The organism is Salinicola halophilus (assembly GCF_003206155.1).
Taxonomy (GTDB): domain Bacteria; phylum Pseudomonadota; class Gammaproteobacteria; order Pseudomonadales; family Halomonadaceae; genus Salinicola; species Salinicola halophilus.
The window spans coordinates 1-57,091 of record NZ_PZJV01000008.1 but is presented as its reverse complement, the minus strand read 5'-3'; the positions used below and the strand labels follow the sequence as shown (position 1 = coordinate 57,091).

Annotated in this window: 49 protein-coding genes, 2 tRNA genes and 1 riboswitch (1 of these 52 cut by a window edge); of the genes, 28 read left to right on the top strand and 23 right to left on the bottom strand. The window is 65.4% G+C overall.

All coding sequences use genetic code 11. The features are described 5' to 3' along the window. Both DOM33_RS15740 and DOM33_RS15735 read right to left on the bottom strand, forming a co-directional pair. Positions 1-829: the 5' portion of a sugar kinase gene (locus DOM33_RS15740; protein ID WP_110670725.1), read on the bottom strand. 140 nt of this gene lie to the left of the window's left edge; only the first 829 of its 969 coding nucleotides appear in the window; it begins with the start codon at positions 827-829; its stop codon lies beyond the left edge, outside the window. A gap of 50 nt (positions 830-879) precedes the next feature. Continuing rightward, entirely contained in the window at positions 880-1,797 is a 918-nt protein-coding gene (locus DOM33_RS15735; RefSeq protein ID WP_110670723.1) for a nuclease-related domain-containing protein, read from the bottom strand. Between the two features lie 285 nt (positions 1,798-2,082). Here DOM33_RS15735 and DOM33_RS15725 point away from each other — a divergent pair, with 285 nt between their 5' ends. After that, positions 2,083-2,979, top strand: coding sequence for an NAD-dependent protein deacetylase (locus DOM33_RS15725; protein WP_110670719.1), 897 nt, complete (start codon positions 2,083-2,085; stop codon positions 2,977-2,979). Between the two features lie 24 nt (positions 2,980-3,003). Here DOM33_RS15725 and DOM33_RS15720 read toward each other — a convergent pair whose 3' ends face one another. From DOM33_RS15720 to DOM33_RS15685, 8 genes are all read right to left on the bottom strand, one after another. Then, on the bottom strand, positions 3,004-3,993 hold the full coding sequence (locus tag DOM33_RS15720; RefSeq protein ID WP_110670717.1) for an aldo/keto reductase: 990 nt from the start codon (positions 3,991-3,993) through the stop codon (positions 3,004-3,006). Between the two features lie 118 nt (positions 3,994-4,111). Beyond that, on the bottom strand, positions 4,112-4,567 hold the full coding sequence (locus DOM33_RS15715; protein ID WP_110670715.1) for a YbaY family lipoprotein: 456 nt from the start codon (positions 4,565-4,567) through the stop codon (positions 4,112-4,114). Between the two features lie 110 nt (positions 4,568-4,677). Next, entirely contained in the window at positions 4,678-5,052 is a 375-nt protein-coding gene (locus DOM33_RS15710; RefSeq protein ID WP_110670713.1) for a translation initiation factor Sui1, read from the bottom strand. A gap of 89 nt (positions 5,053-5,141) precedes the next feature. Beyond that, positions 5,142-5,822, bottom strand: a complete 681-nt coding sequence (locus tag DOM33_RS15705; protein ID WP_110670711.1) for an HAD family hydrolase — start codon at positions 5,820-5,822, stop codon at positions 5,142-5,144. Between the two features lie 271 nt (positions 5,823-6,093). Beyond that, complete coding sequence (locus tag DOM33_RS15700; protein WP_110670709.1) at positions 6,094-7,080, bottom strand: 2-hydroxyacid dehydrogenase; 987 nt, start codon at positions 7,078-7,080, stop codon at positions 6,094-6,096. Between the two features lie 188 nt (positions 7,081-7,268). After that, positions 7,269-7,886, bottom strand: a complete 618-nt coding sequence (gene msrQ, locus DOM33_RS15695; protein ID WP_239495403.1) for a protein-methionine-sulfoxide reductase heme-binding subunit MsrQ — start codon at positions 7,884-7,886, stop codon at positions 7,269-7,271. A gap of 110 nt (positions 7,887-7,996) precedes the next feature. Beyond that, the gene (gene msrP, locus DOM33_RS15690) at positions 7,997-9,016 is read right to left on the bottom strand and encodes a protein-methionine-sulfoxide reductase catalytic subunit MsrP (protein WP_110670781.1); all 1,020 of its coding nucleotides are present in this window, start codon (positions 9,014-9,016) and stop codon (positions 7,997-7,999) included. Between the two features lie 186 nt (positions 9,017-9,202). Then, complete coding sequence (locus DOM33_RS15685; protein WP_110670705.1) at positions 9,203-10,579, bottom strand: SLC13 family permease; 1,377 nt, start codon at positions 10,577-10,579, stop codon at positions 9,203-9,205. 155 nt (positions 10,580-10,734) lie between these two features. On the opposite strand from DOM33_RS15685, the gene DOM33_RS15680 reads away from it, so the two are divergent. Further along, entirely contained in the window at positions 10,735-11,544 is an 810-nt protein-coding gene (locus tag DOM33_RS15680; RefSeq protein WP_110670703.1) for a sugar phosphate isomerase/epimerase family protein, read from the top strand. 26 nt (positions 11,545-11,570) lie between these two features. On the opposite strand, the gene DOM33_RS15675 is transcribed toward DOM33_RS15680, so the two are convergent. From DOM33_RS15675 to DOM33_RS15665, 3 genes are all read right to left on the bottom strand, one after another. Next, positions 11,571-12,512, bottom strand: coding sequence for an AEC family transporter (locus DOM33_RS15675; protein WP_110670701.1), 942 nt, complete (start codon positions 12,510-12,512; stop codon positions 11,571-11,573). 199 nt (positions 12,513-12,711) lie between these two features. Further along, on the bottom strand, positions 12,712-14,211 hold the full coding sequence (locus DOM33_RS15670; RefSeq protein ID WP_110670699.1) for a sodium:solute symporter family protein: 1,500 nt from the start codon (positions 14,209-14,211) through the stop codon (positions 12,712-12,714). Then, entirely contained in the window at positions 14,208-14,447 is a 240-nt protein-coding gene (locus tag DOM33_RS15665) for a hypothetical protein (protein WP_110670697.1), read from the bottom strand. The genes DOM33_RS15670 and DOM33_RS15665 overlap by 4 nt, the downstream gene beginning before the upstream one ends. A gap of 304 nt (positions 14,448-14,751) precedes the next feature. Here DOM33_RS15665 and DOM33_RS15660 point away from each other — a divergent pair, with 304 nt between their 5' ends. Further along, positions 14,752-15,168 carry a thiol-disulfide oxidoreductase DCC family protein gene (locus DOM33_RS15660; RefSeq protein WP_110670695.1) on the top strand — a complete coding sequence of 139 codons (417 nt, stop codon included), beginning with the start codon at positions 14,752-14,754 and terminating at the stop codon, positions 15,166-15,168. 184 nt (positions 15,169-15,352) lie between these two features. After that, positions 15,353-15,442, top strand: a tRNA-Ser gene (locus tag DOM33_RS15655). Positions 15,443-15,556: 114 nt separating this feature from the next. Here DOM33_RS15655 and DOM33_RS15650 read toward each other — a convergent pair. Beyond that, entirely contained in the window at positions 15,557-16,720 is a 1,164-nt protein-coding gene (locus tag DOM33_RS15650) for a phosphoglycerate kinase (protein WP_110670693.1), read from the bottom strand. After that, a complete protein-coding gene (locus DOM33_RS15645) occupies positions 16,717-17,769 on the bottom strand; it encodes a type I glyceraldehyde-3-phosphate dehydrogenase (RefSeq protein WP_110670779.1) in 1,053 nt (350 codons plus the stop codon). Before DOM33_RS15645 ends, DOM33_RS15650 begins: the two co-directional genes overlap by 4 nt. Positions 17,770-17,906: 137 nt before the next feature. Here DOM33_RS15645 and DOM33_RS15640 point away from each other — a divergent pair, with 137 nt between their 5' ends. Next, positions 17,907-18,911, top strand: a complete 1,005-nt coding sequence (locus tag DOM33_RS15640; RefSeq protein ID WP_162617998.1) for an aconitase X swivel domain-containing protein — start codon at positions 17,907-17,909, stop codon at positions 18,909-18,911. A 41-nt stretch (positions 18,912-18,952) separates the two neighbouring features. Here DOM33_RS15640 and DOM33_RS15635 read toward each other — a convergent pair whose 3' ends face one another. The 3 genes from DOM33_RS15635 to DOM33_RS15625 form a co-directional block, all read right to left on the bottom strand. Then, positions 18,953-19,714 carry an alpha/beta fold hydrolase gene (locus DOM33_RS15635; protein WP_110670689.1) on the bottom strand — a complete coding sequence of 254 codons (762 nt, stop codon included), beginning with the start codon at positions 19,712-19,714 and terminating at the stop codon, positions 18,953-18,955. A 143-nt stretch (positions 19,715-19,857) separates the two neighbouring features. Further along, complete coding sequence (locus tag DOM33_RS15630) at positions 19,858-20,589, bottom strand: LrgB family protein (protein WP_239495400.1); 732 nt, start codon at positions 20,587-20,589, stop codon at positions 19,858-19,860. Further along, positions 20,586-20,960 (bottom strand): CidA/LrgA family protein, encoded by a 375-nt coding sequence (locus DOM33_RS15625; RefSeq protein WP_110670685.1) that lies wholly within the window; start codon positions 20,958-20,960, stop codon positions 20,586-20,588. The genes DOM33_RS15630 and DOM33_RS15625 overlap by 4 nt, the downstream gene beginning before the upstream one ends. 545 nt (positions 20,961-21,505) lie before the next feature. Between DOM33_RS15625 and DOM33_RS15620 the strand changes: the two genes are divergently transcribed. From DOM33_RS15620 to DOM33_RS15605, 4 genes are all read left to right on the top strand, one after another. Beyond that, on the top strand, positions 21,506-22,558 hold the full coding sequence (locus DOM33_RS15620; protein ID WP_110670683.1) for a class I fructose-bisphosphate aldolase: 1,053 nt from the start codon (positions 21,506-21,508) through the stop codon (positions 22,556-22,558). Between the two features lie 334 nt (positions 22,559-22,892). Next, positions 22,893-23,945: a type 2 periplasmic-binding domain-containing protein gene (locus tag DOM33_RS15615; RefSeq protein ID WP_110670681.1), complete on the top strand. Its 1,053-nt coding sequence runs from the start codon at positions 22,893-22,895 to the stop codon at positions 23,943-23,945. An 86-nt stretch (positions 23,946-24,031) separates the two neighbouring features. Further along, complete coding sequence (locus DOM33_RS15610; RefSeq protein WP_110670679.1) at positions 24,032-24,475, top strand: tripartite tricarboxylate transporter TctB family protein; 444 nt, start codon at positions 24,032-24,034, stop codon at positions 24,473-24,475. Between the two features lie 18 nt (positions 24,476-24,493). Then, entirely contained in the window at positions 24,494-25,996 is a 1,503-nt protein-coding gene (locus DOM33_RS15605) for a tripartite tricarboxylate transporter permease (RefSeq protein WP_110670677.1), read from the top strand. A 209-nt stretch (positions 25,997-26,205) separates the two neighbouring features. On the opposite strand, the gene DOM33_RS15600 is transcribed toward DOM33_RS15605, so the two are convergent. The 3 genes from DOM33_RS15600 to DOM33_RS15590 form a co-directional block, all read right to left on the bottom strand. Next, the gene (locus tag DOM33_RS15600) at positions 26,206-26,703 is read right to left on the bottom strand and encodes a 6,7-dimethyl-8-ribityllumazine synthase (protein ID WP_110670675.1); all 498 of its coding nucleotides are present in this window, start codon (positions 26,701-26,703) and stop codon (positions 26,206-26,208) included. Between the two features lie 144 nt (positions 26,704-26,847). After that, positions 26,848-27,048, bottom strand: a riboswitch (FMN riboswitch). A 178-nt stretch (positions 27,049-27,226) separates the two neighbouring features. Then, positions 27,227-29,218 (bottom strand): transketolase, encoded by a 1,992-nt coding sequence (tkt, locus tag DOM33_RS15595; protein ID WP_110670673.1) that lies wholly within the window; start codon positions 29,216-29,218, stop codon positions 27,227-27,229. Positions 29,219-29,397: 179 nt separating this feature from the next. Beyond that, positions 29,398-30,501, bottom strand: coding sequence for a Gfo/Idh/MocA family protein (locus tag DOM33_RS15590; protein WP_110670671.1), 1,104 nt, complete (start codon positions 30,499-30,501; stop codon positions 29,398-29,400). A 330-nt stretch (positions 30,502-30,831) separates the two neighbouring features. Here DOM33_RS15590 and metK point away from each other — a divergent pair, with 330 nt between their 5' ends. From metK to DOM33_RS15505, 17 genes are all read left to right on the top strand, one after another. Then, on the top strand, positions 30,832-32,052 hold the full coding sequence (metK, locus tag DOM33_RS15585) for a methionine adenosyltransferase (RefSeq protein ID WP_110670669.1): 1,221 nt from the start codon (positions 30,832-30,834) through the stop codon (positions 32,050-32,052). Between the two features lie 233 nt (positions 32,053-32,285). Beyond that, a complete protein-coding gene (locus DOM33_RS15580; RefSeq protein ID WP_110670667.1) occupies positions 32,286-33,539 on the top strand; it encodes a cation:proton antiporter in 1,254 nt (417 codons plus the stop codon). Between the two features lie 139 nt (positions 33,540-33,678). Then, entirely contained in the window at positions 33,679-35,253 is a 1,575-nt protein-coding gene (locus DOM33_RS16395; protein WP_239495399.1) for a TAXI family TRAP transporter solute-binding subunit, read from the top strand. A 98-nt stretch (positions 35,254-35,351) separates the two neighbouring features. Beyond that, positions 35,352-35,840: a DUF1850 domain-containing protein gene (locus tag DOM33_RS15570; RefSeq protein WP_239495398.1), complete on the top strand. Its 489-nt coding sequence runs from the start codon at positions 35,352-35,354 to the stop codon at positions 35,838-35,840. Positions 35,841-35,931: 91 nt separating this feature from the next. Then, positions 35,932-38,133 carry a TRAP transporter permease gene (locus DOM33_RS15565; RefSeq protein WP_110670664.1) on the top strand — a complete coding sequence of 734 codons (2,202 nt, stop codon included), beginning with the start codon at positions 35,932-35,934 and terminating at the stop codon, positions 38,131-38,133. A 282-nt stretch (positions 38,134-38,415) separates the two neighbouring features. Beyond that, on the top strand, positions 38,416-41,490 hold the full coding sequence (gene fdnG / locus DOM33_RS15555) for a formate dehydrogenase-N subunit alpha (RefSeq protein ID WP_476707502.1): 3,075 nt from the start codon (positions 38,416-38,418) through the stop codon (positions 41,488-41,490). Positions 41,491-41,499: 9 nt separating this feature from the next. Then, entirely contained in the window at positions 41,500-42,516 is a 1,017-nt protein-coding gene (fdxH, locus tag DOM33_RS15550) for a formate dehydrogenase subunit beta (protein WP_110670661.1), read from the top strand. Continuing rightward, entirely contained in the window at positions 42,513-43,157 is a 645-nt protein-coding gene (locus tag DOM33_RS15545; protein ID WP_110670659.1) for a formate dehydrogenase subunit gamma, read from the top strand. Before fdxH ends, DOM33_RS15545 begins: the two co-directional genes overlap by 4 nt. Further along, a complete protein-coding gene (fdhE, locus tag DOM33_RS15540; protein WP_239495397.1) occupies positions 43,144-44,127 on the top strand; it encodes a formate dehydrogenase accessory protein FdhE in 984 nt (327 codons plus the stop codon). Before DOM33_RS15545 ends, fdhE begins: the two co-directional genes overlap by 14 nt. 181 nt (positions 44,128-44,308) lie before the next feature. Beyond that, on the top strand, positions 44,309-45,754 hold the full coding sequence (selA, locus tag DOM33_RS15535; RefSeq protein ID WP_110670657.1) for an L-seryl-tRNA(Sec) selenium transferase: 1,446 nt from the start codon (positions 44,309-44,311) through the stop codon (positions 45,752-45,754). Next, a complete protein-coding gene (selB, locus tag DOM33_RS15530; protein ID WP_110670656.1) occupies positions 45,751-47,691 on the top strand; it encodes a selenocysteine-specific translation elongation factor in 1,941 nt (646 codons plus the stop codon). The genes selA and selB overlap by 4 nt, the downstream gene beginning before the upstream one ends. A gap of 49 nt (positions 47,692-47,740) precedes the next feature. Next, positions 47,741-47,836: transfer RNA gene (locus DOM33_RS15525), tRNA-Sec, on the top strand. Positions 47,837-48,473: 637 nt separating this feature from the next. Next, positions 48,474-48,602 carry a hypothetical protein gene (locus DOM33_RS16425; protein WP_275425803.1) on the top strand — a complete coding sequence of 43 codons (129 nt, stop codon included), beginning with the start codon at positions 48,474-48,476 and terminating at the stop codon, positions 48,600-48,602. Positions 48,603-48,675: 73 nt separating this feature from the next. Then, on the top strand, positions 48,676-49,662 hold the full coding sequence (locus DOM33_RS15520) for a cation diffusion facilitator family transporter (protein ID WP_110670772.1): 987 nt from the start codon (positions 48,676-48,678) through the stop codon (positions 49,660-49,662). A 196-nt stretch (positions 49,663-49,858) separates the two neighbouring features. Continuing rightward, positions 49,859-50,401 carry a superoxide dismutase family protein gene (sodC, locus tag DOM33_RS15515; protein ID WP_110670654.1) on the top strand — a complete coding sequence of 181 codons (543 nt, stop codon included), beginning with the start codon at positions 49,859-49,861 and terminating at the stop codon, positions 50,399-50,401. 183 nt (positions 50,402-50,584) lie between these two features. Continuing rightward, positions 50,585-51,256: a metal-dependent hydrolase gene (locus DOM33_RS15510; protein WP_110670652.1), complete on the top strand. Its 672-nt coding sequence runs from the start codon at positions 50,585-50,587 to the stop codon at positions 51,254-51,256. Between the two features lie 226 nt (positions 51,257-51,482). Continuing rightward, entirely contained in the window at positions 51,483-52,151 is a 669-nt protein-coding gene (locus tag DOM33_RS15505) for a haloacid dehalogenase type II (RefSeq protein ID WP_110670650.1), read from the top strand. Positions 52,152-52,256: 105 nt separating this feature from the next. On the opposite strand, the gene DOM33_RS15500 is transcribed toward DOM33_RS15505, so the two are convergent. Beyond that, entirely contained in the window at positions 52,257-52,514 is a 258-nt protein-coding gene (locus DOM33_RS15500) for a YheV family putative zinc ribbon protein (protein WP_110670648.1), read from the bottom strand. 57 nt (positions 52,515-52,571) lie between these two features. After that, positions 52,572-54,623, bottom strand: coding sequence for an oligopeptidase A (prlC, locus tag DOM33_RS15495; protein ID WP_110670645.1), 2,052 nt, complete (start codon positions 54,621-54,623; stop codon positions 52,572-52,574). Between the two features lie 184 nt (positions 54,624-54,807). Here prlC and DOM33_RS15490 point away from each other — a divergent pair, with 184 nt between their 5' ends. Beyond that, positions 54,808-56,148: a sodium-dependent transporter gene (locus tag DOM33_RS15490; protein WP_110670644.1), complete on the top strand. Its 1,341-nt coding sequence runs from the start codon at positions 54,808-54,810 to the stop codon at positions 56,146-56,148. A gap of 22 nt (positions 56,149-56,170) precedes the next feature. Continuing rightward, positions 56,171-56,707 carry a gamma carbonic anhydrase family protein gene (locus DOM33_RS15485; protein WP_110670642.1) on the top strand — a complete coding sequence of 179 codons (537 nt, stop codon included), beginning with the start codon at positions 56,171-56,173 and terminating at the stop codon, positions 56,705-56,707. Positions 56,708-57,091: the final 384 nt, after the last annotated feature.

Sequence of the window (57,091 nt, the reverse complement as noted above, 5' to 3'; positions counted from 1 at the left end):
GGCGGGCGCTGACCACACCCACGGCGAAGCCATCGCCGGCGCCGACGGTATCGATGACCTTCTCGACCGGCGAGCCGTCGACGCTACCCTCCTGCTCGGCGGTACGGAAGTAGCTCCCCTCGGGACCGAGTTTGATCACCACGGCCTTGGCACCGCGGTCGAGATAGAAGCCGGCGATGTCGTGGGCGGTATCGAAACCGGTGAGTATCCGGCCCTCGGCGAGCCCGGGCATGACGAGGTCGGCCTTGGCGGCGAGGGCGTTGAGGGTCTCTTTCATCACCGCTTCGCTCGGCCAGAGGGTGGGCCGCAGGTTGGGGTCGAAGGAGATCGACAGCCCCGCCGCTCGGGCGCGCTCGAAAAGGGTCGTCGAGAGTTCGCGGGCGCTGTCGGAGAGCGCCGGGGGAATGCCGGTGGCGTGAAGGTGACGGGCGCGGTCGATCGCCACGTCATCGGCATCGGCGGGGGCGAGGTGGCTGGCGGCGCTGTGACGACGGACGTACTCGACGTGCGGGTCGGCGCCGTCGACGGCACGTTCCTTGAATACCAGACCGGTGGCGTGAGCGTCGTCCCGAATCACGTGGCGGCAGTCGAGCCCTTCGGCTTCCAGCGCCCGCTGCAGAAAGGCGCCGTTGTGATCCGCTCCCACGCGCGAGAGCCAGCGCACGTCGAAGCCGAGTCGCGCCAGGCCGATGGCGACGTTGGTGTCGGCGCCGGCGGTGCGTCGGCCGAAGCGAGTCACGGCATCGAGCGGGCCGCTCTCTTCTGCGACGAACAGTGCCATCGCTTCGCCAAAGGTCAGCACGTCGAAGGAGGAATCGGATACGGGCATGGGCTCTCCAGGGTTGAAAACGAATGGGGCGGGTCGAGGCGATCGACGTATCAGCGTGGCGACGGCCGGCTGCGGCGGTAACGCCGCGAGCGCTTGTCGAGCCGTTCCACCAGGCGCTGGCGGTCTGCGTCGTCGAGGGTTTCGGGGGCCATGGCGGTGAGCTTGGCGGCCAGGTCGACGCCGTCGAGTACGTAGATGTCGCGGCGCGTGCCGAGGTGCTCCGTCTCGTCGTCGATCGTCCAGCCGGGCAGCACCAGTACGCCGAATACCGGCACGTTCAGATCGGCATGGCGGGCGATCCAGTGGCTCAGCCATACCGTCGCCATGCGCACCTTGCCGAGGGTGCGGCGCTCGCTCCAGCCGGGGAAGCGCAGCCGCTGCGACTCGACGGCGACGGTCTTGTTGGCGGTGCCGTCGAGATCCAGCGGGAAATCCCGCGCCATGGTCTGAATGACGAAGACGCCCTGAGGCGTCACCAGCACGTTGTCGATGCTGTAGCTATCCGCGGGGAAATCGTGGAAGACGAAGTAGGGTGTCGCCTGCGGGCGAATCAGATGGTCCAGCGCCTGGCCGACGGCCAGTTCGCAGGCGAGGCTGCGAGTCAGGCGGCGCACCCGCTGCACGTCGCGCAGGATCAGAAAACCGAAGATCATCGCCAGCAGCGTGCTGACCGCACCGTAAAGCGACCATTCGAGCCAGCTCTGCTCGTCGGCGAACAGAATGCGCCCCATGCCGTAGACCAGCGGCATCAGCGTGAGCGTGGGCGCGAGCGTGGCATCGAGAAAGAACGTGGCGCGAGCGCGCTCCAGCCGGTTGCGGTGGACCTGCGCGATCTCGCGGATCGTTTCGTCGCCGTGGGGCGAGCGCAGTTCGATACTGCTGATGTCGCGGAGCGTGATCGCGACCAGCGCGGCGGCGCCCAGTGGGGCCAGGAAAATCAGCGGCAGCAGGTATTCCAGCCAGGCCATGAGCGATTGTCCTTGGAGTGGCGTGGGATGCGGGGCGACAGGCACGATTGCGTCATTCTAGCCGAGGTCGTGTGCCGACTGCGACGCCGACGAACCGGCGACCGCGATTCGTTCGACCGCAACCGGTTGCGCTTGATCCGTAGCGAGCCCGGTCGCGTATAGCGTGTATCCGACGTGATCGACCACCTTGTGATCAGAAACGATCGCAGGCGCGTGCGCCGCCGCCTGCGACTCGACCTCGACCGGTGAACGCCGATCAGTGAACCCCAACCAGTGAGGCAATGCATGTTCGACGACGCAGTGGAGGGAATCGACGCGCTCACCGAATTCGTGGCGCGCCACCCGCGACTTTTCGTGCTGACGGGGGCCGGTGTGAGCACCGACTGCGGGATTCCCGACTATCGGGACGCTCGCGGCGACTGGAAGCGACCGCCGCCGGTCAGTCATCAGAAGTTCATGGGCAGTCTCGAGGTGCGAAAGCGCTACTGGGCGCGCAGTCTGGTGGGGTTCCGGGCGCTGGCCGGCGCGCATCCCGGGCAGGCGCATCGTGCGCTCTCCACGCTCGAGCGCGAAGGGCGGATCACGCGGCTGGTGACCCAGAACGTCGACGGCCTGCATCAGCGCGCCGGCTCGCGCCGGGTGACCGACCTCCACGGCCAGGCGGATACCGTCAAGTGCATGCGCTGCGGGGCGACGATGATGCGCCACGCGCTTCACGACGAGCTGGCGCGGCGCAATCCCGCCTGGCTCGAGCTGAGTGCGGAGGTCGGTCCGGACGGCGACGCGGACCTCGACGGCCACGACTTCTCGAGCTTCGACGTGCCCACCTGCCAGCGCTGTCATGTCGGCACTCTGAAACCCGACGTGGTCTTTTTCGGTGACAACGTTCCCAAGCCTCGCGCCGAGCTCGCGTTCGCCGCGCTCGACGAGGCGGATGCCATGCTGGTGGTGGGGTCGTCGCTGATGGTCTATTCCGGTTTTCGCTTTGCACGCCATGCCGTACGCACCGAAAAGCCCATCGCCTGCATCAATCTGGGCACCACCCGCGCCGACGATCTCTTCACGCTGAAGATCGCCGCCCCGGTCGCGCCGGCGCTGGAGGCACTCGTCGCGAGTCTTGCGGGGCGAACGCAAGAAAGCCCGGCGACCGCCGGACCCTCGAGCGTACTGGGTGCGGGCTGAAAGCCGGAAGGGGTGGACCTGTGCTTACCCGCGGGTCGGCGGGGCCATGAACTCGGGGCCGACAGGGTCGGTGACGTGCTTGGCGAGAATGGCGTCGATCATCGCCATTTCATCGTCGCTGAGCGACCAGCCGGTGATGCCGCCCAGCGGCTCGACCTGCTCGGGTTTGCGCGCGCCCCAGAGCGCGACGATGTTCGGCGAGCGGTCGAGAATCCAGCGCACGGCGAGTTCGAGTACCGTCTTGTCGTGACGCGCGGCGACGTCACGCAGCGCCTCGACGGCGGCAAGACACTGCTCGAAGCGCGGCGACTGGAATTTCGGATCCTTGTTGCGCAGATCGTCACCGTTGAAGGTGTAGTCGGTGTGCATCTTGCCGGTGAGCAGTCCGCGACACAGCGCGCCATAGGTGAGCAGCGTCAGGTCGTTGCGCTCGGCATAGGGCAGCATCTCCCGGTCGATATCGCGCTCGAACAGGTTATAGGGCGGCTGAACGGTATGAAGCGGCGCTACCTGACGAAACGCATCGCACTGCTCGGAGGTGAAGTTGCTCACGCCGATCGCGCGGATCTTGCCCTCGCGGTGAAAGCGCGCCATCGCCTCGGCAGTCTCTTCGATCGGGACCAGCGGGTCCGGCCAGTGAATCTGATAAAGATCGATGTAGTCGGTCTTGAGTCGACGCAGCGAGTCGTCGAGCTCTTGCTTCAGTCGTTCGGCGGTCGCGTTGCGCTTCGGGCCGCCGGTGTCGGACCACTCCAGGCCCGCCTTGGTGGCGAGCACCATTCGCTCCCGCCGGTTACCATCAGCGAGCGATTTGCCCACCACTTCCTCGGAGTGGCCGAAACCGTAGGCGGGCGCAGTGTCGATCAGCGTGACGCCGCGATCCATGGCGGCGTGGATGGTGCGTTCGGCGTTGGCGTCGTCCGTGCCGCCCCACATGCGCCCGCCCATCGCCCAGGTCCCCAGGCCAATGCGCGACATCTCGATATCCGTACCGGGTAGCTTGCGCGTTTCCATGCTCTCTCCCTTGGCTCGATTCGGCGCCGTTGCGCGCGAACCCTGTGATGGTCTGACTACAAGGTGGTCCGCAGCCGACGTTTGGACAAGTGCCGATCGCTCCTGTGAATGCCAGCGCTCAGTCGGTATTGCCCCCGTCGGTCCCGTCGAACGCGGCGGCGCCGGTGGGTTCGACACGGATATCGCGAGCATCGGAGTCGTGGCGCCCGAAGACCGGCAGTGCCTCGGGAGAGAGATAGACGATGCGATTGCCGCTTCGAATCTGCGCGTCGAGGCGGTAGAGATCGTCCGCCACGATTGCCTCGGGGGCATATTGCAGCGTGACCGGCAGCGGGAAGTCACCGAGACGCTCGACCCGGCTGCTGGCGAGCACGTCGCCGGTGGACGTGTTTTCGAGCTGCACTTCCAGCGTGGCATCGGCGGGGAGCGGCTGCGGCGTATCGGTGACGACGCGGGCGCTGAGCGTTTCGAACTGCGGGCCGCCAGCGCAGCCCGCCATCGACAGAAGGAGCCCCACGGCCAGTAGTGACCGGTAACGGCGAGGACTGGAGAGAAGGCGTAGCGGATGACTCACGGCGGGCTTCCTTGAAACGGGTTCGGCCGAGCGCAAGGCTCGGTGTCGGGTAGGGCTACAGGGTTGTCCGACCGAGTCGCGGTCGAGACGTTCCGCCGTGCAAGCGGCGCTCAGCCTCCGGCGAGCTTGACGCGATAGCCCTGCGTCTCGAGTTCGGTCTTCAGCGTCTCGCGGTGATCGCCCTGAATCTCGATGATGCCGTCCTTGACCGCGCCGCCGGTACCGCAGCGTTTCTTGAGCGTCTTGGCCAACGCCTTGAGTTCGGTCTCGGCGAGCGGTACGCCGGCCACCGTGGTCACGCCTTTGCCCTTGCGACCGCTGGTTTCACGACGAATGCGCACGATGCCGTCGAGCGCGGCGAGGCGTTCCGATTCGGCCTGTGCCGCGCATTCGCAGTCGGCGAGCGGGCGGCGGCAGCTAGGGCAGGTCTCACCGTGTTCGGTGGAGTAGACCAGGCCGCGAAGTTGATCCTGCAGCGATGACATGTTGGCTCCGGTTCGTTCGACGATGCCCCATGATAACGCGGGTAGCGCGGCGCGTTCATGGGCGCGAAGCGGCGCCGGGGCGGAGCGTCTCAGCGATAGCCGACGGCGAGCGCGGGCGTCAGCTTGGCGAGCGCCTTGGGCAGCTCGCTCATGTGATGGATCGTGTGGGCCCCGGCGGGCGTCGTCTCGTGTTCGGGGAAGCGGTTGAGATGCACCACCCGCATGCCGGCGGCGAGCGCCGCGCGTACACCCACTTCGGCGTCGTCGATCACCACACACTCGCTGGGGGCAAAGCCCATGTCGCGCCCGGCGTGGAGGAAGAGCCCCGGCTCGGGTTTCCAGCTGCCGACGTCGTAGGCGCTGTAGATGCGCTCGTCGAAGAACGCACGTAATCCGGTACTGTCGAGCGCGCGGCGAATCTTGTAGTCGGGGCCGTTGGAGGCAATGCAGCGGGGCAGCGAACCCAGCCTGTCGAGTGTGTCGCTCACACCGTCGATCGGGGTGAGTTCGGTCAGCATGCGCTCGTGCATCTCGGCACGCATGTCGCTTTCGATGTGCCGGCGAACCGCGTCATCCAGCGCGCCGTGACGCTGCTCCAGATGGGCGACGATGGAGGCGAAGCGGGCCCCCCGAAAGCGCTCGATATAGTCGTCCGACGTAAACGGCAGGCCGGCGCGGTTGAGGTATTTGGCCATGACATCGGCCAGCAGCGGCTCGCTGTCGACGAGGGTGCCGTCGCAGTCGAACAGAAGGCAGAAGGGTTCGGGCATGATGGTCGCCTCGAGGGCGCAGTCGGTGAGTGGGAACGGCGGGCGCTGTCACTATCGGCCCGCGACCGAAAAACTTCGGTACCCTGACGCTCGGTTCCATAGCCGAGAGATATGACACCCGAATTATGGAACACTGTTTTTAATCTCGTCATCCCACTCTAGCCACGCCGGGTTGGCTTGGCAAGGCGCGGCCGGTGACATTGGCCGCGCCGTGGCTCGCGTCACGTCGCCGCCTGCGACCCGCGCGTCGCTCGGCTCGTGGCGGTATAGCTCACGTCAGGCGATCGCCCCAGGCCTCGACGTTGAAGGGGCTGAGCGGGCGCTCGCCGTCAAGCGCGAGCAGGATGTTGTCCACCGCGCGCTGCGCCATGGCGGTACGCGTCTCCATCGTCGCCGAGCCGATGTGCGGCAGCGCCACGACGTTGTCCATCTGCGTGAGCGGCGATGACGACGGCAGCGGCTCCTGCTCGAAGACGTCGAGCCCGGCGGCACGGATCTGTCCGCGCTGCAGCGCTTCGATCATCGCCGGCTCGTCGACCACCGCGCCGCGGGCGAGGTTGATGAAGATCGCGCTCTCTTTCATGCGCGCGAACGCCTCGGCGCCGATGAGATGATGCGTCTCGTCGGTCAACGGGACGATGGCGCAGACGAAATCGGCGGTTTCGAGCAGCTCGTTGAACTCGCAGCGTCGGGCGCCGAGCTCCCGCTCGATCTCCGGCTTGGGCGAGGCGTTGGAGTAGAGCACCCGCATGCCGAAACCCAGCGCGCCGCGCCGGGCGATTGCCTGGCCGATACGCCCGAATCCGATCATGCCGAGCGTCTTGCCATGTACGTCGATGCCGAAGCGGTCCGGACCGATACTCTCCTGCCAATCGCCGCGTTTGACCACGTTGGCGAGTTCCACCACGCGCCGGGCGCTTGCCATGATCAGCGAAAACCCGGTGTCGGCGGTCGTCTCGGTGAGCACGTCCGGCGTGTTACAGAGCAGAATGCCGCGGCGCGTGAGTTCGTCGACGGGATAGCTGTCCACCCCCACCGAAATGCTGGCGATCGCTTCCAGATGGGGGGCTGAGTCGAGTAGCTCCGGCGTGATCTTCAAGCCCGCGCCGATGAGGCCGTTGGCCTGCCCCAGCGCTTCGCGAAACGCCGGGTCATCGGCGGATTCGAGCTTGCCGAAATAGTCGACTTGATACTTCTCGCGAAGCTGCTCGAGCTGCTGATCGTCGAGACGGCGGTAGGCGAGGATGCGCTTGCTCATGACAATTCTCCGGCTGCGTGCAAGGGGAGCCGCCGAGGCACGCGGGGGCCGCGACGCCGACGGGAAGACGAGCGTAACCGACCACGCCCGTCGGTCACGGCACACGTCGACGAAAGTCTAGCGGCAGGACCGAACGTACCGCCAAGTCTCTCGGCGGCAGTGCACAGGAGAATCCGCCGGCAAAAAGGTCAGGCGGCGCGCTGTCGCTGACGCCCGGCCCGCTGACGGATCGAGGGGAGGCGTCGTGCGACCGGAGGCAGGCGTAGCAGCATCAGAAAAGCGCCGGTGGCGGCATAGAGGCTCCACTGCTCCATGTCGGCGCGCACCACCCAGAAAAAGTGCAGCAGACCGAGGGCGAGTACCGCATAGACCAGCTTGTGCAGCGTCTTCCAGCGCTTGCCGAGCTTGCGCATCGAGCGCTGGTTGGAGGTGACGCCCATGACGACGAGGCCGAGGAGCGCCAGCATGCCGACGATGATGTAGGGCCGGCGGACGATTTCGCTACCGAGACGCGAAAGATCGAGGCCGAGAATGAAGAGAACGTAGCAGAGCAGGTGCGCCACGGCGTACGCGAGCGTCCAGAGACCCAGCTGGCGGCGGATGAGGGCGAAGCCCTTCCAGCGGGTGAGTTTGGTCAGCGGCGTCAGCGACAGCGTGGCGAAGAGCATCCAGAGCGTCGCCTGACCGATGTTGAGCAGCAGATAGCGGCCCGGCTCCGGTCCGCCATTGCCGAGCGCCACCTGTGTCGCCCAGTAGGCCAATGGCGTCAGTGCCACGCAGAAGACGAGGAGGCGCCAGAGTATCAGCCGCGGCTGGCGTTTCGCCCGCGAGCGCTTCGCGCTCGGCGGTTTCCTCGACGAGTCTTTCGTCGTCGGGTCTTTCACCGTCGAATCCTGCGTCCTCGGTGCTTCTGCCATCAGTACTGCTTCCCGAGGTCCATGCCCGCGTAGAGACTGCCGACCTCGTCCTCGTAGCCGTTGAACATTCGGGTATCGATGATGTTGGGGCTGAACAGGCTGTTCGGCAGGCGGCGCTCGGTGGCTTGGCTCCAGCGCGGGTGGTCGACGTTGGGATTGACGTTGGCGTAGAAGCCGTACTCGTTGGGGGCGATCGCCTGCCAGGAGTTCACCGGTGGCTGCTCGACCAGCGAAATACGCACGATCGACTTGATGCTCTTGAAGCCATACTTCCACGGCACGACCAGGCGAAACGGTGCGCCGTTCTGATTGGGCAGCTCGCGTCCGTACATGCCGACGGCCAGTATCGCCAGCGGATGCATCGCCTCATCCAGACGCAGCCCCTCGACGTAGGGCCAGTCGATGAGCGCGAACGACGAGTCCTGCCCCGGCATCTGCTCGGGGCGTACCAGCGTCTCGAAGCGTACGTACTTCGCCTTGGAAGTCGGCTTGGCGCGCTCGATCACGTCCTTGAGCGAGATGCCCAGCCAGGGAATCACCATCGACCACGCCTCGACGCAGCGCAGCCGATAGATGCGCTCTTCCACTCGGGAGGGTGTGACGATGTCCTCCAGCGCGAAACGTCCGCCGTTGTCGACCTCACCGTCGATCACCACGCTCCAGGGTTGTGTCTCCAGCCGATCGGCGCGGCGGGCCGGGTCGCTCTTGCCGGTGCCGAATTCATAAAAGTTGTTGTAGTTCGAGGCATCGTCGAACGGCGTGAGCTTGTCGAGCTCGGGGTCGGTTGGGGCCACTACCCGAGGCTCGGCCTCGGCGAGCTTCGGCGCGAGCCAATCGGGCGGGTCGCCGGCGGGGACATCGGCGTAGTCCGGCGCGGCGGCCTGCGCGCGACCGCCCAGCGCCAGGCCGGCGCCGATACCCGCAAGCCCGCCCATGAAGCGCCGGCGGCTGAGGTAGACCGACTCCGGCGTGACGTCGCGCTCGCCGAGGTCGCTGGGTTTGGTGATCTTGATCAACATCGGCATTTCCCCCTTCGTATCGGCCACAGGATTGGAGCGTATTACGCCCGAGGCGTGGCGCTGGATGCGACCCGGCGCGGCACCACCAGCACTCGATCGCTGAGTGGCGTGGACGCTTCGTTCAGAGCTTAGGCCCTTTTTACCTGGCTAACGCCCAGCCTAGATGACGTCCCAGCCACTGCTTACCTAGATGACGCCCAGCCACTGCCACCACAGATAGTCCAGCGGCCACAGCACGACGACGGTGATCAGGGCTACCGGCAGCGTGACCCGAGCGGCCTGGCGCATGCCGAGTCCCGAGGTGAGCAGGCCGATGATCAGCGGCGGCGACTGGTAGGGCAGGACGACGGTGGAGAAGCCCAGCACCTGCGACATCACCGTCGCCTCGACGGACCAGCCGGTGACGTCGGCGAGCTGCGGCGCCAGCGGCGTCAGCACGGCGGGAACGCCCGGCAGCGTCACCAGCAGGCCCAGGGTCGTTGCGATCACAGCGAGCCAGGCGAAGTTGCCGGCATCCGCGCCGTCGGCGAGTGGCAGCACCTCGAGCAGCCGGCCCGCCAAGGCAGCTCCCAGCCCGCTTTCATGGGCCAGGGCGCCGAGGCTGACGATGCCCGCGACGTAGACGAAGGGCTCGAGACTCATCTGCGTCAGCGGCTTCGCCGGCATCAGTCCGCTGCCGGGGAAGAGACAGACCAGCGCGACCAGCATGCCTATCCACGCCGGCGAGATGCCGTGCCAGGCGTCCGTCATCCACATGCCGACGGCGAAGGCGAGCAGCACGCCCATGGCGACGATCCCCGGTGGCCGAGCATCGCTGCGTTCCATCGGGATCGATGCCGGCGTACCCCCGCGAAACTGCCACAGGATCACGCCCATCAGCAGTACCCACTTGATCAGCCCGAGAATGGGGAAGTGCAGCAGCAGATACTCGGCATAGCTCGGCGAGACGCCGAGCACCGCTTCGCTGGCGCCCATCAATACGTTATTGGGCACGTTGGCGGGCAGGATGGTGAAGGTGGGGAGAAAGCTCGACATGATCCCCGCGAGCAGGATGCCGTGACGGCCGGGGTCGTGCTCCGCGTAACCGAGCCGGCCGACCAGCGTCAGCAGGATCGGCACCAACAGCACGATGCGGCCCATCGCCGACGGCATGAAGAACGAGGCGATGAGGCCCAGCAGGCCGGCGCCGATCACCGCCTGCGCATAGCCGGAGGCGAGCCGCGGACCGACGACGGCCGCCACCCGGTCGCCGAGCCCGGTGTGATTGATCGCCGCGCCGATCACCATGCCGGAGAAGACCAGCCAGGTCGCCGCGGACTCGAAGCCGGCGAAGACCACCCCCGCCGGGGCGACTTTCGCCACCATGCAGAGCGTGAAGAAGATCAGCGCCGTCAGCCACTGCGGCAGCCAGCCCGTCGCCCATAGCCCGATCCCCAGCGTGACGACGATCCCGGCCTGGGCGAGCGAACCCGCGGGCATCAGCAGCAAAAGCGCCAGCGCCGCCGCGGTGGCGAGCAGTGAAACGGCGTGGCGACAGGGCACTGAGGGCAAACGCAGTGGCATTGAAACCCCTCGTCTCGAACGGTGAACGACGGCTATCGCGAGGCCGCCGAGTATAGCAGGGGGCGTTCAAGGATCGGTGTGCGGCATCCGGATACCGCCGGCGACCACAGCATCTATGCTTCAGGGCGTATCGCCATTCGAAGAGGAGAAGATCGATGCGCGCCATGGCAACCCTGTGTCTGAGCGGCGAACTGATGCCCAAGCTGGAGGCGATCACGCGGGCGGGTTTCACCGGCGTCGAGATATTCCTGGACGATCTGCTGGCGGACAGCCACTCAGCCAGGCGCATCGGCGAGCACTGTCGCGATCTCGGGCTCGAGGTCGTTGCCCTGCAGCCCTTTCGCGACGCCGAGGCGCTGCGGCGTGACGCTCATCGGCGCATGCTGGGCCAAGCCGAGCGCCACTTCGATACGCTTGCCGAGCTCGGCGGCAGCCGGCTGCTCGCCTGCAGTACCACGCTGGAAGCCGCCGATCCTTCCCCCGCAGCAGCGGCGGACACGCTGCACGATCTCGCCGAACTCGCGGCGACGCGGCAGATGAGCGTCGCCTACGAGGCGCTCGCCTGGGGACGCTACATCGACGACTATCGCACCGCCTGGGAGGTCGTCGAGCGCGTCGATCACCCCGCGCTCACGCTGGTGCTGGATAGTTTTCACGTGCTGGCGAAGGGCCTCGAGCTCGAGACCCTCGCGGGAATCCCCGCTCACAAGATCGGGCTGGTGCAGCTCGCCGACGCGCCGACCCCGCAAGGTGAGGATCTGCAGACGCTCAGCAGGCATCGGCGGGCTTTCCCGGGCGACGGCGCGCTCGACGTGTCGGCCTTTCTGCGCGCGCTAGGGCGAACCGGCTACGCCGGACCGATCTCGCTGGAGATCTTCAGCGACATCCTCAGCGTGATGCCGACCGGCATGTCCGCGCTCGAAGGCAAGGAGAAGCTCGACGTCGTGCTCGATGAACGGGATTGAGGGGCGCGCTCGGCGACCCCAGCGATTCAGAGCAGCCAGGCGTGGGAGAGCCAGATGCCGGCGGCAAGCGTCAGCGCCGAGAGCAGCGTCGCCATGACCATGGCGGCGGTCCCCAGTTCGGCGAAACCGTAGCGCTGGCCCAGCAGCGGGTACATCGAAAGCATCGGGGCACAGGCGAAGAGGACGGCGGCCGTGGCGAACACCGGGTCGATCTGCGGCACCAGCAGGACCATGCCGATCACGCAGAGCGGGTGCAGGATCAGCTTGGTCAGCGCGATCTGCGATACCGCCAGCGCCATGCCGCGCACGCGTAACCCGCAGAGGGTGCCGCCGATGACGAAAAGCGCCACCGGCGAGGAGGAGGCGGCGAGCATGTCCAGCACCTTCTCCAGCGGGCCGGGCGGGTGGAGGTCGAGGGCGGCGAGCAGGGTTCCCACCACGATGGCGAGGATCAGCGGATGGCGCAGAATGCGCGTGGCAACCGGTTTCACCGTCTGCCAGATGCCGCCCTTCGCCCCCTGACTCAGCTCGGCCAGCACCAGCGCCGTCGGGATCACCAGCAGGTTCTCGATCAGCATGTTGAGCGCCATGGCGATGCCCGCCGTGGGGCCGATCACTAGCACCGCCACAGGGTAGCCGATGAAGCCGCTGTTGGAGGCCGACACGCCGAGCGAGAACATCGCTCGCTGCACCAACGAACGCTCCGAGCGCAGGCTCAGCCAGACGAACATCGCGGCAAATGCGATGCCCGAGCCCAAGCCGTAGACCAGCAGGTAGGGAACGTTGAAGACCTCGTCGAGCGGGCGCGCGAGCAGCGCCTGGATCACCAGCGCCGGCAGGGCGATGTTGATCACGTAGCGACCCATCCCCTGGATGTGGGATTTGTCGACCACGCGCTTGAGCACCGCCAGATAGCCGATGCCGATGACGAGAAAGATGGGGACGATGGCGCCGAGGATGGTGCTCAAGGGGACGTTACGCAGTGGCTGGCGAGAGGCATGAACCGACGCCGCGCTCCGAGGATCGCGGCATCGAGATTAGACTTTCGCCCAATAGCATGACGTCGCCGGCGCCCGGCGGCAAGTCTCTCCACCCTCGTGCGCTGCCGCCCTGAAGTCTGCCCGACGCGCCATCGTCAACGGCGGAAAGGGAGACCTCGCTTGGCGTCTAGCGCTGCCAGGCGAGGATCTCGTCCGCCTTTTGCTGCTCGCTGACGGCGGCGCTCTGCCAGAGGGTACCGCCGACGCAGAGGATCAGGTTGAGCAAGAGGCCCCACAGACCGCTGAAGACGCCCAGCGGGCGAAAGCCAGTGAAGGTGAACAGCGCCGCCACGATCGTGCCGGCAAGCATCCCCACGAAGACCGCCTGGGTATTGAGCCGGCGCCAGTAGAGTCCCAGGATCAGCGCGGGGGCGGTCTGGATCAGCACTTCGAACTTGAGCACGAAGATCTGATAGATCGTGCCCGGCGGATACCAGGCGATCAGCACCAGAATGATCACCGCGACCACGCCGACCAGCTTGCCTACCAGAATCTTGCGATACTCGCTCGCCTCGGGGGCAACGTAGCGGCCGTAGAGGTCGTGGGAGACGATCGAGGAGAACGTCAGCAGCACCGAGTCCGCGGTGGAGACGATCGCCGCGATCACGCCGCCGAAGAGCAGCACCATCGCCCAGTAGAAGAAGGCGTTCTGGTTGGCCAGCGCATTGGCGAGCATGCCCACCAGCTGCTCCGACTCACCGGTAGAGAGCGCCGGAAACGCGCCGATACCGATGATGCCCACCATGAACACCACGCCGGCGGTCAGAAACGGCATGTAGGCCATGCGCACGAAGGAGCGCTTGAGCGTGCGTTCGCTGCGTGCCGAGAAGATGCGCTGAAAGGCGTGGGGGTAGATCGCCGCGCCGATCCCCACCAGCACCAGCAGGCAGAACCAGGTGGTCACCCCGCCGCTGTCCGGGGCGCCAAGTTTCTCCGGTGCGGTCTCGGCCATGATCTCAGCGGCGTGGGAGAGATCGCCGAAGTAGTAGAGTGATCCGAGCAGCAGCGTGAACACCCCGAAGAGCAGCGCGATTCCCTGAATGGTATCGGTGTAGGCGACCGAGCGCATGCCACCGAGCCAGCTGTAGGCGACCATGATCACGATGAAGAAGACCACGCCGACCTGATACGGAATCGTGCCGCCGGTGAGCCCCGAGACCCCCTGGCCGATGGCGACGAACTGCTCGAGCAGATAGTTGCCGAGACCGTAGAGCATCAGGATGCCGGCGAGAATGGTCACCTTCTTCGAGCGAAAACGCAGATCGATCCAGTCGACCGGCGTCAGCAGGCTGAAGCGTCGGCCCAGCGCATAGAGGCGCGGGGCGAACAGCAGATAGACCATGATGATCATGATGAAAAACGGCACCGACACCAGGTACTGATAGCCCAGCCGATAAGCGGTCGGCGGATAGCCCACCACCGTGTTGCCGCTGTACTGGGTGGCGAAGAAGGTGAAAAACAGCACCATGACGCCGAGCCCGCGTCCGCCGAGATAGTACTCGTCCAGACTTTCGCGCACCCCACGGTTGCGAAGATAAGCGAACAGCCCCACCGCCAGCATCAGTCCGCCGTAGAGCAGCAGTACCAGGATGCCCGACCCGCCGCCGAAAGCGAGTTCCACGTTCATGATTCGCCCTCGTCGTCATCGGCGCCGGTCTGCCACTGCGTGGCGACGACCCAGGTGATGAACAGCGACAGCGCAAGCGACGCCCCGAGCACGATCACCGCCCAGTAGGGCACGCCCCAGAGCAGCGGTCGAAAATCGCCGCTGGGAAAGTACCAGGGCGTCACCAGCGCGAAGAGAAGGATGAACCCGATCCAGACGACGGGACTTTTGACCGGTTCACGGATGCGTCTTTTCATCCTCTCTCCTGACAGAGGCGGGCGGTAGAAGGCGCGAGGCGCGCGGTATCGACCGGCGACTATAGCGATCGCCGCTTCGCGGTGGCTATTGACGTTCCCTCAAGCGCGGTTTCGCGTTTGGCGAACGATCGCGACTTTGGTGGAAGGCATCGATCCTCGCCTGACGCCGGGCGTGAGACGCGGATCGTGTGACACGTGGCGAGTGTCGGGCACGCCGTTGCGCTACGCTCTAGTGACTCTGCAGGCGACGCCCAAAGAGTTTTCAGACCCAGCCTGACTACGCCAACGAGGAGGAAGAGGGGTCATGGCCGAGCTAACGCTGTTCTACGACGGGGCCTGCCCGCTCTGCGTTCACGAGATCCAGCACCTGAAGCGTCTGGATCGTCATCGACGCATCCGCTTCGAGGACATTCACGCCGAGGACTTCAGCGAGCGCTGGCCCGACGTCGATCGCGCCCAGGCGAGCGCGATCCTGCTCGGCGACTATCGCGGCGAACGGCTCCACGGGCTCGACGTCACCCACCGGGCCTGGTCGCTGGTGGGGCGCGGCTGGCTCACCGCACCGCTACGCTGGCCGCTGATCAAACCGGTGGCGGATCGCGTCTATCGCTGGTTCGCCCCGCGCCGCTATCGCCTCTCCGGCTGGCTGACCGGACGAGAGCGCTGCGCCCCGTGTGACGCCGGCGCCTGCGGGATCGAGGAGAAATCGTCGCGGTCGTGAATTCCGGTCACACCTCGAATCGATCGAAACGCACTGCGTTCTCACCTGATAGCGAGGCGTCGGTGGCATCACGCCTTCACAAGCCCGGGGCGTTTTCTGTATAGTACGCCGCGCGATGCGGACGTCGGATTCGCTTTGCGGTGGTGAGCACCGCTGGCGGAAAAGCGCACGCGATTCGCGTTATGGAGAGGTGGCAGAGTGGTCGAATGCACCGCACTCGAAATGCGGCATACCTTCGCGGGTATCGAGGGTTCAAATCCCTCCCTCTCCGCCATAATCGAGAAAACCGGCTCTTGAGCCGGTTTTTTTGTGTCTATCGGTTAGGGCCGGGCGGATGAATCGGCGGGCCGCTGCCCACCGATTCATCCAGACCGCGAACCCGCCGATCTCAGTTGGACGCCGCTTCCAGCGCCGCCACGGCGGGCAGGGTCTTGCCCTCTACGTACTCGAGGAAGGCGCCGCCGCCGGTGGAGATGTAGGAGACCTTTTCCTCGATGCCGTACTTGTCGATTGCCGCCAGGGTGTCGCCGCCGCCGGCGATGGAAAACGCGGTGCTGTCGGCGATCGCTTTCGAGATCGTCTCGGTGCCCTTGCCGAACTGATCGATCTCGAACACGCCCACGGGGCCGTTCCAGAGAATGGTGCCGGCGTTCTTGAGCAGGCCGGCGAGGTGCTGCGCGGTCTCCGGGCCGATATCCAGGATCATCTCGTCGTCGTTGACCTGATCGACCGGCTTGACCGTCGCTTCGGCGGACTCCGAGAACTCGGTGGCGACGACCACGTCGGTGGGTAGCGGAATCTCGACGCGCCCCATCAGCTCCTTGGCCTTGTCGACCAGATCGGCCTCAAAGAGTGACTTGCCGACGTTGTGGCCGGCAGCGGCGATGAAGGTGTTGGCAATGCCGCCGCCGACGATCAGCTGATCGCACTTCTGCGAGAGCGCCTCGAGCACGTCGAGCTTGGTCGAGACCTTGGAGCCGCCGACGATGGCCGCCATCGGCCGCGCCGGGGCGCTGAGCGCCTTCTCCAGCGCGTCGAGTTCGCCGGCAAGCAGCGGGCCGGCGCAGGCCTTGTCGGCGAAACGGGCGACGCCGTGGGTCGAGGCCTGGGCGCGGTGGGCGGTGCCGAAAGCATCCATCACGAAGACGTCGCAGAGCTTGGCGTAGGTCTTGGCGAGCGCCTCGTCGTCCTTCTTCTCGCCGCTGTTGTAGCGCACGTTCTCCAGCAGCACGACTTCGCCATCACTCACGTCGACGTTGCCGTCGAGGTAGTCCTTCTCCAGACGTACGGGCTGGCCGAGCAGCGTCGCCAGGTGTTCCGCGACCGGGGCGAGGGTGAATTCGTCCGCCGGCTCGCCCTCGGTGGGGCGGCCCAGGTGGCTCATCAGCAGCACGCGGGCGCCGGCGTCGAGCGCGGCGCGAATGGTCGGCAGGCTGGCGCGGATGCGCGCGTCGCTGGTGACCTTGCCATCCTTGACGGGGACGTTGAGATCCTCGCGAATCAGCACGCGCTTTCCCGAGAGATCCAGCTCGGTCATCTTGCTTACGGTCATGAGATCCTTTCCTTGCGATGGAGTGGGACGGAGGGCGACGAGAGGTCGAGCCAGTGGTGGGCGACGTCGAGCATGCGGTTGGCGAACCCCCACTCGTTGTCGAACCAGCAGAGCGCCTTGAGCAGGCGGCCGCCCGCCACGCGGGTCTGGGTGGCATCAACGATACCCGAGCGCGAATCGTGGTTGAAGTCGACCGAGACCATCGGCTCGTCAGTGTAGCCGAGCACCCCGGCGAAGCGCGCAAGGCTCGCTCGGCGCAGGCAGTCGTTGACTTCGGCGACGGTCGCGTCGCGGCCGAGGGTGATCGCCATGTCCATGGCGGAGACGTTGATCGTCGGCACCCGCACGTGCAGGCACTCGAAGCGCTCGGCGAGATGCGGCATCAGCCGGCCGATGCCGCGGGCGAGGCCGGAATCCACGGGGATGATCGACTGCAGCGCCGAACGGGTCAGCCGCCGGTCGCTGTGGTGGTAGGCGTCGATCACCGGCTGGTCGTTCATCGCCGAGTGGATGGTGGTGGTGACGCCGTGCTCGACGCCGAACGCCGCGTCGAGCGCGGTGAGGATCGGGATCAGCGCGTTGGTGGTGCAGGAGGCGGCCGAGACGATGCGCATTTCGGGGCGAAGCACGTCGTGATTGACGCCGTGGACTACGGTGGCGTCGACGTCCGGCTCGGCAGGCTGCGAGAAGAGCAGGCGCGGCGCGCCCGCCGTCAGATGGCGTTCGGCGGTGGCGCGATCCTTGAAGCTGCCGGAGCACTCGAGCACCAGATCGACGCCTGCTGCCTGCCAGTCGAGCGCTTCGGGCGTGGCGGCGGCGAAGACCGAGATCGGTCGGCCGTCGATCTCGAGCTTTCCCTCCCGGGTCTCGACGTGGCCGGGAAAACGGCCGTGGGTGGTGTCGTGGCGGGTCAGGTAGGCGAGGGTATCGAGATCGGCGAGCTCGTTGATGGCGACGACTTCGATGGGCAGTTCCGGTCGCTCGGTCAGCGCTCGCAGTACGCTCTGGCCGATGCGGCCGTAGCCGTTGATGGCGACGCGATAGGGCATGTCGCATTCCCCGTTCGGGTTCTGGGAGACGTCGCATGCTAGCGTATCGTCGAGTTCGCCGCAGGACAGGCGTGACCGAGTGGCGACGTCCGTGACGGACGCGGAACCGCCGACCATCGACTCAAGGAAAGTCCATCGTGACACGTCGTCTCGAATCTTTGATGTTCACGCTGCCGCCCTCCGCGCGGGGCGTCGTTCGCCATGCCACCGGGCGCACGCTGAGCGCGTCCCGGCTCGACCTCTCGACGGCGGTGGATCGGAATTCGGGCCGGGTCATCGCCACGAATCACGCCGCTTTCGGGGAGACGCTCGCGCAGCGGGCGCTAGTGCTCGCCGTCGATGGAGACGCAGATGGCCCCACGGCGCAGGCGGAGGCCGTCACCGCGGTGCTGCTCGACCTGGTCGAGTTTGAGATGGCGCCGGCGCTGATCGTGCTCGACCGTCCCGATCCTTCGGTCGTCCTGGCGGCACTGGTTGCCGATGCGCTGCTCGAACGCGGGCCGGCGCTGCTGGTGCTCGATCCGCTGCATTTCGCCCTCGCGACCTCTTCCCATACGCTGACGCTGGAAGCGGATGCGCGGCTGATCCTCACCGGCCCCCAGCTTGCCGGACTCGCCAACGTCACCGGTGGCGGGGCGCTGGCGTTCGAATCGGCGACGCGAGAGGCCGCCAATGACGCCGTCACACTGTCGCCGCGGGATCGCGAGCGGCTGGACGGCGAGAAAGGCGCGGGCGTTCGCGCGGCGACGGGGGTTCTGATGCGTCTGGCCGTGCTATACGAGGCGGATCGCGTCGCCGACGTACTCGGCGTGCATGTCGGGGCGAGCGAGCTCGGCGCCGGCACGTCGGGGCCCGGTACCCGGGGCGCATTGACGCGGCTCGCCGCCGTGAACGCCTCGCTGGCGGTGCCGACGACGTTCGAGGAGGGAATGGCCGAAGCGAACCGGGCTGCCCTGGTCGCGCTGGGCGCCCGACCCGAGGAGCCGGCGTCGCCGGGCAGCGGCACCTGGCTACGACACAACGCCAGCGCCGGCGTTGGCTGGCAGCGGGTTCCCGGATGGTTGGGGCTTTGCGCGGCGATCACCGGGCGCATCCCGGTGATCGGACCGGCGCTGGGGCCGGGAGATGAGTCGGCGCGCTAGGGTCGGCGCGGCGAGCCGGTGGGATCGCGTCCGACGCGAGATCAGACCCGCGCGGCCGCGGTTTGGGCGGCGATGGCGTTGAGCCTTTCCGCCAGCGTCTCCGGCATCTCCATCGGCAGCAGATGGCCGTAGCCGGGGTAGATCTCCAGCGCGCCGTTGCTCAGGTGCGGCATGACGGATTCCCGCTGCACCGCCGGCGGTAGCGACGGGTCACCGTCACCCACCAGCACCCAAGCGGGCAGGCTCAATTGGCCGACGCGCTCGCGCCAGTCCTCGGCGTAGGTCTCGCTCGGCCAGGCGCGCCACGCCGTGGGGTTGGCGGTGATCGCATCCTCCACCGCCTGCTGGTAGCGCGCCGGGTCGAGCGCGACCTGGCAGGCGCCATCGATGAATTCCCGCGCCTGGGCTTCGCTGAAATCGAAGTTCAACTGGAAGCGCTGCTCCTCGTCGCTGACCGGCTGCGGGCCGGGCGGGGAGGGCGCGATCAGCACCAGCGCACGCAGCCACTCCGGCTGCTCGGCGGCGACGGTCATGGCGATGCGCCCCGAAAAGGAGTGGCCGACCAGCACCACGTCGGTGAGAGCGGCGGCCTCGATATGCTCGATCACGTGGCGCGTCATCGACACGCCGTCGAAACCGGCAACGTCACTGGCGGCGCCGAAGCCCGGCATGTCGAGGGTCACGACGCGGATGTCGGTTTCGAGATCCTCGATCACCTCCTGCCACTCGTGATGGGAACTGCCGAAAAAGTGCATCAGGACCAGGGTCGGGCTGCCCTGGCCGCTGTCGCTGGCGATCGTCATGGTGTTGGCCTCCCAGCCATCGGAACTCAGGATTGTCGAGCGAATGACCTCAAGCGTAGTGCATGAGGTCGGGCAGCGAAGGCAGGTCGGGACGTCGGGCGCTTCATGGCGACCCGGCGAGCGTGCGTGATGTCGTGGGACGCCTAGAACAGCAGATGCCACGCCACCGGCAGCACGATGGCAGTGAATACGCCGGTGAGACTCATGCCGAGCGAGGCAAAGGCGCCGGCCTGATGGCTGATCTCGAAAGCGCGCACGGTGCCCAGCGCGTGGCCGTTGATGCCCAGCGCCAACCCGATCAGCCGATGATCGCGAATCGCCATCAGCCGACACAGCCACTCGACGGCGAAGATCGCGGTGAGGCCGGTGAGCATCAGCGAGCCCATCAGCAGCGCGGTCGAGCCGCCGAGCTCCTCGGTGAGGCTCAGCGCGATCGGCGAGGTGACCGACTTCGGCGCCAGCGACGCGAGCACGTTCAAAGGCGCGCCCATCGCCCAGGCGATCACCAGCGCGTAGCAGGCGGCGAGCGTCGCCGAGAGCGGCAGGGTCATCACGATCGGTTTCCACAGCGCGCGTATCTGGCCCAGCTGCTGATAGAGCGGTACCGCAAGCGCGACCGTCGCCGGGCCGAGCAGCAGCATCAGCCAGGCCGCTCCTGTCTTGTAGTCGTCGATACCCACGGGCAGCAGGGCGATCACCGCGGCGATGAACAGCGCCGCGATCAGCATCGCCGGGCACCAGTTGGGGCGGCCCAGCAGCTTGAACACCCGCACGCCGAGAAAGTAGGCCGCCAGCGTCAGCGCGATCGAGGCGATCGGGGTTTGAAACCAGAGCGTCGGCAGCTTGGCCAGAGAGGCGAAGAGGGGCGGCGTCACGTGGCTTCCTCGACGTCGCGCGCGGCCGGTTCGGCGGGCAGGCATTGCTTGAGCAGCCACAGGGTCGAGGCGACACTCGCCAGCGTCCCCACGAGCAGGGCGACGAGAATGGCACCGGCCTGATCGGCGAAACGTCCGGCAACGAAGAAGATCTCTACCACGCCCGGCATGATGAGTAGAGCCAGCATGCCGATGAGCGGCTGGCTGACGGCGGCGACATCGGCATCGATACCGCCGCGCAGCGCAAAGACGAGCGTGAGCGCCAACATGCCGACGACGCCGGCCGGCAGCGCGACAGGCAGCCAGGGCACGACGCTCTGACCGAACAACAACCCGGCCAGCAGCCAGAGAAAACCGCGCAGCACCTGCATGAGTCCACCCTCGGAATGGCGAGCCGTGTATCTTAGCAAAACCGACCGCGATCACGATGGGGCGCTCCATGGGCACCTTTCACTGAGGATTTTCAGCCGCATCGCCCCGGCGTTTCGTGGCAGTCTTGCCGGACGCGCCGGTGTGTCGCAATTACGTAAACGCGGCGCGTGCAGTGGGTGAACTGCGACGCAATGTCGCTTATTCTTGGACGGCGCCGTCGAACCGGCCGGCGCGAGTCGGCAGCGCCCCGTTCCACCGCGTGGAAGCGGACACCGGCCTCCGTCGAATTTTTGGGCACGCCCGAGGCCACCTCGTTTGTCGGATGGCAAAGGCGGCCCTCGCTAGACTTTTTCGAGACTGCGCGGTGACGCGGCTCGAATCTTGGACATCCATCGGCGCGCGGCTTGGCGGAAATGTACGCCAGCACAAAGCGTACGGCTTTTGCGAAGCGATGCGCACGACGTCACCAGAACGTACCCAAGAGGTTCGCGCGAGCACGTCGGCTCGCGTGGACTCGTCATCTTGAGAAGAGAGGAACCGCATCATGACCGATATCGCCAAGCTGCTGGGCGCCGAAGCCGAAACGCTGTTGAGCCACACCTGTAGCGGCTTCAAGAAAGAAGACCTCTACCTGCCCGGCCCGGACTTCGTCGATCGCGTCTTCTCCGACTCCGATCGTAGCCCGCACGTCATGCGCAATCTGCAGACGCTGTTCAATCACGGCCGCCTGGGCGGCACGGGTTACATGAGCATTCTGCCGGTCGATCAGGGCATCGAGCACTCCGCCGGGGCGTCGTTCGCACCGAACCCCCAGTACTTCGACCCCAAGAACATTGTCGAGCTGGCGCTGCAGGGCGGCTGCAACTGTGTCTGCTCGACGCTCGGCGTTCTTTCGTCGGTGACGCGACGCTATGCGCACAAGATTCCGATGATGCTCAAGCTCAACCACAACGAAAGCCTGACGCTGCCGGCCATGTACGAGCAGACCATGTTCGCGCAGATCGAGCAGGCGCATAACATGGGCTGCATCGCGGTCGGCGCCACGATCTACTTCGGCTCGGAAGATAGCCGTCGCCAGATCCAGGAAGTGAGCGAAGCCTTCGAGCGCGCCCACGAGCTGGGCATGGTGACGGTGCTGTGGTCCTACCTGCGCAACCCGGAGTTCAAGAAGGACGGCACCGACTACCACGTCTCCTCCGACCTCACGAGCCAGGCCGTGCATCTGGCGGCGACGATCAAGGCCGATATCGTCAAGCAGAAGCTGCCGGAGAACAACGGCGGCTACAAGGCGATCGGCTTCGGCCACACCCATGACAAGGTCTACAGCGAACTGACCAGCGACAACCCCATCGATCTGGCACGCTACCAAGTGGCCAACTCCTTCATGGGGCGCGCCGGGCTGATCAACTCCGGCGGCGGCTCCAAGGGCCATTCCGACATGGGCGAAGCGGTGCGTACGGCGGTGATCAACAAGCGCGCCGGCGGCATGGGCCTGATCTCCGGGCGCAAGGCGTTCCAGAAGCCGATGAACGAAGGTATCGAACTGCTCAACGCCGTTCAGGACGTCTATCTCTCCAAGGACGTGACGATCGCCTGATCGTTTTGCAAACGGTGGTCACGACCGCCACCACAATCCGAGAGCCCGCGACAGCGGGCTCTTTTTTTGTCTGGACGACGGGCGTTCACCGCCGTTGGGCTGGTGAATGCTCGCCAAGAAATCGCTGCCGTGGCTTTCCCGGTATTACCGCTAGACGACTGCTGTGCGGTGGTTTTTCGTCATGAGACTTTAGTCTGCCGACCTAAGTTGAATTGTCTGACAAAGTCGCCTTCTTTACCTTCGCTAGCGACACTGATGATAACGCTATCATTCCACTTCGCGCCGATGTGCCTTGCGCACACGGCAGCGAATCAACGGTGAAGGAAGACGTATCATGACCACGATTTTCAGCAAGGCTTGCGTCGTTGCACTGACCACCGCCGCTCTCGGCGTGACCGCGACCGCCCAGGCGCAGGACGACTGTCCGCTGCCGAGCAACCTGCGAGTCGTCATCGGTTCGACCTCGACCGGCGGCGACACCTATCAGGCGTCGAGCATCGTCGTCGACCAGCTCGCCGACAAGCTCGACATCAACGCCAAGGTCGATGCCGTCGGCGTCATGGGCGCCTTCCGCGCACTCGAGCGCGATCGTCGCGGCAACACCATCATGGTCTTCCACGATGGCAGCTACCTCGGCAACCTCTACGGCGTGAACGGCTATCCCGACATCTTCGAGAACTACACCGTCGGCCCGACCTTCGCCATCAACCCGGGTAACGCCTATCTGGTGCCCAAGGGGTCGGACTACCAGACGATGGACGACATCATCGAGGCCGCCGGCAACGGCGAGCGCGTGCGTGTCGCCATCCAGCCGGGCGGCGTTTCGGAACTCGGTTTCTCCGCGCTCAAGAACGCAGTTCGCCTCGAGCATCCGGGGCAGGAAGACAACATCGTCGCGGTCAATACCGGCTCGCAGGCCGACAAGAACCAGCTGCTGTTCGACGGTGCGGTGGACGTGATCAACGGCTCGGTGCAGGCCAACGAGCAGTACACCAACCTGCCCGAAGACGATCAGAAGTCGATGCGCTTCATTTGGCTCACCTCGCCGGAAGAGACCATTGCCCAGACCAACGAAGAGGGCATGGGCGACACCACTCGTGAGCAGCTCCTCCAGTACGCCGGTGTCGACATCCCGATGAGCGCGGACGCCGACGAGAGCTTCACTTTCGATAAGGAGTTCTTCTTCCTCTACAACAAGGACATGGATCAGGCCGCCGTCGACTGCATCGACAACGCCCTGGCCGACGTCTTCGAAGAGGACGAAGTGAACGAGCAGCTCAAGCGCGCGTTCTTCGTGCCCGACTTCAAGCCTTCTGCCGAGGCCGTCGAGTCGATCAAGCAGAAGAACGACGAGTACGAAGGCATCATCGGCAACCTCCAGGGTTGATCCATCCGGCGCCGACCCTCTCGCGGTCGGCGCCCCTCCTTCCCCCTGCTGCTGTCGGCGAGGTGCCGACGTAGGAGACGCTTTCCATGGAAAGCCACTGGTTATCTCTGTTCGATGTCAGCATCGACTTCGGACAGTCGCATCTGTTCTTCCCGCGGATCGTGACCTGGATCCTGGTGATCCTGCTGGGCGTGATCCTGCTCACCCGCTATCGCCACGTCGCGCCCGGTATCAAGCAGGCGGGCCGCGCGCTGGCGGGGCGGGGCGGCGAGTTCGATCGCAAGCGCTTCTTCGGCACGATCGTTCTGACGACGATCTATTTCTACATGATGGGTGTGCTCAGCGACGTCTTTCCCAACACCGGTTACAGCTTTCTGATCTGCTCGATCGTCTTCGTGCTGGCCCTGTCGCTGCTCTACATCGATCACTTCTCGCGACGACTGCTGCTGATCGTCGTGGTGAACGCGCTGATCGCGCCGACGCTTGCATGGTACGTGCTGGCGCAACTGTTTCGCATCACGTTGCCCTGATCATCGGAGACGTACACCATGGACATTCTGTCTCATCTCACGCCGCTGTTTTTCGGCCTGATCGCCGCCGGTACGCTGGTCGGCATTATCTTCGGTGCGATTCCAGGCATGACGGCCACCATGGCGGTGGCGGTGTGTCTGCCGTTGACCTACGCCTTTGGCCTCGAGAACGGCGTCGCGCTGCTGCTAGGGCTCTACGTCGGGGGGATCTCCGGCGGTATGGTGCCGGCAGTGCTGCTCAACATTCCCGGGACGCCATCGTCGATCACCACCACGTTCGACGGCTACCCCATGGCGCAGCGCGGTGAAGGCGAGCGGGCGCTCAAGACGGGGATCGTCGCCTCGATCTTCGGCGGTCTCTTCAGTGCCGCCGTGCTGTTCTTCTTCGCGCCGATCCTCGCCGACTTTGCGATCAAGTTCTCCAACGTGGAGAAATTCCTGATCATCCTGCTGGCGCTGACGGTCATCGCCTCGCTCTGCTCCAATCTGCTGATGGGAATCTTCAGCGGCGTGCTGGGTGTCTGGCTGAGTCTGATCGGTACCTACTCGATCATGGATGGCGGTAACGGCGAGACGCGATTGATGTTCGACTGGATGGAGTACTACCTGATCGACGGCTTCTCGCTGCTGCCGGTACTGATCGGGATCTTCGGTCTGACCACGGTGCTGCTGGATGCGGAGAAGAGCTTCAAGGATGAAGCGAACCAGGGGCGCATCTCGCTGAAAAACGGCAAGAAGTTCTCGTTCAGCGTCTTCAAGGGCCAGTTCTTGAATCTGGTGCGCTCGTCGAGCATCGGCACCTTTGTGGGCATGCTGCCCGGTGTCGGCGGCAGCGCAGCATCGGTGCTGGCGTACAGCCAGGAGAAGAACTTCTCGCGGGACTCTTCCCAGATGGGCAAGGGCGCGCCGCAGGGTATCGTTTCGTCGGAGTCCTCCAACAATGCGCTGACCGGCGGCGCGCTGGTGCCGCTGCTCTCGCTGGGGATTCCGGGCGACTCCACCACCGCGATTCTGATCGGTGCGTTCACGCTCCAGGGCATTCAAGTCGGTCCGTTGTTCATCGGCAACAACATGGATACCTGGTATCTGATCATCATCGGCCTGCTGGTGGCCAACCTGCTGATGTTCGCGATCATGTATCTGGCGATCAAGCCCATCGCCAAGGTGATCGAGGTACCCAAGTACATCCTCTATCCGCTGATCATCATGATGTGTGTGGTGGGGGCGTATGCGATCAACTACGGCATCATGTTCGACGTCTGGACGCTGCTGCTCTTCGGCGTGTTCGGCTGGATCGCCCACAAGATCGGACTGGAGACGGTGCCGCTGATCATCGGCTTCATCCTCGGCAAGTCGGCAGAGATCTACTTCGTGAAGAGTCTCGAGTCCTACGGTAACTACTCGATCTTCTTCACCAAGAGCCCGATCGCGATGCTGCTGTGGGCGCTGATCGCCATGTCGCTGGCCTTCGCGATCTATATCAACATTCGCAATCGTCGCCATGCCAGCATGCAGAGCTAGTCGGTCAGTCGCGCCGATCGCAGGGGAGAACCGTCATGGTTCATCCTGTCCACAGGCGGTCGGCGCCGTCGCCGTGACCCAGCCGCTAAAGAAGTCTGGTTGACGAAACCGCTTCGCGACGACGTGCCGGTAACGAGAAAGCCCCCGCCATCGAGGATGGCGGGGGCTTTTTTGCGAGGTGCCGAGTGCGACGACCGGTGCGGTGGCGCTCAGTCGGCGGTGAGCCTGCGCACCTGGGCCAGATTGTCCAGCGTCTTCAGGCACGCTTCGCCGGCCTCACACCCCTTGGTCACGAAGTGCTCGCGGAAGAACTGCAGGTGCGCCTCGTGCTCGTGAAAGTGGTGCGGTGTCAGCACCGCGGAGATGACCGGCACCTCCTGCTCCATCTGCAGCGTCATCAGTGCATCGATGACTGCGGTGGAGACGAAATCGTGACGATAGATACCGCCATCCACGACGAACCCCGACGCGACGATGGCGCCGTAGCGCCCGCTCTTCGCCAGCAGTTTGGCCTGCAGCGGAATCTCGAACACGCCGGGGACGGTGAAGGTCTCCACCTGATCGATAGGGAAGCCGTTCTCGGCGAGAGTGGCGAGAAAGCTCGCGTGGCAGTTCTCGACGATATCGCCGTGCCAGTCGGCGCGGATGAAGGCGATACGCGCGCTGCGCGTCGACGTGGATAGCGTGAGGGGTGTGGACTGATTCATGGTCGTTTCCTTGAGTCGGTGACGGTCGTCACGGGAACCAGAATCAGGGCTTCGGTCCGCTCGGCGGGTCGAGAGAGGATGTCGTCGAGCCTCGCTGACTTGCGAGAGTACTCGGCGACGGGTCGCGTCGTCGCTGGCTGAGAAAACCGTTCTCTTTCATCCGGACTCTAACCGTCGGCTTCGGAGTCTCACCGAATCTGCTGACCTCGAGACATCGTGCCTCGAGCGCTCGCGGGCTTGAACGCTCATCTCTTTGACTTCCTGCCGAGTTCGTCTCGGATGGCGTCTCGAGCGTGTCGCGTCATCACCGCCGGTGGGGACTTTCACCCCGCCCTGAGAACGCGCCATCGGATCGAGATCGACGGCGCGGGCTCAGTCTATACGCATCGATGACCGCGAGAAACCGAACGATGGCGCGGCATTCGTCGGGAGAACAAAGCGTGACGTGAAACGCACGACCCGGAATACAAAACGCCCGGCACGAGGCCGGGCGTTTCTCATCGCGAGACGTGGGCGGTAACTATCAGCCCAGCAGTTTCTCGGCGCGGGCGACGACGTTGTCGACGGTGAAACCGAAGTGCTTGAACAGATCGCTCCCCTTGCCGGACTCGCCGTAGGTGGTCATGCCCATGACGTCGCCGTCGAGACCCACGTACTTGTACCAGGTCGACGGAATGGCGGCTTCGATCGCCAGACGCTTTCGTACGCTGCTCGGCAGGACGGAGTCGCGATAGCCCTGGTCCTGTTCGTCGAACTTGGTGGTGCAGGGCATGGAGACGACGCGCACCTTGTGGCCCTTGTCTTCCAGCTGTTCGGCGGCCTGCATGGCCAGATCGACCTCGGAGCCGGTGCCGATCAGCAGCAGATCCGGCTGGCCGTCACAGTCGCGCAGAATGTAGCCGCCACGGCGGATGTTCTTCACCTGCTCGTGGTCACGCGGCTGGGCCGGCAGGTCCTGACGCGAGAAGATCAGCGCGGTCGGTCCGGTCTCGCGCTCGAGACCCTCGACCCAGGAGGCCGCGGTCTCGGTAGCATCGCAGGGGCGCCAGGTGGCCAGCCCCGGCAGGTTGCGCAGATCGGCGAGCTGCTCGATCGGCTGGTGGGTCGGGCCGTCCTCGCCGACGCCGATGGAGTCGTGGGTATAGACGTGGATGATCCGCGTGTGAGAGAGCGACGACATGCGTACGGCGTTGTGCATGTACTCCATGAACACTAGGAAGGTGGCGTCATAGGGGATGAATCCGCCGTGGGTGGCGATACCGTTGGCGATGGCGCCCATGCCGAATTCGCGCACGCCGTAGTGCAGGTAGTCGCCGTCGAAGTCGCCCTTGTTGATCGCCTTGGCGCCTTTCCAGAGCGTCAGGTTCGAAGGCGCGAGATCGGCGCTGCCGCCGAACAGTTCCGGCAGGTCCGGGCCGAGCTCGTTGAGCACGGCAAGCGATGCCTTGCGCGAGGCGAGCTTTTCGGACTTCTCCTGGGCGCGCTTGACCAGCGCATCGCCGTCGAAGCTCTCCGGCAGCTTGCCGCTGTAGCGACGCTTAAGCTCTTTCGCGAGCTCCGGATACGCCTTTTCGTAGGCCGCGAGCTTGGCGTCGTACTCGGCCTCGAGTTTCTGGCCGCGATCGCGGGCGTCCCACGCCTGGTAGTACTCATCGGGGATCTCGAACGCAGGCGACTCCCAGCCGAGCTGCTTGCGCGCCGCGGCGACTTCGTCTTCGCCGAGGGCGGCACCGTGGCTCTCTTCCTTGCCCGCCTTGTTGGGCGCCCCGAAGCCGATGACGGTCTTGCAGATGATCAGCGAGGGCTTGTCGGTTATCGACTTGGCCTCTTCGATCGCCTTGCTGATCTGCTCGGCATCGTGGCCGTCGACGTCGCGCACCACGTGCCAGTCGTAGGCTTCGAAGCGGCCAGCGGTGTCGTCGGTGAACCAGCCTTCGACTTCGCCATCGATGGAGATGCCGTTGTCGTCGTAGAAGACGGTGAGGTTGCCGAGCCCGAGCGTCCCGGCCAGCGAGCTGGCTTCGTGGCTGACGCCTTCCATCAGGCAGCCGTCACCGGCGAAGACCCAGACGCGATGATCGACGATCTCATGGCCGTCGCGGTTGAACTGCGCGGCGAGCGTGCGTTCGGCGATCGCCATGCCGGCCCCGTTGGCGAGACCCTGACCGAGCGGGCCGGTCGTGGTCTCGATGCCGGGCGTCAGGCCGTGTTCGGGATGGCCGGGCGTCTTGGAGCCGACCTGGCGAAAGTTCTTGAGCTCTTCGAGTTCCAGGCCGTAGCCGGTCAGATGCAGCAGCGAGTAGTGCAGCATCGAGCCGTGACCGTTGGAGAGAATGAAACGGTCGCGGTCTTCCCAGTCCGGATTGGCCGGGTTGTGCTTGAGATGGTCGTTCCAGAGCACTTCGGCGATGTCGGCCATGCCCATCGGCATGCCGGGATGGCCGGAGTTGGCTTGCTGGACCGCGTCCATGGAGAGCGCGCGAATGGCGTTGGCTAACTGACGGCGAGATGGCATTGGCTATCGGATCTCCTGAATCAGAATGGATGACCGTGTCGGGCGCCTTGAAGTCTCGACCCGGACACGGCTGGCGTGACCCGCTGGCACATCGGCAGGACGCCAAGCTTGCGGTCAGTATAAGCACCGTCCGGCGCCGGATACAGGCCCGCTTTCCGGTCGCCGGTACGGGGTCGATCTCAATCGCCGGTGATGGTCTCGACGCTCACCACTTCGGGCGGCTCGACGGTCGCGAAGCGGCGCACTTGATCGTTGCGGATGCGCTCGCGGTAGGCGAGTGGTTCGAGCGTCTGCGGCTGACCGGTTTCCAGCGCGCGTTCGATCGCTTCGAGAATCCGCATGTCGCGAAGCCCCTCGATGCCGTCGGCCTCGGGTTCGACGTCGTCGAGAATGCACTGCGAGAAGTAGTCGGTCTGGCCACCGAACTGCTCCACCGCGCCCGCCGAGTGCGACTGGCTCTTGCCGTCGACGCTCAGCTCGTAGGTGATCGAGACCTCCGGGCCGAAGGCGTAGCAGGGCTTGGCGAGGAGCGAGCCCTTCTCGCCGACGACGCTGAGATGGTTGTGCCCGCTGGTGGAGTAGCTGACGAAGAACTGTGCCAGGCGCCCCTCGGGGAAGCGCAGGCTGACGCTCACGCTGTCGGTGCAGTCGTAGTCGCGGCCGGGGCGATCGTCGCCCATGGCGCTGACTTCGATCGGCTCCTGGCCGAAGAGGTGGCGTACCGCATTGATCGGGTAGGTGCCCATGTCCGGCACCGGCCCGGCCCAGTAGCCGTGCTTGGCGCGATGATTCTGCGGGTTGAGGTCCTGAGTCAGCTGCGACGAGAACGCCAGCGGCGCGCCGATGGTGCCGCGGCGCATGTGATCGATCATCTCCAGCGTGCCCGGCTCATGATGCAGCCGATAGGCGATCATCAGCTTGGCGCCGCCACGCTTGGCGGCCTCGATCATCGCTTCCGCGTCGGCCACCGAGGTCGCCATCGGCTTTTCGAGCAGCACGTGGATACCCGCCTCGAGCGCCGGGACGGTGTCTTCGCGGTGGCGGAAGTTGGGCGTGGCGACGTAGACCGCGTCGATCTCGCCGGAGTGCAGCAGCGTCTCGTACTCGTCGTAGCCGTAGACCTTGAGGCCGTAGCGCTCACTCAGTACCTCGGCCTTCTTGGGGTCGCCGGTGACCAGCGCGGTCATCTCGGAAATCTCGCTGCGAGCGATACCCGGCATGAAGGCGCGCTGCGAAATCTCACCGCCGGCCACGACGGCATAACGCACTTTTCCCTGTGCCATGAAAGGTCTCCTGAAACGTCAATGAGGTCGCGATCGGCGCTTGGCCGACAGTCGCTGTCGGTTCGCGAGACCGTCGCGACGCGATAATCCTCTAGGCTAGTTCAAGATCCGGCGACACACAGCCGCGGTCTACCCGGCATGCCGGCTGCCGGCACGGCGGGGGCGGGGCCGATAGGCAGCTAGCGATTGACTGTGTAGACTTTTGGGTCCGTCCGGCGACTATCGCACGCCGTCGACTCATCGCTTTTGATACCGGCGGCGGCGTCTCGAATGCCGTGCGGACCGTTACCGTGAGCCGCCACCAGAGAACGCAAGGGATTACCGTACGCCATGAGCGAATACTCTCTATTTACGTCCGAATCCGTTTCCGAGGGGCATCCCGACAAGATCGCCGACCAGATCTCCGACGCGGTTCTGGATGCGATCATCGCGCGAGACAAGCAGGCGCGGGTGGCGTGCGAAACGCTCGTGAAAACCGGCGTCGCGATCGTCGCCGGCGAGATCTCGACCACCGCCTGGGTCGATCTCGAAGACCTGGTTCGCAAGGTCATCCTGGATATCGGCTACACCTCGTCGGAGGTCGGCTTCGACGGCGAGACCTGCGGCGTGATCAATCTGATCGGCAAGCAGAGTGTGGATATCGCCCAGGGCGTGGACCGCGCCAAGCCCGAAGACCAGGGTGCCGGCGACCAGGGGCTGATGTTCGGCTACGCCACCAATGAGACCGACTCCTTCATGCCGGCGCCGATCCATTATTCGCATCGTCTGGTCGAGCGTCAGGCCGAGCTTCGCAAGAACGGCACGCTCTCCTGGCTGCGTCCGGACGCCAAGAGCCAGATCAGCTTCACCTACGACGATGCCGGCAAGCCCACCGGCGTCGATGCCGTGGTGCTCTCCACGCAGCACGATCCCGATATCTCGCAGGAAGACCTGCGCAAAGCGGTCGAGGATCTGATCATTCGCGACGTGCTGCCGGCGGAGTGGCTCCACGACGGCACCCAGTTCCATATCAACCCGACGGGTCAGTTCGTGATCGGCGGCCCGGTGGGCGACTGTGGCCTGACCGGGCGCAAGATCATCGTCGATACCTACGGCGGCATGGCACGCCACGGCGGCGGCGCCTTCTCCGGCAAGGATCCCTCCAAGGTGGATCGCAGCGCGGCCTATGCCGGGCGCTACGTGGCCAAGAACCTGGTCGCCGCCGGGCTCGCCGACAAATGCGAGATCCAGGTGTCGTATGCCATCGGCGTCGCCGAACCGACTTCGGTGTCGATCAACACCTTCGGGACCGCCAAGATCGAGGAGGCGCAGATCATCGAACTGGTGCGCGAGCACTTCGACCTGCGCCCGCACGCGATCACGCGGATGCTGGATCTGCTCCATCCGATGTATCAGCTTACGGCGGCCTACGGGCACTTCGGTCGCGAGCCGTTCGAGTCGAGCTACACCTGGACCGACGTCAACGGCGAGACCCAGACCGAAACCTTCACCGCCTTCCCGTGGGAGAAGACGGACCGGGCCGAGGCGCTGAGAGCCGCCGCCGGGCTCTGACGCCGACTGCGCCATGTCGTTCCCACCGGACCCGCTCAGGCGGGTCCGTCTGCGTCTGGCCTCTTCGGCTTCCAACTTGCTTCTATCTCGCTTCGAAAACATCGGAACTTCAGAGACGCCGGCGTTGCGTGGCTCCTCGCGTTGCTGGCGCTAGTGTCTCACCGGATGCCGACCTTCTCACGCCGACACCCTTACGCCGACACCCACTTCGGCCCCCGCAAAAGGAGAGTGACTTGCTCGAACTCGCTGCCATCGTTCTGACCCTGACGGCCTGTCTGGCCTGGTTCAACGAACGCTTTGTCCATCTGCCGGCGACGATCGGCGTAATGGTGATCGCGCTGCTGCTCTCGCTGGCGATCCAGGGGCTCGCCGGGCTGGGACTGGGGGCGCCGGCCGCTGTCACTCGCAGCTGGGTCGAGGCGCTCGACTTCGACAGCCTGCTGATGAACGGCATGCTGTCGTTTTTGCTCTTCGCCGGCGCCCTGCACGTCGACGTCAAGAAGCTCAAACGCTACTGGTTCTCGATCGGCCTGCTCGCCACGCTCGGGGTTCTCGTCAGTACGCTGCTGATCGGCTTCGCTTCGCACTGGCTGCTGGGCGCGATGGGCGTACCGGTCGCGCTGCCCTGGTGTCTGGTCTTCGGCGCGCTGATCTCGCCGACCGATCCGGTCGCGGTGCTGGGCATTCTGCGCGGTGCGGGGGCGCCGGAGGACATGGAAGTGCGCATCGTCGGTGAGTCGCTGTTCAACGACGGTGTCGCCGTGGTGCTCTTCACTCTGCTGGTGGGGGCCGCCGAGAGCGGCGAGTCGCTGGCGGGCTTGCACGCCATCACGCTCTTCGCCGAAGAAGCCGGTGGCGGGGCACTGTTCGGGCTGGTGCTCGGCTACGGCGTCCACCTTCTGATGAGTCGGGTCGATCAGTACCAGGTCGAGGTGTTGCTATCGCTGGCGATGGTGCTGGGCGGCTATACCCTGGCGACGCATCTGCACGTCTCCGGCCCCATCGCGATGGTGGTTGCCGGTCTGGTTGTCGGCAATCACGCCTGGACGCATGCCATGTCGAGCAATACCCGCGAGCATCTCAACGATTTCTGGGAGCTGATCGACGAGATCCTCAACGCGCTGCTGTTCGTGATCATCGGCCTCGAGCTGCTGGCGCTGCCGTTCGACTGGAACTATCTGCTGGTGGCGCTACCGCTGATCGTGCTGTTGCTGGCGGTGCGCGGCTTCGTCGTTTCCGGCCCGGTACTGCTGGCGCGATCGCGGTTTCGAACCGGCTCCATTCGCGTACTGACCTGGGGCGGGCTACGCGGGGGTATCTCCGTGGCACTGGCGCTGTCGCTACCGGCAGGAGAAGCCCGCGATATCCTGCTCAACGTGACCTATCTCATCGTGCTGTTCTCGATCGTCACCCAGGGATTGACCATTGGCGCGCTCGTGCGCCGCGTGGTTCCGGGTAAAGCGGGTTCGCCCGAGCAGGGAGATTAGACTTTAGTCGGGGTTGTCGGGTTGGTCGTGGTATCGGGAGTAGCCGTTCCCTACTCTTGTCCCATTCGATCGATCCATTCGTGCCGGCGCTTGCCGCCGAGCCCACCAACAACATGAGTCGTATGACGACGAGGTGATCATGAAACTACGCACGACGATGACGGTTGCGGCACTCGGGCTTTCCGGCGCGCTGCTGGCGGGCTGCGGAGACGACAACGACGACCAGGCGCAGCAAGAGTCGCAGACGCAGAGCACCGACCAGAGCAGCGGTGATACCGCCGCCGGCGGCAACTCCATGGGGGGCTCTGCCGGTAGCGACTCGGGTAATGATGACGCGACGTCCGAAGAAGATATGGCGTCGGACGACAGCGCCGATACCGACACCGAAGACGCCCCGGCCGCTACCAGCGAGGACGACGAGCAGGTGGCGAGCGGCGGCGAGGGTCCCGCGGAGCAGGTCAACCTGATCTTTGGCACCGGCGGCACGGGCGGCAGCTATTACCCGATCGGTGGCGCGCTCAAGAGCGTGTTCGAGAAGAGCGACGTGGTCGGCGGCGTCCAGGTCGTGGCCACCGGTGCTTCGGTCCAGAACATCAACAACATCACCGATGGCCTCAACCAGATCGCCATCGTGATGAGTGACGTCGCCTACGATGCGGTGGAAGGGCAGAACCAGTTCGACGGCAACCCGGCCAACATTCAGGCACTCGCGGGGCTCTACCCCAACGTGGTGCAGGTGGTGGCGACCGCCGACAGCGACATCGACGGCATCGAGGATCTCGCCGGCAAGCGAGTCGGCGTGGGCAAGGTGGGCTCGGGGGTCGAGCAGAGCGCCGCCAAGGTGCTCGAATCCGCCGGCCTAAGCTACGACGACCTCGCGCAGGTGAGCCATACCGGCTACGCCGACAGCGTCACCGAGATGAGCAACGGCAATCTCGACGCGGCCTTTTTCACGTCCGGCGTGCCCAACTCGAGCATCACCGGTCTGATGCAGAGCACCGACGTGACCTTCGTGCCGGTAGAAGGCGACGTGGCGTCCACGCTGCTCGAGAAGTATCCCTATTACGAGACCTACGAAATTCCGGCGGATGCTGCCGAGCGTTACGACCTCGACGAAGCCGTCGATACGGTCGCGATCCGCAACATCATGATCGTCAGCGGCGACATGCGTGAAGACGTTGCCGAGGATCTCACCCGGCGCTTCCACGACTACCTGGAGTCCGACAGCGTCTCTGTCGGCGCACTGCGCCAGTTCGACCCCAACACCATGGGAACGGATCTCGTCGTGCCGCTGAATCCGGGGGCCGAGTCCTTCTACGCCACGCTGGATGGGGCTGCAGCCGGTCAAGACGGCGCTGACGGTATGGACGGTACCGATGGCGCTGACGGTACGGACGGGACTGCAGGCGCAGCCGGTGGTAACGGCGGCGCCGGTGGCGACGGCGGTGCGGGCGCCAACGGCGGTGGCGGTGACGGCGGCGACGGCCCGGGGGCGGCTGACGTGAATGCCGTCGAAGACGCCAATCGCGGCGGCACCGATGGAACCGGCGCCGAGCCCTCCAGCGAAGCCAATGCCGAGGCGGCAACGACGCCGGCCGACGGGGCAACGGCGGAGCCGGAGAAAGGGACCAGTGCCGAGACACCGGAAGACGACATCGACGTCGAGGGCGATAGCGGTGACGAGAACGCCCAGGACGAAGATCCCCAGTCCTGATCGCCACGGTCAGCGAGCGTCGGCATGGGACGTGAAGTCGTCATGAGATGTGACGCGTCGCCGTGAGCCGGCGCGGGTTGCAAAGGTCGGCAGTCGCGGTGACGCTCCTCGTCATTGCGACTGCCGTCGTCTATCCGCTGCCTTGGCTGGTAGTAAAAGAGAGTGGCGCATGGCGTCTGGCGCTGCCCGGCGGCAGCGGCACTCAGTTCACGCTGCGTTGGATGCATTCGGTGGAGAAAGAGGACTGGGAGGAGTGGTTCTCGATCACCGACGACGGCGCCATCGAGATTACCGGCACCCGGTTCAAGACCTTCGGCGCCGGCGTACCCTCAAGCGCCGGTACCGAGACGCATCTCGAGGATGGCTGGGTGGTAATGACGGGCATCGACCGGATCGTCGATCCGCTCTTGGTACAGGCGGCCGCCGCCGAGCACTATCGCCTGATTCACGATGGCCACGTTTTGACGCTTTCCCGTGATGAACCGCCGCCGATCCTCGAGTTCGTCGCCGTTCGCGCCCCGCTCTGGCGGGTAACGCCGGCGCTCGTGCGAACCTGGTTTGCGACCGCCCGACCCGTTCGAGAATGATCTCTCGTATCGTCGAACCCCTGGCATGACAACGATCCGCCTCGCGCCAACCCCGAATGCGAGCGCAACCCTACCGTGAGATGACCTTCACATGACCGAACAGAAAGTGACGCCCACCGCCGACGGCGCCGAGGATCCAGCGGTCAAGCAGGCGCTGGAGAAGTTCGATCGCGAGAGCCTGGTCCGGGACCGCCTTCCGGATGCGGTGGTCAAATTCGTGATGCTGGCGAGCGTGGCGCTGGCGCTCTTTCATCTCTACACGTCGTTCTCCGGGCCGCTGGTCGACGTGGCCCAGCGCAGCATCCACCTCTACACCCTGCTGGGGCTGGCGTTCATTCTCTATCCGCTGACGCGAAAAGGGGCGCGGGACCGAGTCCCCTGGGGTGATGCGCTGGTGGCACTCATCGCCTTTGGCATCGGGCTCTACATGCTCGTGGTCTCCGATCGTGTCATCGCCTCGGCGGGGCGCATCAACCAGACCGACATGATCGTGGGGTTCGTCGCCATCGCGCTGGTGCTCGATGCCACTCGCCGCGTCACCGGATGGGGGCTGACGATCCTGGCCTCGCTCTTTCTGCTCTACGGCTTCTACGCCAAGCTTTCGTTCTACCCGCAGATCAACGAGGCGATCGTGCTCGCCACCTGCCGGCAGATCGTCTCGCATCTGGTCTTCATTACCGAAGGCCTGCTCGGCACGGCGATTGGCGTGTCGGCGAGCTACATCATTCTGTTCATTCTCTTCGGCGCCTTTCTGGGCAAGTCCGGGCTCGGACAGCTCTTCAACGATCTGGCGTTGGCGATCGCCGGACACACCCGCGGCGGGCCGGCCAAGGTCGCGGTCATCGCCAGCGGCTTTCTCGGCTCGATCAACGGCTCGGCGATCGCCAACGTGGTGACGACCGGCGCCTTCACCATCCCGCTGATGAAGCGTACCGGCTACAAGCCCAACTTCGCCGGGGCGGTGGAGGCCGCGGCGAGCGTCGGCGGACAGATCCTGCCTCCGATCATGGGCGCAGCGGCATTCATCATGGCCGAAGTGCTGGCGGTGCCCTATACCCAGGTGATCCTGGCGGGGATCATCCCGGCGCTGCTGTTCTATCTCGGGGTGCTGTTTCAGGTGCATCTGCGCGCGATGCGCAACGGCCTCGAAGGCATTCCTCGTTCGCAGCTCACGCCGCTCAAGGAGGTGATGCTCAAGCGCGGGCATTTGCTGGTGCCGATGGCGGTACTGCTGTGGCTGCTGTTCGACGGGCGAGCGCCGTTTTTCGCGGCCTTCTGGTCGATCGCCGCCACCGTGCTGATCTGCGGGACGCGCCGCGTCACGCTGGGCTTGAGTCTGGTCCTGGTGCTGCTGATTCTGGAGCCTCAGCTGCGCGCCCTGTTGGTCGGTAACCCACTGCCCAATTTCCCCGCGTGGCGCTGGACACTGTTTGCGATCATCGTGCTGCCGGTGGCGATCAACGCGCTACGTGCGAAGCTTGGCATGGTCGCAGAGAAGATGGACGTCAACGATTGCCGTGATGCCATGGTCGATGGCGTGCGCAATGCGATTCCGGTTGCCGTCGCCTGCGGTGCGGTGGGCATCATCGTGGGTATCGCCACGCTCACCGGCGTCGCGCTGGAGGCGGCGGATGCGGTGGTGACGCTCGGTCAGCAGATCCCCATCCCGATGCTTCAGCTGGTGGTGACGCTAGTGCTCACCATGGTGGCGTCGATCGTGCTCGGCATGGGGCTACCGAGCATCCCCACCTACATCATCACCAGTACGATGGCGGCGCCGATCCTGCTCAATCTGCCGCTGTTCCGCGAGCTCGCCGGCAGCAACGAGACGGCGATCTTCGTGGCGCACATGTTCGTCTTCTACTTCGGTCTCTTCGCCAACCTGACGCCGCCGGTGGCGCTGGCGGCCTACGCCGGCGCGGGTATCAGCGGCGGCTCGCCCAATGCGACCGGCTTCCAGGCGATGAAGCTGGCGGTGGCCGGTTTCGTCGTGCCCTACATGTTCGTCTTCGCCCACAGCATGCTGATGATCGATGCCTCTCTCGGCAATACGCTCTGGGTGATCGTCACCGGCGTGGTCGGTGTGCTGCTGCTGGCGATCGCGGTGGAGGGGTATCTGCGCCGACCGCTCAATCCGTTCTGGCGGCTACTGGCGGCAGTGGGGGCGCTGACGCTGATCTTCCCGGGACTCATCAGCGACATCGTCGGCGCGGCCATCACGCTGACGCTCTTCGGTCTCGCCAAGGCCAAGTCCTCGTCGGCGAATTCGGCAACCGCGCAGCGTCAAGGCTAGCGCGTAACCGCCGATAAGGATCCACAGGAGCAGACCCCGCGGCGTCCGCCTCCAACGAGGCGGGCGCCGTCGCGTTTCGGCAGATGGGCGCGATGACAAGGCGCCAGAGAGCGGAGACATGGCTAGCCAAACGGCGAATGCGTATTACGCGACTTTAGTCTAATAAGCGGCATTAGCTGTCTCACGTTTAAGACAGTGAACGTAACGGTTTGCTATAAGGGACACCAAGGTGCCCGGGGTGGATAGAGGCGCCAATCAGAAGAAGACCAATGAGGAGCGACCATGGCTATCAATGTCACGCGGCGCCAGTTTTTCAAACTGGGCGGGGCGGGACTGGCGTCATCGAGTCTGGCGATGATGGGCTTTGCGCCCGAACCCGCCGAGGCATCGATTCGACAGTTCAAGCTGACGCACGCCAAAGAGACCCGGAATACCTGCACCTACTGCTCGGTCGGCTGCGGCATCCTGATCTACAGCAAGGGCGACGGCGCGAAGAACGTCGAACAGAACGTGTTCCACATCGAGGGCGACCCGGACCATCCGGTCTCCCGCGGCTCGCTCTGCCCGAAGGGCGCGGGTCTGCTGGACTTCGTCCACAGCAAGGGGCGTCTCGAATATCCGCAGGTTCGCGCCGCCGGCAGCGACGAGTGGCAGCGTGTCACCTGGGACGACGCGCTGAACCGCATCGCCCGCCATATCAAGGACGATCGCGACGCCAACTTCGTCCAGCGCAACGCCCAGGGGCAGACGGTCAATCACTGGACCACGACCGGCTTTCTCGCGGCTTCCGGCTCCTCCAACGAGGCCGGCTACATCACCCACAAGGTGGTGCGTAACCTCGGCATGGTAGCGTTCGACAACCAGGCGCGCGTCTGACACGGACCGACGGTGGCAGGTCTTGCCCCAACATTCGGTCGCGGTGCGATGACCAATCACTGGGTCGACATCCGCAATGCCAATTTGATTCTCTCGATGGGCGGCAACTCCGCCGAAGCGCATCCCGTGGGTTTCCGCTGGGTGACGGAGGCGATCGAGCACAATAACGCCGAGTTGATCACCATCGATCCACGCTTTACCCGTACCGGCGCCGTGGCGCAGGACAAGGCGTTCATCCGGACCGGCACCGACATCGCCTTTCTCGGCGGGCTGATCAGCTATCTGATCGAGACCGACCAGATCCAGCGCGAGTACGTGCTGAACTACACCGATGCGGCACTGGTCGTGCGGGCGGACTTCGGCTTCGAAGACGGTATCTTCTCCGGCTACGACGAGTCGACGCGCAGCTACGACAAGCAGTCCTGGATGTATGAAATGGGCGACGACGGCTTCGCGCGTCGTGACGAATCGCTCCAGAATCCGCGCTGCGTCTATCAGCTGGTGCGCGAACACTACGCGCGCTATACCCCCGCCATGGTCTCCAGCATCACAGGGATTCCGGTGGACACCATCGATCGCATCTGGAGAAAGATCGCTGCCACCGCGGTGCCGGATCGCACCATGACGATCCTGTACGCGCTCGGCTGGACGCAGCATTCGATCGGCTCGCAGATCATTCGCGCCGCGGCAATGGTCCAGCTGCTGCTGGGTAACATGGGGCTGCCGGGCGGTGGCGTCAACGCACTGCGCGGGCACTCCAACATCCAGGGTTTGACCGACCTCGGCCTGCTCTCCCAGCTGCTGCCGGGCTACATGTCGCTCGCCAGCGCCAAGGAGCAGGACTACGACGCCTATATCGACAAGCGGGCGAAACAGCCCACGGTCGAAGGGCAGGTCTCCTACTGGCAGCACTACGAGAAGTTTCACGTCAGTCTGATGAAGTCCTGGTACGGCGATGCCGCGACCGAGGGCAACGACTGGTGTTACGAGTGGCTGCCCAAACTCGAGCGGCCGCTCTACGACGTGCTCGATACCTTCGAACGGATGTCCAAGGGCGAGCTCAACGGCTACTTCTGCCAGGGGTTCAATCCGCTGGCGTCGTTCCCGGATCGCGCCAAGGTGACCCGCGCGCTGTCATCGCTGAAGTATCTGGTGGTGATGGATCCGCTCAACACCGAGACCAGCGAGTTCTGGAAGAACTACGGCGAATACAACGACGTCGACCCGAGCCAGATCGACACCGAAGTGTTCCGCCTGCCGACCTGCTGCTTCGCCGAGGACGACGGCTCCATCGTCAACAGCGCCCGCTGGCTGCAGTGGCACTGGGCGGCGCAACCGCCCCCGGGCGAGGCGCGACCGGACACCCAGATCATGGGCGAGCTGTTTCTGAAGGTGAAGCAGCTCTATCTGGAAGAGGGTGGCGTCTTCCCCGACCCCATCGTCAACCTGACCTGGGACTACAAGATCCCCGGCGAGCCGAAGGCGGAGGAGCTCGCCCGCGAGTTCAACGGCCGGGCGCTCGAGGATCTCACCGACGACGAGGGCAACGTCACTCGCCGCGCCGACGAGCAGCTTTCGGGCTTCGCCGAGCTGACCGCCGACGGCAAGACGGCCGCGGGCTGCTGGATCTTCACCGGTTGCTGGACCGAAGACGGCAACATGATGGCGCGTCGCGACAACTCGGACCCCTACGGTACCGGGAACACGCTGGGCTGGGCCTGGGCGTGGCCGATGAACCGTCGCGTGCTCTACAACCGGGCCAGCGCCGATGTCCAGGGGCGACCCTGGGGGCCGAACAAGGCGTTCGTCTGGTGGAGTAGCGAGCAGAGCCGCTGGATCGGCGCCGACGTGCCGGACTTCCCGCAGCAGTCGGCGCCCTCCGAGGGGCAGATGCCGTTCATCATGCAGCCCGAGGGGGTAGGGCATCTGTTCGCCGCCCAGAGCATGGTCGATGGGCCGTTCCCCGAGCACTACGAGCCGTTCGAATCGCCGGTGCCGCAGAACTTGCTCCACCCGGGCAAGGAGCGTGCGCGCAACAACCCGGCGGCGCGCATCTTCGACGGTGACCGCGCAGCGCTCGGCAAGCCGGAGGACTTTCCGCATGCGGCAACGACCTACCGTCTGACCGAACATTTCCACTACTGGACCAAGCACGCCGAGCTCAACGCCATCGTGCAGCCACAGCAGTTCGTCGAGATCGGCGAGGGGCTCGCCGCCGACATCGGCGTGGTCGCGGGGGACTGGGTCAAGGTGAGCTCCAACCGGGGCTTCATCAAGGCCGTGGCGGTCGTCACCAAGCGGATGCGCCCGATGATGATCGGCGACAAGCAGGTTCACCATGTGGGTATTCCGCTGCACTGGGGCTTCACCGGGGTCGCGAAGAAGGGGTATCTGGTCAACGCCTTGACCCCCTTCGTCGGTGACGCCAACACCCAGACGCCGGAGTACAAGTCGTTCACCGTTCGCGTCGAGAAGGCTTAAGGAGGGCTCATGGACAACTCTCAAAACATCATCGCCCGTTCCGCCACCACGACACCGCCGCCGCAGGTGCGCAACGACGTCGAAGAGGTGGCCAAGCTGATCGATGTCTCCAAGTGCATCGGCTGCAAGGCGTGTCAGGTCGCGTGCATGGAATGGAACGATCTGCGCGACGACGTGGGTGATTGTCACGGCACCTACGACAACCCGCGGGATCTTACCGCGGAGTCGTGGACCGTCATGCGTTTCAGCGAGTACGAGTCGAACGACGGCAACTTGGAGTGGCTGATCCGCAAGGATGGCTGCATGCACTGCGCCGAGCCTGGCTGCCTCGAGGCGTGTCCGGCGCCGGGGGCGATCGTGCAGTACGCCAACGGCATCGTCGATTTCGACTCCAACCACTGCATCGGCTGCGGCTACTGCATCACTGGCTGCCCGTTCGACATTCCGCGCATCTCGGAGAAGGACAACAAGTCCTACAAGTGCACGCTCTGTTCGGATCGGGTCAACGCCGGCATGGAGCCCGCCTGCGTCAAGACCTGCCCGACCAACTGCATCGAATTCGGCACCAAGAAGGACATGCTGGCTCGGGCCGAGAAACGCGTCGGCGATCTCAAGGCGCGCGGCTTTCGCGATGCGGGGATCTACGACCCGGCGGGCGTCGGCGGCACCCACGTAATGTACGTGCTGCACCACGCCGACGACCCCAACCGCTATGCCGGTCTGCCGAAGGATCCGCGGATCTCGCCGCTGGTGGGCGCGTGGAAAGGCGTCACCAAGCCGATCATGTCGGCGATCATCGGCATCACCGCCTTCGCCGGGGTGATCCACTACGTCACCAAGGGCCCGAAGGAGGAGCCGGAGAACGAACCGCACGACGGCGACGACGGTACGCCGCCGGCGTCCCGCGGGGACAGCGCCGGCAGCGGTGCCGCGTCGGGCACCGATCCGCACTCGCTCGGCTATGACGCAACCCGCACGTCGCGGCCGGCCAGCGATGCGCAGCGCCCGCCAGGGGGTGACCGATGAAAACGTCGCGCGATCGCCTGCTACGCTACTCGCCGCTGGATCGTGCCAACCACTGGACCATGGCGATGGCGTTTCTGCTCCTCGCTCTCTCCGGGCTGGCGTTCTTTCATCCGGCGTTCTTCTTTCTAACGCATACCCTCGGCGGTCCGGTCTGGGCGCGCATTCTCCACCCCTTCATCGGGGTGGTGCTGGTACTGCTTTTCTACGCCATGGCGGTGCGCCACGTGCGCAACAACCTGCTCGGCGAGAACGACGTCCAGTGGATGCGTCAGATCGGTGACGTGCTCAACAATCGCGACGAGAAGTTGCCGCCGATCGGCAAGTACAACCCAGGCCAGAAGCTGGTGTACTGGGCGCTGGTGGTCTCCATCGCGGTGCTGCTGATCAGCGGTGTGATCATGTGGCGCCCCTGGTTCGCGGGCTACTTCCCGATCCCGCTGATTCGCTTCGCCAGCCTGCTGCACGCCATCTCCGCCTTCGTTGCCATCGTCACCATCGTCGTGCATATCTACGCCGCACTCTGGGTGAAGGGCTCGGTACGGGCGATGACGCGAGGCTGGGTCACCCGCGCCTGGGCACGCCATCATCACGGCCTCTGGGCCCGCGAAAAAGAAGAGGGGGAGCGCCGTGAACGACACTGACGACAAGTCCCATAGCACCCCGCGTGCAACCGTCGACGCGACGGGCGAGCACGCTTTCGGCGAGGCGCTGCCTTCGCCCGGCGCGCCGCCGATGGTGGTGCTGGCCGAGCGCAAGCGTTTCGCCGAGCGCGCTCAACGGCTGCATCAGCTCGCCGAGCGGCTACCCGCGATGGCGGACTACCTGCGCTTCATGGCGAGCGTGGTCGAAGCCCAGCACCGGGTGGCGATGCAGACGCGCCCCTCGCTGGTCGACAGCGCCGAGGTGGCAATCAAGCACGGCGTGCCACCGCTCGCCGTCGACGGCCTGTGGCGAGACATGCCCTGGAACGAGGATCTCGAAGCGCTACTTGGCGAGCTCGACGAGACGATCGGCGAGGCCCAGCGGGCCTGGTTCGAGGCGCTGAAGTCGCGGTCGTTGGCAGCGCGTCGCGAGCTCGTTGTCGCGATCTTCGAAGGGCGCGCGCTCGACGCCGAATCGATGGCGATGGCGCCGCTGGTGGGGGCTGCGCTCCAGGTAGCCTGGACGCGACAGGCGCGGATGCTGCCTCGCCCGCCGGGGCGCCCCAGTGAGTCGATGCGCATGCTCTGCCCTTGCTGCGGTTCGCCGGCGGTGGCGAGCGTGATCCAGATCGGCATGGCGCGCTCCAAGGTGCGCTATCTGCACTGCGGGCTCTGCGCCACCGAGTGGTACGCCGAGCGTGCCCGCTGCGTGCAGTGCGGCGACAGCAAGACGCTCGACTACTGTGGCCTTGAGGACGAGAGCGGTGAACGCGCACTGCCGGTGAACGCCGAAACCTGCGACAACTGCCACAGTTATCTCAAGGTGATGCAGCGCGAATGGGAGGCCGGCGCCGACCCGGTCGCCGACGATCTGGCGAGCCTGGCGCTAGACATGATGATCGCCGATCGCGACCTTGCCCGACGGGCATTCAATCCGCTGCTGGTGCTCGGCGAACCCGCCGTCGACTAGGCCTGCTGTCGACGCCTGAGGCGGTATCCGAACGCCGGTGCGCTGCAGCGGTGAACCCATCAGTGCCCCATCGACCCGAGGTCTTCCGGCCTCGGGTCTCTTGTTTCAGTGGCGTGACGGCGATTAAATCGAGGCATGCCCGGCGTCGCCTCCGGCCACCCTTCGACCTGTCGAGTCCTCCATGTCCGAGACCGGTTCTCCCAAGACGAATTTCGCCAAGACCGATCTACGTCGTCATCTGCCCGCCGTGGCGTCACTGCTGGCCCATCCTGCGCTGCAGACGGCACGGGCGCGCCACGGCGAGCGAGCGCTCACCCGCGCCATCCGTGAGACGCTCGCCGCCTGGCGGCATCGCTTGGCGAGACCCGATGCCCCGACGACACTCGATGACGCCTCGCTGATCGACGAGATTGTCGAGCGGCTCGGTCGACTGACTCAATCCAACGCCCGGGCGGTGTTCAACCTCACCGGTACGGTGATTCATACCAACCTCGGACGCGCACCGCTGGCGGAGTCCGCCATCGACGCCGTGGTGCAGGCCGCACGTCACCCCATCGCCCTGGAGTACGACCTGGAGGCGGGGCGGCGCGGCGACCGCGACCGACTGGTGGAGGAACTTCTCGCCGAACTGACCGGGGCCGAGGCCGCGACCGTGGTCAACAACAACGCCGCCGCCGTGCTGCTCGGGCTGACCGCGCTGGGGGCCGGGCGCGAGGCGATCATCTCCCGCGGCGAGATGATCGAGATCGGCGGCGCCTTTCGCATGCCGGACGTGATGACCGCCGCCGGCTGTCGTCTGGTCGAGGTCGGCGCCACCAATCGCACTCACGCCCGGGATTTCCAGCAGGCGCTGAGCGAGGCGAGCGGCATCATCGTCAAGGCGCATACCTCCAACTACGCCGTGACCGGTTTCACCAGCAGCGTTGCCGAGCGCGAGCTCGCCGAGATCGCCCACGCGCACGGCATTCCTTTCATGATCGATCTGGGCAGCGGCGCGCTGACCGATTTTCGCGCCCTCGACCTGCCTCACGAATCGCAGCCGGCGGAGGCGATCGCCGCTGGCGCAGACCTGGTGACCTTCAGCGGCGACAAGCTGCTCGGCGGGCCGCAAGCGGGCATCGTGGTGGGCAAGCGCGAGGCGATCGACCGGCTCAAGCGCCATCCGCTCAAGCGTGCGCTGCGCTGCGACAAGCTCACCCTCGCCGCGCTGGAGGCGACCCTCCGGCTCTATCGCGACAGCGATGCCCCCGAGCGCGACCTGCCGGCGCTGCGCCTTTTGACCCGGCGTGATACCGAGATCGCCGCGCAGGCGACGCGACTCGCGCCCGCCGTGACCGCCGCCCTCGAAGGCATCGCCAGCGTGCGCGTCGAGGCGTGCCGTAGCCAGCTCGGCAGCGGTTCGCTACCGGTGGACCGGCTCGATAGCCATGCGCTGGTGATGCGGGCTGCGAGCGGCCGGGCGCTGGAGCGGCTCGAGCGCGCCCTGCGCGGACTTCCGCGCCCGGTGATCGGGCGTCTCCACGACGAAGCGCTCTGGCTCGACCTGCGCTGTTTGGCGGCCGACGCCGACGAGGCGGCGTTCGCCGCCCAGCTCGAAGCGCTGCCGCGCTGCTGGGAGGCGGCATGATCGTCGGTACCGCAGGGCACGTCGACCATGGCAAGACCGCACTGATTCAGGCGCTCACCGGAGTGGCCACCGACCGGCTCAAGGAGGAGCAGGCGCGCGGGCTGACCATCGAGGCGGGCTACGCCTATCCCGAGCCGCCGCCGGACCACCCCGACGTGACGCTGGGCTTCATCGATGTCCCGGGGCACGAGCGCTTCATTGCCAACATGCTCTCCGGTGCGGCGGGTATCGAGGCGATGCTGCTGGTGGTCGCCGCCGACGATGGCATCATGCCGCAGACCGTCGAGCACGCGCGCATCCTCGAGCTGCTCGGCGTCACCCGTGCCTGGGTCGCGCTGACCAAGACGGACCGGGTCGAGCCGGCACGGGTCGACCAAGTGCGTGGCGAGATCGATGACTGGCTGGCCGCGACGCCGTTCGTCGGCGCGCCAATCTTCGCCGTGTCGAGTATCACCGGCGAGGGCATCGCCGCGCTCGGAGGCACCCTCTGGTCGACCGCCGCCGCGGTGGCGCCTGCCGCTGCCGAGGGCGGTTTTCGTCTCGCCGTCGATCGGGTCTTCGTCAAGCGCGGTGCCGGGGTCGTGGTCACCGGCACCGTGCGAGCGGGCCGCGTGAGTCTCGGCGAGCGGGTGCGCCTGCTCCCTTCGGGATTGGATGCCCGGGTGCGCGGCCTGCGCTGTCAGAATCGAGAGGTGACGACGGCGCGGCGCGGCGAGCGCTGCGCGATCAACTTGAGCGGTAGCGACATCGAGCGCGGGCGTCTCGAGCGCGGCGAATGGGTCGTGGGCAGCGGCTCTCGGATCGCGGATCGCCAGCGACTGGACGTCGATCTGCGGCTGCTGCCGGAAGCCTCATCGCTCAGGCACTGGACTCGCGTTCACCTGCACCACGCGAGCGCCCATGTCACCGGGCGAGTGTCGCTGCTGGAAGGGGAAACCCTGACGCCGGGCGCATCGGCACTGGGTCAGCTCGTGCTCGACGAGCCGCTGCAGGCGGCTCACGGCGATTCGATCGTGCTGCGCGATCACGGTGCCCAGCACACGCTGGGCGGGGCCCGGGTGCTGGATGTCGCGCCGCCGCGTCGTGGGGCGCGAAAGCCAGAGCGGCTGGCGTGGCTCGCCACGCTTCGCCGGCTGCCTGCCGAGGGGGCCGCGTCGGCGCGTCTCGAGCGCCTCTGGACGAGGGCAGAGGCGCCGCAGGGGCTCGACCTCGAGGCGCTGGCCACCAACTTCGATCTCGAACTGGACGCGGTGCGTGACGCCGCGCTCGACGCCGGGTGGCGAGTGATCGCCAGCGGCACGGCGAGGCAGGCATTGACGGCGGGGCGGCTCGCCGAGCTCGAAACCCTCGTCAAGGCGCGGCTCGCCGAGATCCACTCGCAGGAACCCGCCATGCGGGGTGTGGAGATCGATCGGCTGCGGCGTATGAGCGTGCCAGGGCTGCCCGTGGCGCTATTTCGACCGCTGCTCGAGACGTGGAAGGACGGCGGGGAGATCGTCCAGCGCGGACCCTTCATTGCGCTTGCCGGCCATAGCGCGGCACTCGGCGAGAGGGATGCCGAGCGCTGGCGGGCGGTGCGTCCGCTGCTCGAGGCATCGCCCTTCGAGCCGCCGCGGGTGCGTGACATCGCCACCGCGTTCGGTTGGGACGAGGTCGAGACGCGCAGGCTACTGCGCGAGGTGGCACTGCTGGGCGAACTGTATCAGCTGCGCCGCGATCACTACTTTTTGACCGAGACCGTGGTGCGCTTTGCCGCATGGATACGCGAGCTCGACGCCCTCTCACCGGATGGGGCGACGGCGGCGGCGTTTCGGGATCGAGTCGGCTGCGGTCGCAAGCTGGCGGTAGCGATTCTCGAATTTTTCGATCGAATTGGTTTTACCCGGCGCATCGGCGATGGTCATAGGGTGATCCGAGACGATATGCTGTTCGACTGAAGTCGCCGGTCACCCGTGTGCCTAACGCAAGCGTTCGGGTGCCGATAGCGGAAGAGAATCGTCCCCCGGTGGGGCGCCAGGACTTCAACTCCTGGAGGGGCTGCCAGCGGTCCCTGGTGGGTTCGACTCCCACTCTCTTCCGCCAGGCTCAATTCATTCGCAAGCCTGGCCGTTACGCCCTCCCGCCTAGTCGTATCGATGCACTCGTCAGTGGCCATGACCTTGAGTCAGCGCATCAGCGAGCAGGAAAAATGCGTCGTCATTGAACGGACGTTCAGATTCAAGTCCCTGATTGAAAAGGCCTACATCTCGCCATTAATAGAAGTGATGCGATGATAACGATAAAAACCTTGGACAGGCCGACTTACCAGTTCACTCTGATCGTGCTCACTTAGCCAAGAGGCGTTAACCGCAATGGATCGCGGGAGTGGGCACTCGTTGGTTTCTCCCTCCCTGCATGTCTCGTTAGCCCGTTATTCCCCGAGCGCCCTGCCGCTTCCCTTCAATATTCGACTTACCGCTTCACTCGCCGTACCGCTTCACTCGCCGTATTGCTTCACTCGCGTTAGCGCCCGATCGGCACAGGCGCCTCGTAGATTCGTGGCGGCTTCATTCGCGTGCGCGTGACTGTCGCGCCGACGCCTTTCGTTCGCTTCGCGTCGCCCCGGGCCTGCAGCGTCACTCACGCCGACGGCGTGTGAGGAGTGCTACGATTCGGCTTCGGGCAGGCGCCTGGTATTGAGCGACAAGATCATGCGGGATGGAAAAAGGAGCGCGACATCATGCAGGGATCGCTGATCGGTATCATCGTGGGGCTTGGCGTCTGGGCGGCAACGGCCGAATGGGCGCTGGGCATCGGCGCAGGAATCGCCTGCGGCATCGCGTGGGATCTCTGGCGCCAGCGCGGCTAGCCGCCGTCGACGTAATACAATAGCGTCGAGAGTGTGGTCTACCATGGCACGACACTTTCATCGGACGCCCATCATGTCCTCACCCCACGCTTCTGAGCCGCACCCGGCGCATGGCCACTCACATGCTTCTCACGACCACGACCACGACCACGACCATTCGCATTCTCACGTCCCCACGGTAACCGCCGACAGCGCACGACGGGTCAAGTTCGCCATGCTGCTGACGGCAGGCTTCATGCTGGCGGAGGTGGTCGGCGGCGTCGTCTCGGGGTCGCTGGCGCTATTGGCCGATGCGGGGCACATGTTCAGCGACAGTTTTTCCCTGGCACTGGCACTGGCCGCTTTCACGATGGGCGAGAAGTCGCCGGACGGCCGGCGGACGTTCGGCTATCAGCGCTTTCAGGTGCTGGCGGCCTTCGTCAACGGCCTGATGCTGTTCGCCATTGCTGGCTGGATCGTGGTCGCTGCCATTCAACGTTTCACCGAGCCGGTCGAGGTCATGGCGGCCCCGATGATGGCGGTGGCCGTGCTCGGGCTCGTGGTCAATCTCGTGGTGTTCAAGATTCTTCACGGCGGCGATCACGAGAATCTCAACCTGCGCGGCGCGCTGCTTCATGTACTGGGCGATCTACTGGGCTCGGTCGCCGCCATCGTCGCCTCCGTGGTGATACTGCTGACGGGATGGACACCGATCGACCCGCTGCTGTCGATGCTGGCCGCCGCGCTGATTCTGCGCGCGGCCTGGACGATCCTGCGCCGCTCCGCCCATACCCTGCTGGAAGGCACGCCCGAGGGGGTCGACACCGACGAGATTCGCCTGGCCCTGCTCGCCGTCGATGGGGTCGAGAGCCTTCATGACATGCACGTCTGGGGCCTGACGCCGCAGGCGCCGCTGTTGAGCGCGCATCTGGTCATCGGGGCGGCAGGTCGGCACGACGCCGTCACCACGGCGGCCTATGCCGTGCTTCACGAACGCTTCGGCATCGAGCACGCCACGCTACAGGTCGAGACGCGCCACTGTCTGACCGGCGGCGACTGCCGGGGTGATGCGGTCGCGTAGTCGTGCCGCTAGGTCAGCGAACCGATGGCAGTCGTGGACGTTCAACCCGGCGATGTCTGAGTGTGTCGCCTCTGACGCCGCTGCCATTGCCATTCGCTGATCGCACCCGGTTGGCGCGGAGCGCATCGATATCTCATCGCATCGGCGGCGTTGTTTGACTACGTTGAAACATGACACTCACGCACGGAGAGAGCATATGCAACGCAACGGACTGATGGGACTTGGCGCAGGACTGCTGCTGGCGGTATCCGGACTGGCGCAGGCGGAAACGACCGTCGAGATGCACAGCGTCTCGAAGGACGGCGTCGGCGACAGCGTGGGTACGGTCATGGCCGAAGACACCGAACATGGCCTGCTGCTGACGCCGGACCTGGCCGGGCTCGATGCCGGCATCCATGGTTTCCACATGCACGCCAACGCGAGCTGCGAACCCAGCGACAGCGATGGCGAGACAACGCCGGCGGGCGCAGCTGGCGGTCACTTCGACCCCGAGAGCACCGAGACACACCAGGGCCCCTACAGCGACGAAGGTCATCTGGGTGACCTGCCCGCCCTGATGGTCGACGACGAGGGCAATGCCACGACGCCGGTGCTGGCGCCGCGACTGAGCGAAGAAGATCTCGCCGGGCATGCCTTCATCGTGCACGAAGGGGGTGACAACTACTCCGACGAGCCCAAACTCGGCGGTGGTGGCAGCCGCGTCGCCTGCGGTGTGATCGAGTCGGGTGAGAGCGCCTGACACCGGATTGCCAAAATGGCAGGTACTGCGGCCCCGTCTTTGACGGGGCCGTTTCGTTTCTGGCGCCGCCCTCGATGATTCGACGGCCGTCGCCGCTCAGAATGTTCCCGCTAAGCTATTGTTTTCCATGAGTCGCAGGCCGCATAATCTGTTGATTTATCCAGTTATGGGGCGTTGGCGCCGATGGCCAATTTTCGCACGCACTTCGGAGTCGCCAGCGTCGGCGGTCTTCTCGTCTCCCAGGCGGGATGGCAGGCGTCGCTGTATGGGCTCTGGCAGGCCTGTGCCATCGCCGGACTCATCGCCTTCGGCGGCATTCTTCCCGACATCGACGCCGACAACTCCCGGGCCGTGCGGCTGATCTTTCAGATACTCGCGCTGATCGCCGTGGTGATGACGGTGATGGTGTTCCAGCACCGCGTGACGCCTGCCATGTTGTTTGCCGCCTGTGGTGGCGCCTATCTGGGCGTGCGCTACGTGGCGAGCGCGGTCTTTGCGCGTTTCACCGTTCACCGCGGGCTCTGGCACTCTCTGCTGGCCGCGGCGTTGAGCGGACTGGGGGCGACGGCTGCGAGCTTTACGCTGCTGGATCAGCCGGCGTCTCTCGCCTGGCTCCACGGTCTGGCGCTGACACTCGGCTTTCTCATCCATCTCACCCTCGATGAGCTCTACAGCGTCGATCTCACCGGCGCGCGTCTCAAGCGCTCCTTCGGCACTGCGCTCAAGCCTTTCGACTGGCACGCCCCCGGCAGCACGCTGATGCTGATACTCACGTCGGTTCACCTCTTTGCCTGGCTGCCCTCGTTCAGCGTGCTGCGCGATGTGTTGGTGCAATCGCTGACTCTCTGGCGCTGAGCTCCAACGCCGGTCGGCACCCCGCCCCTGAGACGAACCGCTGTCTCATCGATCGGCGCGAGCGCCTCGCGTGGATCAGGCCAGTGAGTGAACAAAAGCGCGTTCGCCGCGATGCCAGACGCGAGTCGTCCAACGAATAGACAGCGTGCCGACTACACTGGAGGCCTTCAGGATCGACACGCCAAGGGGTGTCGATGACCCATGGATCGACAGGGAGTCGAGGACGATGCATCTGGTATTTGACGTCAATGAAACGCTGCTCGATACCGCAGCGCTCAACCCGCTTTTCTCGCGACTGTTCGGCGACGAAGCGTTCCGGCCGATGTGGTTTCTCACGCTCCAGGAAGAGTGGATGACCACCACGCTGATCGACCGTTTCGAGCCTTTTGCGACGCTCGCCAAGCGCGCACTACGCCAGCTTGGCGCCACTCAGGGCGTCGAAGTGACCTCGGCGGACGAGGAGGAGCTGGTCGAACGCGTGCTGACGATGCCGGCCCACGCCGGCGCCGCCGATACCCTTGCCATGCTCAAACGGAAAGGTCACACGCTGACCGCGCTCACCAACAGTGCACTCGACGCCGCGCAGGGCCAGCTGACGCGTGCCGGGCTGATCGAACACTTCGATGCCGTGTTGAGCGTCGAGAGTGTCTCGCGCTACAAGCCGGCGCCGGCGCCGTATCGGCACGCGGCGGATCACTGGTCGGTCACGGCCGAGGAGATGGTGATGATCGCCGCCCACGGCTGGGATCTGCTGGGCGCCAACGCCGCCGGCATGAAGACCGCCTTCATTGCGCGCCCCGGCAAGGCGATGGATCCCCAACTGGAGGGCGTGCCTGACTGGTACGACGACGACCTCGAGCGGTTGATGCGCCGAGTCGTGGCCGAGGAAGTCTGAGAAGGGAGAAGCCTAAAAGAGGAAGAGGCTCAGAAAAACGGCGGTGAATCCCGTGAGGGGTCGCCGCCGTTTTTCTGGGCCATGTGTCGGCGCCGCGTACCGATCTCAGCGCTTGGGTTTGGGGTCGAGAATGCGGACGGGAGAAATTTCCTCGCTGGCGGGCCGGTTGGCCTCGCGCTCGCGGTTGACGCGGGTCGGGAGCTCCTGGCCCGTCTCTTCATCGACCGGCAGCTGTTCGAAGAAGTCACAGCTGACACAGTCACGGTAGCGGATGCCGTTCTGCTCCCAGGAGCGTACGCGATCCATGGCAGCGCAGCGCGGACAGATCGCGCCGGCGATGAAACGTTTGGGGGTCTGAGTCATGGTCTCCTCGATGCCGGACGAACGGCGACATGCCGCCCGTCCGATGCCTGTCGCGGGTTAGGCGGCGTCCTTCGAAACGATGCCCGTATGTCGCAGCAGCGGTTCGATGCTCGGTTCACGGCCGCGGAACGCTTCGAAGAGCGCCGCTGCCTCGCGGGAGCCGCCGCGTTCCAAGATCTCCTCGCGGAAGCGCTGGCCCGTCTCGGCATCGAAGATGCCGGCCTCTTCGAAAGCGCTGTAGGCATCCGCCGAGAGCACCTCTGCCCACTTGTAGCTGTAGTAGCCCGCTGCGTAGCCGCCGGCGAAAATGTGACCGAAGCCGTTCTGGAAGCGGTTGAAGGCGACGCTCGGCACCACCGAGACCTGCGAACGAACCTCGTCGAGCAGTGCCTGTACGTCGGCAGCGTTGGGGGCGCTCAGCTCGTGGTGCAGCCGCAGGTCGAACAGCGAGAACTCGAGCTGGCGCATCATCTGCATGGCGGACTGGAAGTTGCGCGCGGCCTGCAGTTTCTCCAACAGTTCGTCGGGCAGCTTCTCGCCGGTATCGACGTGGCCGGCGATCAGGTCGAGCCCTTCGCGCTCCCAGCAGAAATTCTCCATGAACTGGCTCGGCAGCTCCACGGCGTCCCACGCCACGCCGCTGATGCCGGAGACATCGGCCACCGTCTGACGGGTGAGCATGTGGTGCAGGCCGTGCCCGAACTCGTGGAACAGCGTCAGCACTTCCTCGTGGGTGAGCAGTGCCGGCTTGCCGCCCACGGGTGGGGTGAAGTTGCAGGTGAGATAGGCCACCGGCAGCTGCAGCTCGCCATCCTCACGCAGACGCCGGGTCCGGCAGACGTCCATCCAGGCACCGCCGCGCTTGCCTTCTCGCGCGTAGAGATCGAGATAGAACCCGGCGATGGGACGACCACCGTCCAGGACCTCGAAATAGCGCACGTCAGGATGGTAACGCGGCGCCTCGGGGTTCTCGGCCATGGTGACGCCGAAAAGCCGACCGACGACCCGGAACAGACCTTCCACCGCACGCGGCGCCGGGAAATAGGGGCGAAGCTGCTCCTGTGAGATGGCGTAGCGCGTCTGACGCAGTTTTTCACTGACGTAGCCGACGTCCCAGGGTTCGAGCGTTTCCAGACCCAGGCTTTCGCGGGCATAGGCCTTGAGCTCTTCGACATCGTCGCGGGCTTGGGGGCGAGCACGCTCGGCGAGGTCGTCGAGGAAGCCGAGCACCTGCTGCGGCGAGTCCGCCATCTTGGTTTCCAGCGAGAAGTCGGCGTAGGTCGCGAAGCCGAGCAGCTCGGCGAGCTCCTGACGCAGCGTCAACGTCTCTTCGATGATCGGGGCGTTGTCGTTGTCACCCGCGTTGGGGCCCTGATCGGAGGCGCGGGTGACGAAGGCGGTGTAGACCTCGCGGCGCAGCTCGCGATCCTCGGCGAAGGTCATCACCGGCAAAAAGCTCGGGACATCGAGGGTGATGCGATAGCCGGACTGCGACTTTGCCTCGGCGTACGCCTTGAGTGTCTCGAGGGCACTCTCGGGCAACCCGTCGAGACGCGATGCGTCGTCGAGCGACTTGTCCCATGCCTGGGTGGCGTCGAGCAGCTGATTGGAGAAGGTATTGCCGAGCTCGGAGAGGCGCGCTTGGATTTCGCCATAGCGACGCTTCTTGTCATCGGGCAGATCGACGCCGGCGAGGCGGAAGTTGCGCAGCGTGTCGTCGATCGACTTGCGCTGGCCTTCGTCCAGGGTGGCGTACTCGTCGCTCGCCTTGAGACGCTCGAATGCCGCGAACAGGGCGGTGTTCTGTCCCACCCAGGTGCTGTATTCGGAGAGCATCGCCAGGCACTGCTGATAGGCCTCGCGTAGCGCGTCGCTGTTCATGACCGAATTGAGATGCGAGACCGGGGAAAAGGCCTGCGATAGTCGATCGTCCAGCGCCTCGAGCGGCGCGGCCAGCGTCGCCCAGCTGACCTCCTGCTGTGCGGTCAGCGCCTCGATCGCCTGACGGTTCTCGGTGATGATCGTCTCGATCGCCGGCACGACGTGCTCGGGACGGATCGTCTCGAACGGCGGCAGCGTATGATGTTCGAGCAGCGGGTTGTGCGACATGATCACCTCTTGGCGAGTCGAATAAGTGCATTCTAGATGGGGGAGGTCGCGCCCGCTTTCAATGCGCGGCCGCGGGATTGGCCGGTCGACCCCGCCCTGCTAGGCTCTGCCGGCGCCGCGGGGCGCCGACCTTCCGGGCGATGGCCCCTGACTTCATCCACTTGCGATACGAGAGACGCCACCGATGAACGAGACCCTCGAGCGCTGGCAGTCTCGCCGTGCTTTCATTCTGGCCGTGACCGGCGCCGCGGTGGGGCTCGGCAACATCTGGCGCTTCCCCTACATGACCGGGGAGAACGGGGGCGCCGCGTTTCTGCTGCTCTACGTCGTCTTCGTCGCCCTGCTGGGGCTGCCCATGATGATGGCGGAGATCATGATCGGCCGGGCGGGGCGGCGAAGTCCGATGCAGGCGCTCGCCTTTCTCGCCGACGAGGCGGGGGTGAGTCCCCTCTGGCGCTGGCTGGGGCTGTTCGGCGCGATGACCACTTTCTTCATTCTCTCTTTCTATTCGGTGGTGTCCGGGTGGTCGATCGAGTACCTGGTGGGGGCCGTCAACGGTGACTTCGTCGGCCGATCGGCACCCCAGATCGGTTCGGGCTTCGAGGCTTTCCTGCTCGATCCGCTGCGCATGACCTTCAACCATACGCTGTTCATGCTGCTGACGATGTCGGTGGTCGCGGCGGGGATCAACAGCGGCCTCGAGAAGCTCAACAATGTGATGATGCCGCTGCTCTATCTGATCCTGCTGGTGCTCGGCGGCTATGCCGTGACCACCGCAGGGTTCGGCGAGGCGATGCACTGGCTCTTTACTCCCGATCTGGCGGCGATCGATCTGACCGTGGTGCTCAACGCCATGGGGCATGCGTTCTTCACGCTGGCGGTGGGAGCCTGTGCGCTGATGGCCTATGGCGCCTACATGCCGGACGATCAGAGCCTGCCAAGGGCGGTCTTCGCGGTCGCGCTTCTGGACATCGCCGTGGCGCTGCTCTCGGGAATCGCGATTTTCTCGGTGGTCTTCAGTCACGGTCTCGATCCCACGGAAGGGCCGGGATTGATGTTCGTCACGCTGCCGGTCGCGTTCAGCGGGCTACCCGGTGGACAGCTCTGGCTGGGAGCGTTCTTCCTGCTGCTGCTGGTGGCGACCTGGACCTCCTCGATCAACCTTGCCGAACCGATGGTGGCGATGCTGGTCGGCCGCGGTTGGCGTCGCGGGCGAGCCGCCACGCTGATCGGTGCGCTGGTCTGGCTGGTGGGGCTGCTCTCGGTGCTGTCGTTCTCGTCGCTCAAGGACGTGCACTGGTTCGTCGGCATGAACTTCTTCGCGCTGGTGACGACGGTACCGCCGGATATCTTTCTGCCGATCGGCGGGCTTCTGATCGCGATCTTCGCCGTTTGGCGGATGCCGAAGGAGGCGGCCATTTCCGCGCTCGGCGTCTCGCCCGGTCGTTTCGTCATATGGCGAACGCTGGTGCGCTACGTATCGATTCCGTTGACGGCGATCGTGCTACTGTCGAGCCTGATCTGAACCCCGACTGCGAGGTGGGACCATGACGATTCGAACTTACCAGGGCGTGACCCCGAGCCTCGGCGAACGGGTCTTCGTCGACGAGACCAGTGTCGTGCTGGGGGATGTTGCGCTCGGCGATGACAGCTCCGTGTGGCCGATGGCGGTGATTCGCGGCGACGTTCACCGTATCCGCATCGGTGCCCGTACCAGCATCCAGGATGGGTCGGTGCTGCACGTCACCCATGCAAGCGACTTCAATCCCGGCGGTTTTCCGCTGATCATCGGTGACGAGGTCACTGTCGGGCACAAGGCCATGCTCCATGGCTGTACCATTGCCGATCGCGTGCTCATTGGCATGGGCGCGATCCTGCTCGACGGCGTCACCGTCGAACCAGAGGTGATCGTTGCCGCCGGCGCACTGGTGCCGCCGGGCCGGACGCTTGCGAGCGGCTACGTCTACGGTGGCAATCCGGCGAAGCCGCTGCGCGAGCTCAAGGATTCGGAGCGTGAGTTCTTCGCCTATTCGGCGGCGAACTACGTGAAAGTGAAGGATCAGCATCGCGACGGCGACGCGTAGAACGTTGATCATTCGTGGCGATGTTTCAGTAGGCGCGTCGCTGCGTACCTGCCTCTCCCCGGTTCAATTCATGCATGACACTAGGTGCTCAAACGCTATCGGCCCTTCCGACACGAGTTCTAGGCAGGCTCGCGCGCCCGCCGGCGAGCTTCCTTGGCGTTACCGTCCGTTTCGCTTTCCTATATAGAGGGCGAATATCCAGAAGCGACTGGCAGGGGAAAACGCCCATCCTGCCGGCGACAGAAGGCGGCACGACGGGGCTAAGCGGTGGGCGATCGAAAATCGGGAGGAAAAGTTGGAATCAACGCTTGCCAAGTCGGCGGCGGGTCCGTAAAGTACGCATCCGCTGACGCCGAGACAGGTTTTCGGGGTTAGCGTGAAGTA

Bases quoted from the DNA above. Each gene is read 5' to 3' on its own strand.
- DOM33_RS15545 (WP_110670659.1), top strand. From the start codon at position 42,513: ATGAAAACGTCGCGCGATCGCCTGCTACGCTACTCGCCGCTGGATCGT.
- DOM33_RS15735 (WP_110670723.1), bottom strand. From the start codon at position 1,797: ATGGCCTGGCTGGAATACCTGCTGCCGCTGATTTTCCTGGCCCCACTG.
- DOM33_RS15660 (WP_110670695.1), top strand. From the start codon at position 14,752: ATGGCCGAGCTAACGCTGTTCTACGACGGGGCCTGCCCGCTCTGCGTT.
- DOM33_RS15590 (WP_110670671.1), bottom strand. From the start codon at position 30,501: ATGGCACAGGGAAAAGTGCGTTATGCCGTCGTGGCCGGCGGTGAGATT.
- DOM33_RS15645 (WP_110670779.1), bottom strand. From the start codon at position 17,769: ATGCCCTATCGCGTCGCCATCAACGGCTACGGCCGCATCGGCCAGAGC.
- DOM33_RS15610 (WP_110670679.1), top strand. From the start codon at position 24,032: ATGGAAAGCCACTGGTTATCTCTGTTCGATGTCAGCATCGACTTCGGA.
- DOM33_RS15725 (WP_110670719.1), top strand. From the start codon at position 2,083: ATGTTCGACGACGCAGTGGAGGGAATCGACGCGCTCACCGAATTCGTG.
- DOM33_RS15605 (WP_110670677.1), top strand. From the start codon at position 24,494: ATGGACATTCTGTCTCATCTCACGCCGCTGTTTTTCGGCCTGATCGCC.
- metK (WP_110670669.1), top strand. From the start codon at position 30,832: ATGAGCGAATACTCTCTATTTACGTCCGAATCCGTTTCCGAGGGGCAT.
- DOM33_RS15615 (WP_110670681.1), top strand. From the start codon at position 22,893: ATGACCACGATTTTCAGCAAGGCTTGCGTCGTTGCACTGACCACCGCC.
- DOM33_RS15720 (WP_110670717.1), bottom strand. From the start codon at position 3,993: ATGGAAACGCGCAAGCTACCCGGTACGGATATCGAGATGTCGCGCATT.
- DOM33_RS15685 (WP_110670705.1), bottom strand. From the start codon at position 10,579: ATGCCACTGCGTTTGCCCTCAGTGCCCTGTCGCCACGCCGTTTCACTG.
- DOM33_RS16425 (WP_275425803.1), top strand. From the start codon at position 48,474: ATGCAGGGATCGCTGATCGGTATCATCGTGGGGCTTGGCGTCTGGGCG.
- prlC (WP_110670645.1), bottom strand. From the start codon at position 54,623: ATGTCGCACAACCCGCTGCTCGAACATCATACGCTGCCGCCGTTCGAG.
- msrP (WP_110670781.1), bottom strand. From the start codon at position 9,016: ATGTTGATCAAGATCACCAAACCCAGCGACCTCGGCGAGCGCGACGTC.
- DOM33_RS15665 (WP_110670697.1), bottom strand. From the start codon at position 14,447: ATGAAAAGACGCATCCGTGAACCGGTCAAAAGTCCCGTCGTCTGGATC.
- fdxH (WP_110670661.1), top strand. From the start codon at position 41,500: ATGGACAACTCTCAAAACATCATCGCCCGTTCCGCCACCACGACACCG.
- DOM33_RS15620 (WP_110670683.1), top strand. From the start codon at position 21,506: ATGACCGATATCGCCAAGCTGCTGGGCGCCGAAGCCGAAACGCTGTTG.
- DOM33_RS15625 (WP_110670685.1), bottom strand. From the start codon at position 20,960: ATGCAGGTGCTGCGCGGTTTTCTCTGGCTGCTGGCCGGGTTGTTGTTC.
- DOM33_RS16395 (WP_239495399.1), top strand. From the start codon at position 33,679: ATGAAACTACGCACGACGATGACGGTTGCGGCACTCGGGCTTTCCGGC.
- DOM33_RS15510 (WP_110670652.1), top strand. From the start codon at position 50,585: ATGGCCAATTTTCGCACGCACTTCGGAGTCGCCAGCGTCGGCGGTCTT.
- DOM33_RS15485 (WP_110670642.1), top strand. From the start codon at position 56,171: ATGACGATTCGAACTTACCAGGGCGTGACCCCGAGCCTCGGCGAACGG.
- DOM33_RS15710 (WP_110670713.1), bottom strand. From the start codon at position 5,052: ATGTCATCGCTGCAGGATCAACTTCGCGGCCTGGTCTACTCCACCGAA.
- DOM33_RS15520 (WP_110670772.1), top strand. From the start codon at position 48,676: ATGTCCTCACCCCACGCTTCTGAGCCGCACCCGGCGCATGGCCACTCA.
- DOM33_RS15650 (WP_110670693.1), bottom strand. From the start codon at position 16,720: ATGACCGTAAGCAAGATGACCGAGCTGGATCTCTCGGGAAAGCGCGTG.
- DOM33_RS15505 (WP_110670650.1), top strand. From the start codon at position 51,483: ATGCATCTGGTATTTGACGTCAATGAAACGCTGCTCGATACCGCAGCG.
- DOM33_RS15500 (WP_110670648.1), bottom strand. From the start codon at position 52,514: ATGACTCAGACCCCCAAACGTTTCATCGCCGGCGCGATCTGTCCGCGC.
- sodC (WP_110670654.1), top strand. From the start codon at position 49,859: ATGCAACGCAACGGACTGATGGGACTTGGCGCAGGACTGCTGCTGGCG.
- DOM33_RS15705 (WP_110670711.1), bottom strand. From the start codon at position 5,822: ATGCCCGAACCCTTCTGCCTTCTGTTCGACTGCGACGGCACCCTCGTC.
- tkt (WP_110670673.1), bottom strand. From the start codon at position 29,218: ATGCCATCTCGCCGTCAGTTAGCCAACGCCATTCGCGCGCTCTCCATG.
- DOM33_RS15700 (WP_110670709.1), bottom strand. From the start codon at position 7,080: ATGAGCAAGCGCATCCTCGCCTACCGCCGTCTCGACGATCAGCAGCTC.
- DOM33_RS15670 (WP_110670699.1), bottom strand. From the start codon at position 14,211: ATGAACGTGGAACTCGCTTTCGGCGGCGGGTCGGGCATCCTGGTACTG.
- selA (WP_110670657.1), top strand. From the start codon at position 44,309: ATGTCCGAGACCGGTTCTCCCAAGACGAATTTCGCCAAGACCGATCTA.
- DOM33_RS15490 (WP_110670644.1), top strand. From the start codon at position 54,808: ATGAACGAGACCCTCGAGCGCTGGCAGTCTCGCCGTGCTTTCATTCTG.
- DOM33_RS15600 (WP_110670675.1), bottom strand. From the start codon at position 26,703: ATGAATCAGTCCACACCCCTCACGCTATCCACGTCGACGCGCAGCGCG.
- DOM33_RS15635 (WP_110670689.1), bottom strand. From the start codon at position 19,714: ATGACGATCGCCAGCGACAGCGGCCAGGGCAGCCCGACCCTGGTCCTG.
- DOM33_RS15680 (WP_110670703.1), top strand. From the start codon at position 10,735: ATGCGCGCCATGGCAACCCTGTGTCTGAGCGGCGAACTGATGCCCAAG.
- selB (WP_110670656.1), top strand. From the start codon at position 45,751: ATGATCGTCGGTACCGCAGGGCACGTCGACCATGGCAAGACCGCACTG.
- DOM33_RS15565 (WP_110670664.1), top strand. From the start codon at position 35,932: ATGACCGAACAGAAAGTGACGCCCACCGCCGACGGCGCCGAGGATCCA.